General features: G+C 57.1%; 47 protein-coding genes, 1 other RNA gene and 1 riboswitch (1 of these 49 cut by a window edge). Of the genes, 36 read left to right on the top strand and 12 right to left on the bottom strand.

Features of this window, described 5'->3' with window-relative positions:
- Positions 1 to 219 carry the 3' portion of a protein-tyrosine phosphatase family protein gene (locus ACR0DG_RS13955; protein ID WP_480697933.1) on the top strand. It extends 279 nt beyond the left edge of the window, so 219 of the gene's 498 nt are visible here — the last part of the coding sequence; its start codon lies off the left edge, out of view; its stop codon occupies positions 217 to 219.
- A gap of 1 nt (position 220) precedes the next feature.
- Here ACR0DG_RS13955 and ACR0DG_RS13960 read toward each other — a convergent pair whose 3' ends face one another.
- Entirely contained in the window at positions 221 to 625 is a 405-nt protein-coding gene (locus ACR0DG_RS13960) for a hypothetical protein (RefSeq protein ID WP_480697932.1), read from the bottom strand.
- An 85-nt stretch (positions 626 to 710) separates the two neighbouring features.
- Positions 711 to 929, bottom strand: a riboswitch (cobalamin riboswitch).
- A gap of 137 nt (positions 930 to 1,066) precedes the next feature.
- On the opposite strand from ACR0DG_RS13960, the gene ACR0DG_RS13965 reads away from it, so the two are divergent.
- The gene (locus ACR0DG_RS13965; protein ID WP_480697931.1) at positions 1,067 to 1,948 is read left to right on the top strand and encodes an alpha/beta hydrolase family protein; all 882 of its coding nucleotides are present in this window, start codon (positions 1,067 to 1,069) and stop codon (positions 1,946 to 1,948) included.
- A gap of 6 nt (positions 1,949 to 1,954) precedes the next feature.
- Here the strand turns inward: ACR0DG_RS13965 and ffs are convergent.
- An RNA gene (gene ffs / locus ACR0DG_RS13970) (signal recognition particle sRNA small type) lies at positions 1,955 to 2,053 on the bottom strand.
- Between the two features lie 39 nt (positions 2,054 to 2,092).
- The gene (locus tag ACR0DG_RS13975; RefSeq protein WP_480697930.1) at positions 2,093 to 3,961 is read right to left on the bottom strand and encodes a bifunctional 2',3'-cyclic-nucleotide 2'-phosphodiesterase/3'-nucleotidase; all 1,869 of its coding nucleotides are present in this window, start codon (positions 3,959 to 3,961) and stop codon (positions 2,093 to 2,095) included.
- A gap of 177 nt (positions 3,962 to 4,138) precedes the next feature.
- Between ACR0DG_RS13975 and nudC the strand changes: the two genes are divergently transcribed.
- On the top strand, positions 4,139 to 5,119 hold the full coding sequence (gene nudC, locus ACR0DG_RS13980) for an NAD(+) diphosphatase (RefSeq protein WP_480697929.1): 981 nt from the start codon (positions 4,139 to 4,141) through the stop codon (positions 5,117 to 5,119).
- A 40-nt stretch (positions 5,120 to 5,159) separates the two neighbouring features.
- Positions 5,160 to 5,627 carry an SRPBCC family protein gene (locus ACR0DG_RS13985; RefSeq protein WP_480697928.1) on the top strand — a complete coding sequence of 156 codons (468 nt, stop codon included), beginning with the start codon at positions 5,160 to 5,162 and terminating at the stop codon, positions 5,625 to 5,627.
- Between the two features lie 54 nt (positions 5,628 to 5,681).
- On the opposite strand, the gene ACR0DG_RS13990 is transcribed toward ACR0DG_RS13985, so the two are convergent.
- A complete protein-coding gene (locus ACR0DG_RS13990; RefSeq protein ID WP_480697927.1) occupies positions 5,682 to 6,515 on the bottom strand; it encodes a prephenate dehydratase in 834 nt (277 codons plus the stop codon).
- A gap of 118 nt (positions 6,516 to 6,633) precedes the next feature.
- Between ACR0DG_RS13990 and ACR0DG_RS13995 the strand changes: the two genes are divergently transcribed.
- The 5 genes from ACR0DG_RS13995 to ACR0DG_RS14015 all read left to right on the top strand — a co-directional run bounded on the left by ACR0DG_RS13995 (position 6,634) and on the right by ACR0DG_RS14015 (position 12,998).
- Positions 6,634 to 7,143 (top strand): c-type cytochrome, encoded by a 510-nt coding sequence (locus tag ACR0DG_RS13995; RefSeq protein ID WP_480698130.1) that lies wholly within the window; start codon positions 6,634 to 6,636, stop codon positions 7,141 to 7,143.
- A gap of 210 nt (positions 7,144 to 7,353) precedes the next feature.
- Entirely contained in the window at positions 7,354 to 9,222 is a 1,869-nt protein-coding gene (locus ACR0DG_RS14000; protein ID WP_480698128.1) for an extracellular solute-binding protein, read from the top strand.
- Positions 9,223 to 9,231: 9 nt separating this feature from the next.
- Positions 9,232 to 10,317: a microcin C ABC transporter permease YejB gene (locus tag ACR0DG_RS14005; protein ID WP_480697926.1), complete on the top strand. Its 1,086-nt coding sequence runs from the start codon at positions 9,232 to 9,234 to the stop codon at positions 10,315 to 10,317.
- Positions 10,318 to 11,424 (top strand): ABC transporter permease, encoded by a 1,107-nt coding sequence (locus tag ACR0DG_RS14010; RefSeq protein WP_480697925.1) that lies wholly within the window; start codon positions 10,318 to 10,320, stop codon positions 11,422 to 11,424.
- Entirely contained in the window at positions 11,421 to 12,998 is a 1,578-nt protein-coding gene (locus ACR0DG_RS14015; protein WP_480697924.1) for an ABC transporter ATP-binding protein, read from the top strand. Before ACR0DG_RS14010 ends, ACR0DG_RS14015 begins: the two co-directional genes overlap by 4 nt.
- Positions 12,999 to 13,018: 20 nt before the next feature.
- Here ACR0DG_RS14015 and ACR0DG_RS14020 read toward each other — a convergent pair whose 3' ends face one another.
- Both ACR0DG_RS14020 and hemN read right to left on the bottom strand, forming a co-directional pair.
- Positions 13,019 to 14,947, bottom strand: a complete 1,929-nt coding sequence (locus ACR0DG_RS14020; RefSeq protein WP_480697923.1) for an elongation factor G — start codon at positions 14,945 to 14,947, stop codon at positions 13,019 to 13,021.
- Positions 14,948 to 15,151: 204 nt separating this feature from the next.
- Entirely contained in the window at positions 15,152 to 16,507 is a 1,356-nt protein-coding gene (gene hemN / locus ACR0DG_RS14025) for an oxygen-independent coproporphyrinogen III oxidase (RefSeq protein WP_480697922.1), read from the bottom strand.
- Positions 16,508 to 16,568: 61 nt separating this feature from the next.
- Here hemN and fnrL point away from each other — a divergent pair, with 61 nt between their 5' ends.
- Both fnrL and ACR0DG_RS14035 read left to right on the top strand, forming a co-directional pair.
- Positions 16,569 to 17,312, top strand: a complete 744-nt coding sequence (fnrL, locus tag ACR0DG_RS14030; protein WP_480697921.1) for a transcriptional regulator FnrL — start codon at positions 16,569 to 16,571, stop codon at positions 17,310 to 17,312.
- Between the two features lie 73 nt (positions 17,313 to 17,385).
- Entirely contained in the window at positions 17,386 to 17,640 is a 255-nt protein-coding gene (locus tag ACR0DG_RS14035; RefSeq protein WP_480697920.1) for a GlsB/YeaQ/YmgE family stress response membrane protein, read from the top strand.
- Positions 17,641 to 17,657: 17 nt separating this feature from the next.
- On the opposite strand, the gene ACR0DG_RS14040 is transcribed toward ACR0DG_RS14035, so the two are convergent.
- On the bottom strand, positions 17,658 to 18,497 hold the full coding sequence (locus ACR0DG_RS14040; protein ID WP_480697919.1) for a universal stress protein: 840 nt from the start codon (positions 18,495 to 18,497) through the stop codon (positions 17,658 to 17,660).
- A gap of 195 nt (positions 18,498 to 18,692) precedes the next feature.
- Here ACR0DG_RS14040 and ccoN point away from each other — a divergent pair, with 195 nt between their 5' ends.
- Genes ccoN through ccoP form a run of 4 tightly spaced genes read left to right on the top strand, consistent with a single transcriptional unit; the run spans position 18,693 to position 22,100 of the window.
- Positions 18,693 to 20,300 carry a cytochrome-c oxidase, cbb3-type subunit I gene (gene ccoN / locus ACR0DG_RS14045; RefSeq protein ID WP_480697918.1) on the top strand — a complete coding sequence of 536 codons (1,608 nt, stop codon included), beginning with the start codon at positions 18,693 to 18,695 and terminating at the stop codon, positions 20,298 to 20,300.
- A gap of 14 nt (positions 20,301 to 20,314) precedes the next feature.
- Positions 20,315 to 21,043 carry a cytochrome-c oxidase, cbb3-type subunit II gene (gene ccoO, locus ACR0DG_RS14050; RefSeq protein WP_480697917.1) on the top strand — a complete coding sequence of 243 codons (729 nt, stop codon included), beginning with the start codon at positions 20,315 to 20,317 and terminating at the stop codon, positions 21,041 to 21,043.
- An 11-nt stretch (positions 21,044 to 21,054) separates the two neighbouring features.
- Positions 21,055 to 21,240, top strand: a complete 186-nt coding sequence (locus ACR0DG_RS14055; RefSeq protein WP_480697916.1) for a cbb3-type cytochrome c oxidase subunit 3 — start codon at positions 21,055 to 21,057, stop codon at positions 21,238 to 21,240.
- A complete protein-coding gene (ccoP, locus tag ACR0DG_RS14060; protein ID WP_480697915.1) occupies positions 21,237 to 22,100 on the top strand; it encodes a cytochrome-c oxidase, cbb3-type subunit III in 864 nt (287 codons plus the stop codon). Before ACR0DG_RS14055 ends, ccoP begins: the two co-directional genes overlap by 4 nt.
- Positions 22,101 to 22,203: 103 nt before the next feature.
- Here ccoP and ACR0DG_RS14065 read toward each other — a convergent pair whose 3' ends face one another.
- On the bottom strand, positions 22,204 to 22,371 hold the full coding sequence (locus ACR0DG_RS14065) for a hypothetical protein (protein ID WP_480697914.1): 168 nt from the start codon (positions 22,369 to 22,371) through the stop codon (positions 22,204 to 22,206).
- A gap of 100 nt (positions 22,372 to 22,471) precedes the next feature.
- On the opposite strand from ACR0DG_RS14065, the gene ACR0DG_RS14070 reads away from it, so the two are divergent.
- The 7 genes from ACR0DG_RS14070 to nusG all read left to right on the top strand — a co-directional run bounded on the left by ACR0DG_RS14070 (position 22,472) and on the right by nusG (position 28,671).
- Complete coding sequence (locus ACR0DG_RS14070; protein ID WP_480697913.1) at positions 22,472 to 23,347, top strand: LysR family transcriptional regulator; 876 nt, start codon at positions 22,472 to 22,474, stop codon at positions 23,345 to 23,347.
- Positions 23,348 to 23,448: 101 nt separating this feature from the next.
- Positions 23,449 to 24,876, top strand: a complete 1,428-nt coding sequence (gene ccoG, locus ACR0DG_RS14075) for a cytochrome c oxidase accessory protein CcoG (protein WP_480697912.1) — start codon at positions 23,449 to 23,451, stop codon at positions 24,874 to 24,876.
- 1 nt (position 24,877) lies between these two features.
- The gene (locus ACR0DG_RS14080) at positions 24,878 to 25,336 is read left to right on the top strand and encodes a FixH family protein (protein ID WP_480697911.1); all 459 of its coding nucleotides are present in this window, start codon (positions 24,878 to 24,880) and stop codon (positions 25,334 to 25,336) included.
- A 3-nt stretch (positions 25,337 to 25,339) separates the two neighbouring features.
- Positions 25,340 to 27,517: a heavy metal translocating P-type ATPase gene (locus tag ACR0DG_RS14085; protein ID WP_480697910.1), complete on the top strand. Its 2,178-nt coding sequence runs from the start codon at positions 25,340 to 25,342 to the stop codon at positions 27,515 to 27,517.
- A 4-nt stretch (positions 27,518 to 27,521) separates the two neighbouring features.
- A complete protein-coding gene (ccoS, locus tag ACR0DG_RS14090) occupies positions 27,522 to 27,680 on the top strand; it encodes a cbb3-type cytochrome oxidase assembly protein CcoS (protein ID WP_170355309.1) in 159 nt (52 codons plus the stop codon).
- A 68-nt stretch (positions 27,681 to 27,748) separates the two neighbouring features.
- Positions 27,749 to 27,946, top strand: coding sequence for a preprotein translocase subunit SecE (secE, locus tag ACR0DG_RS14095; RefSeq protein WP_171124314.1), 198 nt, complete (start codon positions 27,749 to 27,751; stop codon positions 27,944 to 27,946).
- A gap of 191 nt (positions 27,947 to 28,137) precedes the next feature.
- Complete coding sequence (gene nusG, locus ACR0DG_RS14100; RefSeq protein ID WP_170355307.1) at positions 28,138 to 28,671, top strand: transcription termination/antitermination protein NusG; 534 nt, start codon at positions 28,138 to 28,140, stop codon at positions 28,669 to 28,671.
- A 98-nt stretch (positions 28,672 to 28,769) separates the two neighbouring features.
- On the opposite strand, the gene ACR0DG_RS14105 is transcribed toward nusG, so the two are convergent.
- Positions 28,770 to 30,008, bottom strand: coding sequence for a peptidoglycan-binding domain-containing protein (locus ACR0DG_RS14105; protein ID WP_480697909.1), 1,239 nt, complete (start codon positions 30,006 to 30,008; stop codon positions 28,770 to 28,772).
- A 379-nt stretch (positions 30,009 to 30,387) separates the two neighbouring features.
- Between ACR0DG_RS14105 and rplK the strand changes: the two genes are divergently transcribed.
- Together rplK and rplA are read left to right on the top strand one after the other, a co-directional pair.
- On the top strand, positions 30,388 to 30,837 hold the full coding sequence (rplK, locus tag ACR0DG_RS14110) for a 50S ribosomal protein L11 (RefSeq protein ID WP_010440985.1): 450 nt from the start codon (positions 30,388 to 30,390) through the stop codon (positions 30,835 to 30,837).
- 1 nt (position 30,838) lies between these two features.
- Positions 30,839 to 31,537 carry a 50S ribosomal protein L1 gene (gene rplA, locus ACR0DG_RS14115; RefSeq protein WP_170355304.1) on the top strand — a complete coding sequence of 233 codons (699 nt, stop codon included), beginning with the start codon at positions 30,839 to 30,841 and terminating at the stop codon, positions 31,535 to 31,537.
- Between the two features lie 65 nt (positions 31,538 to 31,602).
- On the opposite strand, the gene ACR0DG_RS14120 is transcribed toward rplA, so the two are convergent.
- Together ACR0DG_RS14120 and ACR0DG_RS14125 are read right to left on the bottom strand one after the other, a co-directional pair.
- The gene (locus ACR0DG_RS14120; protein ID WP_480697908.1) at positions 31,603 to 32,628 is read right to left on the bottom strand and encodes a Hint domain-containing protein; all 1,026 of its coding nucleotides are present in this window, start codon (positions 32,626 to 32,628) and stop codon (positions 31,603 to 31,605) included.
- Between the two features lie 142 nt (positions 32,629 to 32,770).
- Complete coding sequence (locus ACR0DG_RS14125) at positions 32,771 to 33,745, bottom strand: aminoglycoside phosphotransferase family protein (protein ID WP_480697907.1); 975 nt, start codon at positions 33,743 to 33,745, stop codon at positions 32,771 to 32,773.
- 109 nt (positions 33,746 to 33,854) lie between these two features.
- Here ACR0DG_RS14125 and ACR0DG_RS14130 point away from each other — a divergent pair, with 109 nt between their 5' ends.
- From ACR0DG_RS14130 to ACR0DG_RS14160, 7 genes are all read left to right on the top strand, one after another.
- Positions 33,855 to 34,040 carry a hypothetical protein gene (locus ACR0DG_RS14130; RefSeq protein WP_480707190.1) on the top strand — a complete coding sequence of 62 codons (186 nt, stop codon included), beginning with the start codon at positions 33,855 to 33,857 and terminating at the stop codon, positions 34,038 to 34,040.
- Positions 34,041 to 34,157: 117 nt separating this feature from the next.
- A complete protein-coding gene (rplJ, locus tag ACR0DG_RS14135) occupies positions 34,158 to 34,676 on the top strand; it encodes a 50S ribosomal protein L10 (RefSeq protein ID WP_170385948.1) in 519 nt (172 codons plus the stop codon).
- Between the two features lie 79 nt (positions 34,677 to 34,755).
- Entirely contained in the window at positions 34,756 to 35,130 is a 375-nt protein-coding gene (rplL, locus tag ACR0DG_RS14140; protein ID WP_480697906.1) for a 50S ribosomal protein L7/L12, read from the top strand.
- A 251-nt stretch (positions 35,131 to 35,381) separates the two neighbouring features.
- A complete protein-coding gene (gene rpoB / locus ACR0DG_RS14145) occupies positions 35,382 to 39,518 on the top strand; it encodes a DNA-directed RNA polymerase subunit beta (protein WP_480697905.1) in 4,137 nt (1,378 codons plus the stop codon).
- Positions 39,519 to 39,834: 316 nt separating this feature from the next.
- Positions 39,835 to 44,076 (top strand): DNA-directed RNA polymerase subunit beta', encoded by a 4,242-nt coding sequence (gene rpoC / locus ACR0DG_RS14150; protein ID WP_480697904.1) that lies wholly within the window; start codon positions 39,835 to 39,837, stop codon positions 44,074 to 44,076.
- Between the two features lie 160 nt (positions 44,077 to 44,236).
- Positions 44,237 to 44,731: a hypothetical protein gene (locus tag ACR0DG_RS14155; protein ID WP_480697903.1), complete on the top strand. Its 495-nt coding sequence runs from the start codon at positions 44,237 to 44,239 to the stop codon at positions 44,729 to 44,731.
- A gap of 78 nt (positions 44,732 to 44,809) precedes the next feature.
- Positions 44,810 to 45,679, top strand: a complete 870-nt coding sequence (locus tag ACR0DG_RS14160) for a DMT family transporter (RefSeq protein ID WP_480697902.1) — start codon at positions 44,810 to 44,812, stop codon at positions 45,677 to 45,679.
- On the opposite strand, the gene ACR0DG_RS14165 is transcribed toward ACR0DG_RS14160, so the two are convergent.
- Positions 45,664 to 46,470 carry a putative rhamnosyl transferase gene (locus ACR0DG_RS14165; RefSeq protein ID WP_480697901.1) on the bottom strand — a complete coding sequence of 269 codons (807 nt, stop codon included), beginning with the start codon at positions 46,468 to 46,470 and terminating at the stop codon, positions 45,664 to 45,666. The two genes, ACR0DG_RS14160 and ACR0DG_RS14165, sit on opposite strands and share 16 nt — an antisense overlap.
- 396 nt (positions 46,471 to 46,866) lie before the next feature.
- Here ACR0DG_RS14165 and rpsL point away from each other — a divergent pair, with 396 nt between their 5' ends.
- From rpsL to ACR0DG_RS14190, 5 genes are all read left to right on the top strand, one after another.
- Complete coding sequence (gene rpsL, locus ACR0DG_RS14170) at positions 46,867 to 47,238, top strand: 30S ribosomal protein S12 (RefSeq protein ID WP_005621086.1); 372 nt, start codon at positions 46,867 to 46,869, stop codon at positions 47,236 to 47,238.
- A 12-nt stretch (positions 47,239 to 47,250) separates the two neighbouring features.
- Complete coding sequence (locus ACR0DG_RS14175) at positions 47,251 to 47,619, top strand: DUF4189 domain-containing protein (protein ID WP_480697900.1); 369 nt, start codon at positions 47,251 to 47,253, stop codon at positions 47,617 to 47,619.
- A 15-nt stretch (positions 47,620 to 47,634) separates the two neighbouring features.
- Complete coding sequence (rpsG, locus tag ACR0DG_RS14180) at positions 47,635 to 48,105, top strand: 30S ribosomal protein S7 (RefSeq protein ID WP_010441203.1); 471 nt, start codon at positions 47,635 to 47,637, stop codon at positions 48,103 to 48,105.
- An 18-nt stretch (positions 48,106 to 48,123) separates the two neighbouring features.
- Positions 48,124 to 50,241 carry an elongation factor G gene (fusA, locus tag ACR0DG_RS14185; RefSeq protein ID WP_480697899.1) on the top strand — a complete coding sequence of 706 codons (2,118 nt, stop codon included), beginning with the start codon at positions 48,124 to 48,126 and terminating at the stop codon, positions 50,239 to 50,241.
- A gap of 60 nt (positions 50,242 to 50,301) precedes the next feature.
- Positions 50,302 to 50,404: GTP-binding protein (locus ACR0DG_RS14190; protein ID WP_377181647.1), on the top strand; the 103-nt coding region annotated here is incomplete at its 3' end.

Raw genomic sequence — 50,404 nt, forward strand, 5'->3', positions numbered from 1 at the left:
TGTTCAGAGCTTGCCACAGTTTTGAAAAGCGGAGGACGCATCCTTGTTCACTGTAAGGGCGGATGCGGCCGGTCCGGGATGATCGCCATGCGCCTGCTGGTTGAACATGGAGAGCCACCAGATCAGGCCTTGGCGCGACTGCGAGCAGTTCGCCCCTGTGCCGTGGAAACGGATGCACAGTTGAAATGGGCCAGCAAACCGGCCCAAACACCTCGTTGATTCACGCGCTGGCGCGGTGTTCGGTGGATGCAGCCCGAGGCGCAAGTGCTGAAACCTCCAGCATGGCGCATGGCGGGTTCACCAAAAATCCTGCGGGTCTGGTTGTGAACACTGTTCCGAACATCATGTCTGCGTAGCCGTCAAGTTGGTCCGTAGAAACATCCGGGTCTGTATCGCAGAACACCCGGATTTGCGCGGGGTACGCCCGAAAACGGGCCGTGCATCCGGCAGCGCAATGGGACAGGTCGCTGCTGCCTTCGATTTCGAATGCATCTGTTGTGACCGGTTTAGCGCTTGCCGTTGCTTCTGCCAACGCGCGCGCCATGCGCGCCAAAGCGGGGCAAGGTTTGCCGGTTTTTTGGCACACAGTTGCGGTGTATTCGTGTGTTTTGGTCTTCCAGATCATATTGCGCCCTCCGCGCGTGGGACGAAGGGTGTGGATCAGGTAGCTCAGCCATGCTGCAGACCTGCCCGGACACCCCGCCCGAGTTTCGGTTTTTCGTGCGATGGCAGGTCTCCTGACTTGCGGGTCGTCGCTTTGCTGACCTTCCCAGCCGTCTGGCCAGTGGTGTTTCAGCTTCGCTCACCGCTTACAGTTGCGGGGGCAGTCTCGGATTTGGTCTGATCCGGCATCGCCGGGTGAACCGCACCGTGTTCCCTTTTCATCCGGCCCCGAAACCGGGGCAAGAACCATCACCCAATCGCTAGCGGGTGCATGGCCTCCGAGTCAAGCGAACTGTGGCCAAAACAAGTGGACGTTTGGTCAAGCAGGGTGGGTCTTGACTCCGAAGGATAGAACATGGCGATTTAGGTGAACTAAGCAGTTTAGAATGACCAACGCAGCACCATGTTAGACGTCAAGCCACCGGTACTGACCGAAGATTTTCGCATCCCGATCGGCGATGCGCATTTGTCTGCGCGTTTGTACCTGCCGGCTGCCGACCCGCAGATCGCAGTAGTCATACATGGTGCGACTGGTGTGCCGCGTGATTATTACCAGCATTTTGCGGGTTGGCTGGCTGACGAGCAGGGGATTGCCTGTCTGACCTATGATTATCGCGCGTTTGGCCATTCAATGACGGGCCGCATGCGTGAGGCAAAGGTGACGATGGCTGATTGGGCCCTGACCGATATGCCAGCCGCCCGAGCGGAAATGCGCAAAAGATATCCGCGTGCAAAACAATGGAGCATCGGTCATTCTCTGGGTGGGATGCTGGGCCCTGTTCAACCCGATATCGAGTTTATAGACCGTATGATCTGTGTCTGCTCGGGGCTTGTGACGTTTAACGATCATCCTTGGCCATATCGGGCGTTGGCATCGCTGTTCTGGTTCGGTCATGCGCCATTGACCGTTAAGGCCCTTGGCTACCTGCCCGGCAAAGCATTGGGTTTTGGAACGGACCTTCCCGCGCCGGTCTACTGGCAATGGCGTAAGTGGTGTACAGATCCTCATAGCTATGTGCCTGATATCGGTACTTCGCTACCAGAGGCGCGCTGGGTCGAATGGCAAAAGCCTGTCGATCTGTTCAGCTTTGCAGATGACCAGACCGTCCCACCCAAGGCCGTTTGGCGACTTGCCGACCTATACGGTCCGACCGCGCGTCGGCATCTTTTGACGCCGCAGGAGTTCGATTTGAAGCAAGTTGGGCATATCGGTGCTTTTGCGCGTCGAAATGCAGCTGTCTGGCTGCGGCTTATTGCAACGCAGTCCACAACAAAAGACTTGTAAGGGATTAAGTGAGAGGTTGGACATCGACCCAAGCGGGGCTCGTTGTGGCTGCTTCCTTCCGGACCTGACCAGGTTGGCGAGGCGCTCGCCCGCGCCAACCTCTCGACAGCCGATATAGGCGCGCAACGCGCAATTGGCAACCCGTCAGAGCGTCAACCGGACGATCAGGAACCCTCCACTGTCCTGATCCAGGATTACTGGCTCATAAACGCTTAGCTCATCCAAATGTTGCTGCGCCTGCAATCCTGTTTTCAATACCGCATATGCACCGGGCACAGGGTGTAACCTGTAGGCAGGGGGCGTTTTTTCCAATGGATCGGGCGGCAAAACACCGCTCAGGTAATCCCTCACAATATGTTGGATAGGCAGTTCCGGCAGCGGAACACGCGTTGCGCGGCCAACAAACGGAAAGTGACCGCCACCGTTGGCCCGGTAATTGTTCAGGGCGACAACGAATCGTTCTTTGTCCTCGACTGGTCGGCCGTTGAACCGAATATCTTTGATACGGTTGAAATCGGGGGCCAACAATCTACCCCTCGCGTCGAATCTTGCCGGTTTCGACAGGTCGATCTCGTAGGTCAGGCCGTGCAGAACATCGAAGTTGTACCCTGCGCGCACTGAACTCAAGAGCTCCGTCTGATGCCCAGGCAACATCTGGTTTAAAACGCCGGCTGACATCTCCAGCCAATCTCTGATCTGAAGGCCGGTTACTACTGTGGCCTGCATCTGGTTTGGAAAGACGTTCAAATCAGCGACATGGCGCAGGCATAACTTTCCTGGGGCAATGTCCGTGAAACAGCGTGGTCCAGCCCGGCCACCAAACTTCGAAGGAGATACTGCCGACAAAACGGGCAGCGTTGCAAATTCCGTTCCCACTAGGTGCGCCCTTAGTGCTGCGGCCTGCGCCGCCGCAACCAGCGCCAACCCGCGATCTTGCGCGCAAAAGCGAAAGTAGCTGTGCAAATGCGTGGTGGTATGCCCTACGGTTTCATTGGCGTGTTCGCGTGTTCGCGCGTGGCCTTCTGAAAAAATCTTTACTATTTCAGGGTCTTCCGTGATCGGTTCTTGCGATGTGGCCGGGTTAACTTCGCGCAGATAGGAGCTGTGGTCTATGACCGTCCATCGGTCATTTGCTTCATGGCGCAATGTCAGATCAATGACGCCAAGATGTGACCCTGCGCTGCCTGACATGACAACTGGTTTCCCATGAACCCGCCCTTGAATGTTGTCCACGAACACCAGCCCGTCATGTGCCGAGCCGGGCAGCGTCAGATGCGTATGGCCCGCGATGATCGCGTCAATCGGTTCGATGGCGGCAAGAGGGATGATTGCGTTCTCAAGGTTGGTATCCGCCTCGACTTCTCCCAGCCCGGTATGCGCAAGGGCTATGACTATGTCACATTCGGCTGACTTTAAGGCCCGCGCCGTACTTCGGGCGCGGATCAGTATGTCATCAATTTGGACAAGGTCGCCAATATGGTGTGCCTCCCATTGCGCGGTTTGGGGGGGTAGAACCGACAGCACACCGACTTTGATTGGGATGTCCCGGCCATTCAAACGCACTGTTCGCGTCAGGATCACGTGTTTGTCCCAGCTGCTTTTTTGATCAAGCCTGTCTGCGTTGCTGCAAATCACGGGACAAGAAGACTGAGAGATGACGCGGTCCAGAACCTCAAGCCCGAACCCAAAGTCATGATTCCCCAATCCGATGGCGTCGTAGCGCAGTGCGTCGAAAGCCTGCATCAGAGGGTGCTGAGTACCGCTCTGCCGGGCGGCCCATTCGCCGATAGGTGTGCCCTGCAGGAAATCTCCGTTGTCAAAAAGCAAAACCAGCGCGCCTTGGCGCTCTGCCTCTGCCCGGGCTTGCCTGATCAGAGTGGCCGTTCGGGAAAAGCCGATCGTGGGTTCAGGAGCGTCGCGGTAATAGTCAAAACCGGTTGCGTTCATGTGCAAATCTGACGTTCCCAGAATCCGAACATGCACCGATTTAGAAGATGAGGAGTTATTCAACACTCTACTTTTAGCAGTTTAATATTAGTCAATTTCAACAAAAAGAGTATTCGCCCCGAGTTTCAAGGTGAACTTTGGGACATCGGGCATTCCTCGATCTTTTTTCAACAAGACCTGAATTGTCGTTGCAACATTTTGGTCACCGTGGCAGCCCTGTGCCAACACTCTGAAAGGCTTGCAATGAAATACGCGGAAAACGTGACGTTCGGTGGTTCAGGCCTGAACCGCGCGGCGCATCTTCGTACCGATCCCGATAAGCTGGCCGAGGTTCGAGGCGACCCGAAGGCAAAATGTTTGGTCCTGTGGCGCGGAAAGCTATTGGTTCAGGGTGAAGCGCTGGACCAGTTGGCCTGGATTTCCCTGAACCACGATGTGTTGGCAAACGGGCCGGGTGGCATCGTGCGATCGCCTGTGTTTCTTGGGCTTTCGGACGAGGGGCCATTGTTTGCGACGGATATTTCGAATTGGGCAGCGGAAGATCTGGATGTTTCCGAGGTCGGCGCGTTTTTTGATTCATCCGAACAGCAGCACCCTGACTTGCCGCCGGGCTATGTGTTTGCCGAACTGCGCCGGATCATGACGCGACTCAGCACGCGGGATGCCGAATTGGCTGCGACCGCCAAAGCGGTGATCGGATGGCATGAGACCCATAAATTCTGCGCACGTTGTGGCGCGGCAAGTGACATCGCGCAGGGCGGCTGGCAGCGTAGTTGCCCGACCTGCGGTGGGCAGCACTTTCCACGTACCGATCCGGTTGTGATCATGTTGATCACACATGGGGATGCGGTGCTGATGGGGCGTTCACCGGGATGGCCCGATGGGATGTATTCGTTGCTTGCCGGATTTGTTGAGCCCGGCGAAACGCTGGAAGCCGCGGTTCGTCGCGAGGTGATGGAGGAAGCCGGGGTTCCGGTCGGTGCCGTGACTTATCTGTCCAGTCAACCTTGGCCGTTTCCAGCCTCGTTAATGTTTGGATGCGCGGGCCAAGCCCTTTCGCGCGAAATCACGATAGATCCCGTGGAGATTGAGGATGCGATGTGGGTCAGTAAATCCGAAATGATGCAGGCTTTTGCGGGGGAACATCCGACGCTGAAGCCGGCCCGTAAAGGTGCTATTGCACATTTCATATTACAGCACTGGCTTGCGGATACTTTGGACTGACCAAATAACTGCGCTTGCAGAACCAGCTTTACGGACGAACATGCAGTTTAAAGCTCACGAAGATATCGAGGCGCCAATCAACACGGTGTTTGAGATGGTTGCCGATTTTGAACGTTTTGAGCGTATGGCAATGCGTCGTGGGATCGAGGTGCATCGTTTGTCTGGCCACATGGCCGTGGTACCGGGCAACACTTGGCAGGCCGAATTTCAACTGCGTGGGAAAACGCGGCGGGTCGATATCGAAATGGTCGAGTGTGACCCAGCCTCGCAAATGCGGTTTGAGGCCACGGGCAAGGGAATGAGCGGCACGACCTCGGTTGAATTTCTGGCGCTATCGCAGCGGAGAACACGGTTGAGTCTTGAGCTGAGCCTGTCTGCAAAGTCGCTGCCCGCGCGGCTTTTCCTGCAATCGCTCAGATTGGGCAAGTCCCGTTTCCGACGCCGTCTTCAATCCCGGCTGAACGAATTCGCCAGAGAGATCGAAGAGCGCTATCAGCACGGGGCTTAAATTGGCATACGGACCAGACCAGAGGGGTTGGGCGCGCCCTAATCCATGTAGAATCTATCCGCGCGGTTGCGCTGCCGGGTATACCCCCAGAAGTTCCACGTTGGTTGTGAAATGCTCAAGCTCATCCATGGCAAGCTGCACGTTGCGGTCGTCTGGATGGCCCACGATATCTGCGTAAAACTGCGTCGCCGTGAACGAGCCATCGACCATGTAGCTTTCCAACTTGGTCATGTTGATGCCGTTGGTCGCAAACCCGCCCATAGCTTTGTAAAGGGCCGCTGGGATGTTGCGCACCTGGAAGACGAAGCTGGTGATCATCCCGTGATCCCCGCGTCGCGACGTATCGGCTTCACGCGACATAACCAGAAAGCGCGTCGTGTTGTCGTCACTGTCCTCGATATGCCGGGCCAAGACGTTCAAGCCGTAAATTTCCCCCGCCAGTTCGCTGGCCAAGGCTGCGGAATGCGCATCGCCTTGTTCGGAAACCTCGCGCGCGGCGCGGGCATTGTCGGGGCTGACCCGTCCTCGAATGCCGTGCTCCTTGAGAAACCCCGCGCATTGGGGAAGCAATACCAGATGGGAATGCGCCTCGGTAATATCGGCAAGCGTCGCACCCGGAACGCCCAGCAAGTTGATGTGAACCCGGACGAAAGCCTCATCAATGATATGCAGACCACTATGCGGCAGCAGACGGTGAATATCGGCAACGCGACCGTAGGTCGTGTTTTCGACCGGCAACATCGCTAGGTCAGCATCGCCAACGCGAACTGATTCGATCACATCCTCGAATGTACGGCAGGGCAGGGCCTCCATATCCGGGCGCGCGTTGCGGCAGGCCTCGTGGCTATAGGCGCCGGGTTCTCCCTGAAATGCGATACGTTTGGTCATTTGGTCGATTCCGTGCAACAAGTTCCAAGATTGGGCGTTTAGTCGCGGTGTCTATACCTTGCCTCTTGTCAGGGGAAGCCTTAGACACCCCCAAGACAGCTAAATGGACTCGCGATCAATGTTCGACACGATGACAGTTACCAAGGCCGCCGCAGGCCTGTTTGGCACCTTCCTGGTGCTGCTTCTGGCCAAATGGGCCGCCGAAGGCCTGTACCACGCCGATGGTCACGGCGAGACGGCCTCGTACATCATCGAAACCGAAAGCGCAGGCGAAAGCGCTGACGGTGAAGAAGTGGTGTTCGAAGATCTGCTGGCCGCCGCCGACCCTGAGAAAGGCGCACGCGTCTTCCGTAAGTGTACCGCTTGCCACAAACTGGAAGACGGCGCGAACGGCACCGGACCTTACCTTTATGCAATCGTTGACCGCCCAGTCGCTTCGGCGAAGGGTTTCACCGGATACTCGGCCTCGATGCAGGCGCATGGCGGCAACTGGACGCCAGAAGCACTTGACGCATTCCTTGAGCGCCCAAGCGCCTATATTTCCGGAACATCGATGAGCTTTGCTGGTCTGAAGAAACCAGAAGAACGCGCCGATCTGATTGCTTATCTGCAGACCATCGGCAACTGATCCAGATCTTGGATTGCCCGAATTTTAAAGCCGCTGCCCTGTGCAGCGGCTTTATTTTTTGTCTAAGAAGAACTTCACAAAGCGTTCACGCATTCTAAACTTGAATCTGACAGTGCTGGCCTTTTAGCTGTCGGATACAAGATAAAGTCACAGTCGAAGCAGGGGATGAGCAATATGAGATCCAATAAAGAAACCGCAAAAGCGCGCGAAATGGATTTCAGGATGTGGCTGAATGCAACGGTGGTCGGGCTGTTCGTGCTCTTGCTGGCAGCAACTCAACTGTTTGCTGAAGAGAAGATTATCAAAAGCTACGGCTTTTCAGAATTTGGTGACCTGAAATACCCCGAAGGCTTTGCGCATTTCGACTATGTGAACCCGGATGCGCCGCGCGGTGGCGAGCTGTCTTATGCCGCGCAGGGCACGTTTGACAGTTTCAATCCGTTTACGCGGCAAGGTCGTGCAGGCGCACGCTCGGCTGATCAATACGAATCTTTGCTTGTGCCTTCCTATGATGAGCCCGCATCCTACTACGGTTTGCTGGCCGAAAGCCTTGAATACCCAGAAAGCCAGGACTGGGTCATTTTCAACATGCGCCCCGAAGCGCGCTTTTCCGACGGAACGCCGGTGACGGCGCATGACGTCGTCTTTTCGCACAATCTTCTGTTGGATCAGGGGCTGAAATCCTATGCGGATGCCGTGCGCAAACGGATACCGCGCGCCGAGGCGCTGGATGATCATCGGGTCAAATTTTACTTTGCTCCGGATATTCCGCGTCGGGCACTCATCTCGCAGGTCGGCGGAACGCCTGTGTATTCAAAGGCTTGGTTTGAGGCTGATCCTGAAAACCGACGCCTGGACAAATCACGCCTGGAGCCGGGGATCGGCTCGGCCCCTTATGTGCTGGACAACTACGACATCAACCGGCGGATCGTTTACAAGCGGAACCCTGACTATTGGGGGGATCACGTCAACGTCAATGTCGGCCGCAATAACTATGACACCATCCGGATTGAGTATTTCAGCGATTCAATTGCCGCGATGGAAGGCTTCAAGGCGGGAACTTTTACCCTCCGGCAAGAGAACAACTCGAAAAGCTGGGCTACGGCTTACGACTTTCCAGCCATTTCGAACGGCAATGTACTCCGCGTTGAGTTGGAGGATGGTACCGTTCCCTCTGCAAGCGGGTTCATCATGAACCTCGACCGTCCACAGTTTCAGGATCCGCGTGTCCGCGAGGCTGTTCAACTCGGCTATAATTTCGAGTGGACGAATGAAAGCCTGCAGTATGGCTTGTTTCAGCAACGCAGCTCATTCTGGGAAGGCACACATCTAGAAGCAACCGGTCTGCCTGAGGGCCGTGAGCTTGAGGTGCTTGAGGCGTTGGGCGATGCATTGGACCCATCGGTTCTGACCGAAGAACCCGTCAGCGCGCATGAATCCCGTCCGGCCCGGCAGAATGATCGTCGCAACCTGCGCGCAGCTATGAGCCTGCTGGATGAGGCAGGATGGCTGGTGGGCGAGGATGGTATCCGCCGGAATGCGAACGGTGAGGTCCTGTCGATTGAATTCCTGTCGGATCAACCGACACTGGACCGGATCATTCAGCCGTTCGTCGATAATCTGCGCGTCATGGGAATTGATGCCACATACAACCGGGTGGACAACGCGCAATTCACGCTGCGCCGCCGTGATCGCGATTTTGACATGATCAACGGTGGGTATGGAAAATCACTGCAACCATCTACCGGTTTGTATCAGCAATACGGAACTGAGGCTGCATCGTATTCGGTGTTCAACCCATCGGGCGCACATGGCCCCGACATTGAGCCATTGATCGACAATATTGTTGCGGCGACGGAAAGCGAAGAGTTGAACGCCAATGTCCGTGCCCTGGACCGTGTACTGCGAGCCAAGCGGATCATGGTTCCCACGTGGTACCTGGGCAAACACTGGGTTGCCTATTGGGACATGTACGAATACCCCGAAAACCTTCCACCTTATGCGCTGGGCGTGGAAGACCTTTGGTGGATCAACGCCGACAAAGAAGCCGAGTTGAAGTCCTCGGGTGCGTTGAGGTAATTCGCTCACATGGGAGCATATATTCTAAGACGCTTGTTGCTGGTCATCCCAACCTTGCTTGGGATCATGATCGTCAACTTTACGCTGGTTCAGTTCGTTCCGGGCGGGCCGATTGAACAGATCATCGCCCAGATGGAAGGCGGCGGTGACGTATTCGAAGGTATTGCCGGTGGTGGCAGCGACATTGACCAACAAACCGGGGGTGTGAACGACCGGTATATTGGCGCACGTGGTTTGCCGCCCGAATTTATCGAAGAGCTGGAAAAGGAGTTTGGGTTCGACAAACCTCCGGTGCAGCGGTTCCTCGACATGATGGGCAACTACCTGACGCTCGACTTTGGTGAGAGTTATTTCCGGTCAATCAGCGTGATCGACCTTGTGCTGGAAAAGATGCCGGTCTCGATTTCACTGGGCCTCTGGTCCACGCTGATTGCGTATCTGGTCTCGATCCCGCTGGGCATTCGCAAAGCCATCAAGGACGGGTCCAATTTCGACACATGGACCAGTGGCGCCATTATCGTGGCCTATGCCATTCCCGGCTTTCTGTTCGCGATTCTGTTGCTGGTGCTGTTTGCCGGTGGATCTTATTGGCAAATCTTCCCGCTGCGGGGACTGACCTCAGACAATTGGGACAGCCTCAGCCTGTTTGGAAAGATCGCAGATTATTTCTGGCATATCGCCCTGCCGATCACCGCGCTGACAATTTCAGCTTTTGCGACGCTGACCCTGCTGACCAAAAACTCGTTTCTGGACGAGATCAAAAAGCAGTACGTCATGACGGCACGTGCAAAGGGCCTGAGCGAAGGGCGCGTTCTCTACGGTCATGTGTTCCGAAATGCGATGCTGATCGTCATCGCAGGATTTCCCGCGGTATTCATCGGCGTATTTTTCGGAGGTTCGATCATAATCGAAACCATCTTCTCGTTGGATGGGCTTGGGCGTTTGGGCTTTGAGGCCGCTGTCGCGCGCGATTACCCGGTGATTTTCGGCACGCTGTTTATCTTTGGCCTTATGGGTCTGGTTGTCGGGATCATCAGCGACATCATGTATGTGCTGGTCGATCCGCGCATCGACTTTGAAAAGCGGGAGGGGTAAATGGCGCTTTCCCCACTCAATCAGCGCCGCTGGCGCAATTTCCGGCGTAATGGCCGCGCGTTCTGGTCGCTGATCATCTTTTCGGTGCTGTTCGGTCTGTCACTGTTTGCCGAGTTCATTGCCAATGACAAACCGATCCTGGTGAACTACCGGGGCGAGTTCTATACGCCGATTTTCAATTTCTATGCCGAGACTGAATTTGGCGGCGATTTCCAGACCGAAGCGATCTATCGCGACCCCGAGGTTATGTGCCTGATCGACAGTGGTGGTCTGGATCAGTGCTTTGATGACCCGGAAGGGATCATTGATGAGATCAAGGCCGGGACTTTTCAGGCCGACGGGTTTGAGCGTGGCTGGGCCATTTGGCCGTTGATTCCCTATTCCTTCAACACCAGCGTTGATCGCCCTGGCGCCGCCCCGTTGCCGCCAAATGGCCAGAACCTGTTGGGCACCGACGACACCAAACGCGATGTACTGGCGCGGGTCATCTATGGTTTCAGGTTATCAATCCTGTTCACTCTGATCGTGACCGGTGCCGCCAGCCTGATCGGGATTTTTGCGGGCGCTATACAGGGGTTTTTCGGTGGGTGGCTGGACCTGATCTTCCAACGCATAATCGAGATTTGGTCATCCACGCCTTCGCTTTACGTGATCATCATCATGTTCGCCATTCTGGGCCGAAGTTTCTGGTTGCTGGTAATCCTTATGATCTTGTTCAGTTGGACTGGTCTGGTTGGCGTGGTCAGGGCCGAATTCCTTCGGGCGCGTAACCTGGAATACGTACGCGCCGCGCGTGCGCTGGGCGTTGGGAACATGACCATCATGTTCCGCCATATGCTGCCAAACGCCATGGTCGCCACATTGACGTTCATGCCCTTTATCGTGACAGGCACGATTGGCGGTCTGGCTTCGCTGGACTTCCTTGGTTTCGGTCTGCCATCCTCGGCCCCGTCTTTGGGAGAGCTGACCTTGCAGGCCAAACAGAACCTGCAGGCACCGTGGCTGGCCTTTACCGCGTTTTTCACCTTTGCCATCATGCTGTCGCTGTTGGTCTTCATTTTCGAAGGCGTGCGCGACGCGTTTGATCCCAGAAAGACCTTCTCATGAGCCTTTTGGATGTGAACAACCTCAAGGTCTCGTTCAAGCAGGATGGGCAGGTCAGCGCGGTGGTCAAGGGCGTCTCGTTCACCGTTGATCGCGGCGAAACCGTTGCATTGGTGGGTGAGTCGGGTTCGGGCAAGTCCGTAACGGCGCTAAGTACGGTGTCGTTGCTGGGAGACAGTGCGCTTGTCGAAGGGTCCGTCACCTACGACGGAGATGAGATGATCGGCGCCTCTCAGGACAAGCTAATGGACGTGCGCGGCAACGACATCAGCTTTATCTTCCAAGAGCCGATGACTTCGCTCAACCCGTTGCACACAATTCAGAAGCAGATGGCTGAGTCTCTGGCATTGCACCAAGGCTTGACCGGCAACGATGCGCGTGACCGCATTATCGAGTTGTTGGACAAAGTCGGCATACGTGATCCTCAAGAGCGGCTGGATAGCTATCCGCATCAATTGTCGGGCGGGCAAAGGCAGCGTGTCATGATTGCTATGGCCTTGGCCAACAAGCCTGACATTCTGATCGCGGATGAGCCGACCACTGCGCTGGACGTCACAATTCAAGCCCAGATTCTCGAGCTGTTGGCCGAGCTGCAAAAGTCGGAAAACATGGGGATGTTGTTTATCACCCATGACCTTGGCATCGTGCGCCGAATTGCCGATCGCGTCTGCGTGATGAAGGACGGCGAAATTGTCGAAACGGGCATTACGACCGAGATTTTTGACAACCCCCAGCATCCCTATACGCGCAAGCTATTGGCGGCCGAGCCATCCGGGCATCCCGATCCCGTGGCATCCGATGCTGAAGAGGTTGCCCGGACAGATCATCTGAAGGTTTGGTTTCCGATCCAACGTGGCTTCCTGAAGCGCACTGTTGGCCATGTGAAAGCGGTCAATGACGCGACCCTGAGTGTACGGGCCGGCGAAACGCTGGGCATTGTGGGCGAGAGTGGATCAGGCAAGACGACGCTGGCTCTGGCGATCATGCGTCTGATTGCGTCTGAGGGTGGGATTACTTTCCGAGATCAAGACGTCCGCAGCTGGTCCACCAAAGAGTTGCGGCGTTTGCGCAAGGACATGCAGATCGTCTTTCAGGACCCGTTTGGCAGCCTGAGCCCTCGGATGACCTGTATGCAGATCATCGCCGAGGGGCTTGCGATTCATAAGGTTGACCCCCATCGTGCCCCGCGCGAGCTGGTGGCTGAGGTCATGACCGAAGTCGGGTTGGATCCGGCTGCGATGGATCGTTACCCGCATGAATTCTCGGGCGGACAACGTCAGCGCATCGCAATCGCGCGCGCGATGATTTTGCGCCCCAAATTGCTGGTGCTGGACGAACCGACCAGTGCCCTGGATATGACCGTGCAAGTGCAGATCGTGGATCTGTTGCGCGATTTGCAGCGCAAATATGGGCTCGCCTATCTGTTCATCAGCCACGACCTGAAAGTTGTCCGCGCCATGTCGCACAACGTTATCGTGATGCGAAACGGTGACGTGATCGAAATGGGCGCGGCCGAAGACCTGTTTGAAAACGCGCAAACCGACTACACACGCGAACTGATTTCGGCGGCGGGCTGATTTCAGCCCGCCCGTTCTTTTCAGGCGTTTGCCGGTTCCCGAACAGCAGGTTTGGGAACCGGGCCGCGCAATTCCTCATAGTGATCAAAGCTCAGTTTGACCCAACCGGTACCACGCGTAGCGCTGGCGAGACTTCTGTGCAGTTCATCTTCGGCAACAGCGGGCAGTTGGGCATTGAATATCTCCCAGCCTGAGGCGTTCGGGTTGCCTTCGAACCCCAGCACTTGCCCCTGCAAGGAACTGATCGTGGGAACCAGATCACCGACGAAGTCCGACGGCAGGTGAATCTCGGCGTTGAGTATTGGCTGCAGCACGACGGGCTTGGCCTGAGGCAGTGCCTCACGCACCGCGTTCTTGCCAGCCGTTCGGAACGCGAAATCCGAACTGTCCACATTGTGGTGCTTGCCGTCGCTTAGCGTGACTTTGACATCGACCACGGGGAACCCTTCCGGCCCCTGTTCCAACGCGTCTTTCGCACCATGCTCGACAGACGGGATATAGTTGCGGGGAACCGCGCCGCCCTTGACGATCTCTTCGAACTGAAAGCCCGAGCCACGTGGCATCGGCGCCACCGAGATCACCACATCGGCAAATTGCCCAGCCCCGCCGGATTGCTTGCGGTGACGGTGCCGATGCTCGATGGGCGCGCGAATGGTTTCGCGGTACGCGGTTTCAACCGGATCGGTAACAATCTCGATCCCAAAGTCTTCGGCCAGTTTGGCCGAAACGCGCCGCAGATGCTGTGGGCCTTGAGATCCCAGAACGGCGTGGCCGCTCAATTCGTCTTGTCCCAAATGCAGACCGGGATCGATCTCGACCAGGCGGGTCAGCGCGTTTGACAGGCGAACATCATCACGTTCATGCGCGGGTGAAACAACCTGACGGTGCGCGGCGGGGTGCGATGAGGCCCATTCCGGCAGGGGCGCGGCCCCCTTGCTGTCATAGATATTGCTGGGATTGAGGTGGTCGGATTTCACAGCCAGACCGATTTGCCCGGCCTCCAGTTGTGAGATTTGTGTTTTCGCGTCCAGCGTAGTCAGGTTGCCGACCGTCTCGCCCCCCAGAGCCTCGTGCGCGCGTACACCGTCCCCGAGACCGCGGAGTACGATAATCTTGCCGATGTGCTTTTTGACGTCCGCGAACCCGGCAATGGCGCGTGCGTTCTCGGCGGCTTCGTCGCGACCGGCGGCAATGTCAAATTCCGGTGCTTCGTGACGAAGCGCCTTCATCAGACGGGTCAGGCCATTGCCGTGACTTGCGGCCCCCAGACAGGCCGGGATCAGTTGATGGTTCTGCAGCACCTGTGCGGCCAGGTCATAGACTTCTGCACTGGCTGGTTGTTTGTCCTCGATCAGTTGCTCGAGCAGATGATCATCAAAGTCAGACAGCGTTTCCAGCAGCTCGACCCGCGCTTCCTGTTCGCGATCTTCGACGGATTGCGGCAGTTCGATCAGGGCTGACGGTTGGCCCTCTTGGTACTTCCACGCGCGTTCCGAGATCAGATCAACCGCACCGATGATCGTGTCGCCCTCGCGGATCGGAACCTGACGCAGGGCAATGTGATGCGTGCAATAGGTCTGCAGGGTGGCGATGATGTCGCGAATTCGGCCATTGGGGCTGTCCATTCGGTTGATGAACAGGAAACACGGGATCCCGGCCTCTTCGACCAGTCGCAGATACGGCGCGCATAACACGGATGCGTCAGGGTCGGGTGGAACCACCACCACGGCCGCGTCCGAGATTGCCATCGCCGGGCCGACATAGCCCAGATTATCCCCGCCGCCATCAACGTCGATCGCACACCAGGGTTCGTCCAAGTAAGAAAAACCGTGCAAATGCACGGTTCCTGAAACATCGAATGTCGTGGGTCGCCCGTCGAGGCGGCTGATGGCCTCGACTAGAGTGGTTTTGCCCGATTGGCTGGGGCCGAGGACGGTGAAAACGCGCATGGGTGCTGTCCCTCTTTCAGGTTGCAGAAATACCTGCACGAAAAGGGTTGTCCCACGCGGATGCGTTGGCATGAACTGTCTGCGAATTCACCTGCCTCAGGGTGCGGATCGCACCGTTCGAGTGTGGAGAAAACCAGAGGCCCGCGTCAAGCCCCTGTGCATTTTTTCAACGTGAAGGCCCGGACCGGACCCGCGTGAACCGGCTTAGATCGCCGAGCTGTGACCAGCTTTGCTAAGGTCATATGCATCAAAGCTGCGGGCGATCATGCGCGTTAAGGCACGGGCTTCGGGCGGAATGAACAACCCATCCTCGGTGACCGTCAGAAGGTTGTCGAACGCTGCATTTGCCGCTCGGTACATCTCTTGCAATTGGGCCGCCGTGATGTCGTGGGCTTTCAGAATCTCTGCCGACTTGATCTGGAAATCGCACATGAGTGCCTCGATCAGGCGCCCTCGCAACACGTCCTGCCCTTTGAACACATGTCCACGCGATGTCGAAAAACGCCCTTCGCGGATTGCCTTGGTATGTGCCGACGTCGCAGGAGCATTCTGGGCATAGCCCTGAGGGAACCGCGAGATCGAGCTGGCACCAACGCCGATCAAAACCTCAGCCTGGTCATCTGTGTATCCCTGGAAGTTCCGCTTGAGTCGTCCAGCCTTCAGGGCGTGGGTCAGACCGTCATACTGCGTGGCGAAATGGTCGATGCCGATCTCGGCATAGTTATCCCACATGAAAAGGCGACGTGCTGTATCGAACAGGTCCAGCCGTTTTTCGGGGGTGGGCAGAGCGTCAGACGGGATCATCTGCTGACGTTTGGCCATCCAGGGAACATGCGCATACCCATACAGCGCGACGCGATCAGGGCTGAGCGAAAGAAGCTTTTGCACGCTTTCGGTCATCCGTGACTTGGTCTGATGGGGCAGGCCATAAAGAATATCGGCGTTCAGGCTGTTAATGCCTCGGGCCCGGATCATCTCGGCTGCGCGGCGCGTCGTGTCGTAACTCTGAATGCGACCGATTGTTTTCTGAATCTCGTCATCGAAATCCTGAATCCCGATCGAGGCGCGGTTCATGCCTGCCTCGGCCAGCGCATCCAGACGCACTTCGTCGATCTCGTTCGGATCAATCTCGACCGAGAATTCAGCGCCCGGACCAAACGGAACAATGCTTAGGATCCGAGAGGCCAGATCGCGCATAAGATCGGCGTTTAGCAATGTCGGTGTACCGCCACCCCAGTGCAGGCGCGATAGGGTTACGCCTTCGGGCAACCGGGCTGCTAGCAAGTCCAGCTCGGCTTTCAGAACGTCGACATAGGCGATAACCGGGTTGTCGGTTTGGGTTCCCTGCGTCCGGCAAGCGCAAAACCAGCACAGGCGACGGCAGAATGGAACATGGACATAAAGCGAGACGGCGCTACCGGGTTTGATCCCGGAAATCCAATCTTCAAAATGACTTGACCCCACATCATTGCTGAAGTGGGGTGCGGTGGGATAGCTTGTGTAACGCGGAACTTTAGCGTCAAATAGTCCAAGCCGTGCCAGTTGTGGTTTCACTATCATAGCGATACCGTTAGAGCACGGCCAACCAAGCTGCCTTGACAGAGATCAAGTGGGAACGCGCATGACACCGATATTCAAGATCGACCACACCAACTGTGCTGATTGCCCGATTCGCCACCGGGCTGTTTGTGCGCACTGCGAAGCCGATGAGCTGCAAGCGCTTGAAGAAATTAAGTATTATCGCAGTTTCGAGGCAGGGCAGACGATCATCTGGTCAGGGGATCAGATGAATTTTGTGGGCTCGGTTGTGTCTGGTATCGCATCGTTGACACAGACGATGGAGGATGGACGGACCCAAATGGTGGGTCTTTTGCTGCCCAGCGACTTTGTTGGTCGGCCCGGTCGCGATTCGGCTCCATATGATGTTCAGGCGACCACCGATCTGGTGATGTGCTGTTTCCGCAAGAAGCCTTTTGAAGTCCTGATGAGCGAGACACCCCATATCGCCCATCGCCTATTGCAGATGACGTTGGACGAACTCGATGCGGCGCGGGAATGGATGCTGGTCTTGGGCCGCAAGACCGCGCGTGAAAAGATTGCCAGCCTGTTGTCGATCATCGCCCGTCGGGATGCGTCGATTAACCAGAAAGGCAACACCGGACCAATTGTGTTTGACCTGCCCCTGACCCGCGAAGCGATGGCAGATTATCTGGGACTGACACTGGAAACGGTCAGTCGTCAGATTTCGGCGTTGAAAAAAGACGAAGTGATTGCGTTGGAAGGCAAGCGCCACGTCACGATCCCCGACATGGGGCGCTTGATGGAAGAGGCGGGTGATGACTCTGACGGCGGGTTCCTTGTCTGACGTCCTTGCAGGGTGACGCAGCGGGCAAGCCGTGATTAAATTGCCCGGACGCTAACAATATCAGGAGAAAGCCATGCAGTTCAGCAGCTTGCTGGCCATGTTGTTTATTGGCGCAGTCGCCGGATGGCTGTCAGGAAAGATCATGGAAGGCCGTGGCTTTGGCCTGATTGGAAACATCATTGTTGGCGTCGTGGGCGCGTTTCTGGCGGGCACGATCTTTCCTGCGCTGGGCTTTGCTGTAGGCGGTGGCCTGTTTTCGTCGATCTTCTCGGCCACGATTGGAGCGATAATTCTACTGTTCCTAATCGGGCTGGTTAAAAAGGGATAGCGGCTGCCCGCCGTCCCTCAGTGCGCCAGAAACACGGGAACAGCCGATTGTTCCAGCATGTTCCGCGTCGCGCCGCCAAGGATGGCTTCGCGGAACCGCGAATGGCCATAAGCCCCCATGACGATCATGTCGGCCTCAGTATCCATGGCATGGCGGTTCAGTATGTCCGACACGCGGGTCATGGTTTTACTCAGAACATCAATCTCGCATTTCACGCCGTGACGGGACAGCATCTGCGACAGCATCCCGCCGGGGTCGGAGCGATCCGGCCCGTGACGGGGTGGGTCAATGACCACGATCCGCACCTGTTCTGCCGCAATCAGAAACGGTAACGCACATCGAATGGCCCGCATGGCTTCGACGCTTTCGTTCCAACCAATCAGAACGGTGCCCGGTTGCCCAAAAGGCGTCGCTTTGTCCGGAACAATCAGAACGGGTGCGTGGCCATCAAACATCGCTGCCTCGACGATAGGCTCTGCTTCTACGCCCCGGCCTTCGCCATAGGGCTGAGGCAGCACGACAAGATCCGAAAACCGTGCCCTGTGCGCGACGTGACGCCCAAGGTCGGAAATCTGGGCAACCCCGCTTTCAGCCGACCACCGGACGCCGGATTTGCCAAGGTAATCCTTGGCGTAGGCCAGTACTTCGTCGGCCTCGGCGTTAGCACGGCTCAGGGTTTCCTGAAGGATCAAAGCATTCGCACCCGCATAATAGTAGCCGGTCTGGCTGCGGTCGACGCCAAGGCACAAGGCTTCGGCATGCGAGTCCTGCGCCGAAGACAGCGCAACCATCTGTTCAAGCGCCGAATTTGACTGCTTTGCATCCGTCATGACAGTGAGAAGAGATTTGTAAGCCATGGTGACCTCTTGCCTTCAGGGCCAGGGCGCATGCGACGTTCCAGCCCAGTCGTTTCTTAAGCATTGTCATAGTATTCCGCGATCTGTCTTGACACAGATCAAAGCAGTTGCGGCTGCCCTCGGACAAAACAGCATCCAGTCAAAAGGGCCCGACCGAAATGAAGAATCGCGTTGGGCATGGCAAAGGGACGCAATATGTCAAATTACATCAAGCTGATCGTGCTTGGTCTGATCGCGGTCTTCGCGGCGATCGCGACCAATTATGCACGCGATTTGGCGTATCAGGTGCATGCAATTCTGGTGATGTTGATCGCCGGTGGTTTGTTCATCTGGACGCTTAGAAACACGGATGAGCCAGATACGTTCGTAGACCGCTCGGGCGAATACATGGATGGTGTGATCCGCTACGGCGTGATCGCTACTGCTTTTTGGGGTGTGGTCGGGTTCCTTGCGGGGACCTTTATCGCGTTTCAATTGGCCTTTCCGGTGCTCAACTTCGAATGGGCGCAGGGATACATGAACTTTGGCCGTTTGCGCCCGCTGCACACCTCGGCCGTGATTTTTGCCTTTGGCGGTAACGCGCTGCTGGCGACCTCGTTCTATGTCGTTCAACGCACCAGCGCCGCGCGTCTGTGGGGTGGGAACCTCGCATGGTTCGTATTCTGGGGGTATCAGCTATTCATCGTGCTGGCGGCCACAGGTTATATCCTGGGCGGAACGCAGTCCAAGGAATATGCAGAACCCGAATGGTATGTTGATCTGTGGCTGACCATTGTCTGGGTGGCCTATTTGGCCGTTTTCCTGGGCACTGTCGTCAAGCGGAAAGAGCCGCATATCTACGTTGCGAACTGGTTCTATCTGGCCTTTATCGTCACCGTCGCGATGTTGCACGTGGTGAACAATATCACCATTCCGGTCAGCATCTGGGGTTCGAAATCGGTCATCGTCTGGTCGGGTGTTCAAGACGCCATGATCCAGTGGTGGTACGGCCACAACGCTGTGGGCTTCTTCCTGACTGCGGGTTTCCTGGGCATGATGTACTACTTCATCCCGAAACAGGCCGAGCGTCCGGTCTTTTCATACAAGCTGTCGATCATCCACTTCTGGGCCCTGATCTTCCTGTATATCTGGGCGGGTCCGCACCACCTGCACTATACCGCGCTGCCTGACTGGGCCTCGACGCTGGGCATGGTGTTCTCGGTCGTGCTGTGGATGCCTTCGTGGGGTGGTATGATCAACGGTCTGATGACGCTCTCGGGCGCATGGGACAAGCTGCGCACCGACCCGGTTATCCGGATGATGGTGATCTCGGTCGGCTTCTACGGCATGTCCACCTTTGAGGGTCCGATGATGTCGATCCGCGCCGTAAACTCGCTGAGCCACTACACCGACTGGACCATTGGTCACGTGCATTCAGGCGCGCTGGGCTGGAACGGTATGATCACATTCGGTGCGCTGTACTTCCTGGTGCCTGTTCTGTGGAAGCGCGAGCGTCTGTACTCGCTGCAACTGGTCAGCTGGCACTTCTGGCTCGCCACTATCGGCATCGTGCTTTACGCCGCGTCGATGTGGGTCACCGGTATCATGGAAGGCCTGATGTGGCGTGAAGTGGATGCCAACGGCTTCCTGGTGAACTCGTTCGCTGACACCGTGGCTGCCAAGTTCCCGATGTACGTGGTGCGTGCGCTGGGTGGCGTGATGTTCGTCGCTGGCTCGCTGATCATGTGCTACAACCTGTGGATGACTGTGCGGAAGGCACCGGCCAAAGAGGCCAGCCTGACCGTTGCGGTCCCGGCTGAATAAGGAGGGCCGGAGCAATGGCAATTCTCGACAAACATAAAATCCTCGAGACCAACGCGACCCTCCTGCTGGTATTCAGCTTTCTGGTCGTAACCATCGGTGGCATCGTTCAGATCACCCCGCTGTTCTATCTTGAGAACACCATCGAGAAGGTGGAGGGCATGCGCCCTTACACCCCTCTCGAAATGGCGGGACGTGAGATTTATCTGCGCGAAGGCTGCTATGTCTGCCACAGCCAGATGATCCGTCCGATGCGGGATGAGGTCGAACGCTATGGCCACTACTCGCTGGCGGCAGAGTCGATGTATGACCACCCGTTCCAGTGGGGGTCAAAGCGGACCGGGCCTGATCTGGCACGTGTCGGTGGTCGCTATTCGGATGACTGGCATGTTCGCCACTTACGCGACGCGCAATCGGTGGTGCCGGAATCGGTGATGCCAAAATATGGCTTCCTCGAAACCCGTAAGCTGAACGGTGAATACATTGGTGACATCATGAAGGCCAATGCGGTTGTGGGCACGCCCTATACCGAGGAAATGCTCGCCAACGCCGAGGCTGACTTCCGCGCGCAGGCCGATCCGGACAGCGATTTTGACGGGTTGCTGGAACGCTACGGCGACAAGGTCAACGTGCGTAACTTCGACGGTCAGTCCGATTTGACCGAAGCTGATGCGCTGATCGCTTATCTGCAGATGCTGGGCACGCTGGTCGACTTCTCGACCTTCACCCCGGACGCAAGCCGCTGAGGGAGGGTGAGATGGAACTTTACACACTTCTTCGAGAGTTCGCGGATAGCTGGATGTTGCTGCTGCTCTTTACGTTCTTCATTGGCATCGTGATCTGGGTTTTCCGCCCCGGTGCTAGCAAGGAATACAAAGACACCGCCAACATCCCCTTCCGGCATCAAGATAAACCCGCCGAATCCAAGGAGGCGCGGCCATGAGTAAGACACCTGAAAAACTGCCGGGTGATCCGCAAACAACCGGACACAGCTGGGACGGTCTGGAAGAGTTCGACAACCCGATGCCCCGTTGGTGGCTGTGGACCTTCTACGCCTGTATCTTCTGGGGTGTGATCTACACGATCATGTATCCAGCATGGCCTTTGGTTCAATCGGCAACAGCCGGGGTCACAGGTTGGTCTTCTCGCGGAGAAGTCCAGGAAGAAATCGTGGCCGCCCAAGAGGCGAACGCACCCTGGAACGCCAAGCTAGTTGAAACACCGCTCGAGGAAATCTCGGCCGATGCTGAACTGCAGCAATTTGCAGTGAACTCGGGCGGTGCCGTTTTCCGTACGTGGTGTGCACAGTGCCACGGGTCCGGCGCACAAGGCGCACCGGGGTTCCCGAACCTGCTGGATGACGCATGGCTCTGGGGTGGGTCGCTCGAGGATATCGAGTACACCGTTGCCTATGGTATTCGGAATGAAGAAAGCGACGACGCGCGCTATTCCGAGATGCCTGCATTCGGAGAACTGCTCGAGAAAGAAGAGATCGCGCAGGTGGTCCAGTACGTAATGTCGCTGACCAACGCACAGACCGATGACGCAGCCGCGCAGGCAGGAAAGGTTGTCTATGAAGACAATTGTTCCGCGTGCCACGGCGAGGATGGTAAGGGCGACGTCTTTCAGGGCGCTCCGAACCTGACCGATGCGATTTGGTTGTTTGGCGGCAGCGAAGAAGAACTGACTGAAACGGTCACCTACAGCCGCTTTGGTGTGATGCCCGCATGGGAAAACCGTCTGACCGAAGCGCAAATCCGCGCGGTCACGGCATACGTCCACCAACTGGGTGGCGGCCAATAAGGCCAAAAGAACACCTTCGGGCGGTTTGACCGCCCGAAGGCTGTAGCACCGGCTGTTCTATCTGTTCGCGCGTTTCCTGAACGGCCGGTGCTCATTCCTCAAGTCATCCGTCGGTTTTAGGGCGATCTGCAAACATCCCCTTACGGTCGGTGTCTTTCTCTTTCCACCAATGGTTTTTCGGCAGCCACTCGATGTCTTGGCTGTCACGATGCCAGGGTTCAGGCGCGTTCCGACTGGCGACCATGAAGCTGCGTGCAAGGATCGAAATCATCTGAGCATTCCTTTCATGCGGTTCTTTCCAAGAAAGGATTGAGTTTTGGCATGAGAAATGCGACTCAATATCAATTCTGAAATGTAAGTTGGACTTACAGATGAATTGGATGAGATTTCCCCCCTTGGCGTCTTTGCGCGCTTTTTCTGCGTTTGCTGAATGCGGGAACGTTGTGCAGGCAGGTGGAGCGCTTAATGTTAGCCACGCTGCCATAAGCCAGCATTTGCGTTCGTTGGAAAAGCATCTTGGCGTCAGCCTGTTGGATCGCTCGGGAAAATCAATGACGCTGACCCCAGAGGGCGAACACCTTGCGCGGGCATTGCATCTGGGTTTCGGTGCAATCGGGACCGCGATCTCGGAACTTGTGCAAACGGCTAGCGAGCGTCCGGTTCATGTGTCTCTTACCCCATCATTTGCGGCGTCGTGGCTCATGCCGCGCCTGCCTGCGTTTCAGGCTGAACATCCCGAGGTTCCACTGGCCATCGATCCAACGCCGAAGCTGGTCGACTTACGGCCAGGTGGGGTCGACATTGCGATCCGTTACGGGAACGGTCGCTGGCCAGGCGTCAATGCTCAGTTATTGCTGCAAAGCCCGATGGTCATCGTTGCAGCGCAAAGCTTACTTGGAAACCGCGAGACCTGGACGCCAGAGGAGCTCAGCCAGTTGCCCTGGCTGGAGGAGTTGGGCACAACCGAAGCCACCACCTGGCTGGCGCGCAAAGGCGTTGAACACAGCCCAAGGGCGGGGCGGATCTCGGTGCCGGGTAATCTGCTGCTGGATGGGCTGCGCGCGGGGCAGGGTGTAACGGTGACGGCGCGGCATTTTGTCGAACCTGACATAGCCTCAGGCCTCATTGTCGAGCTGTATCGCGAGCCGGACACAACGGGTTACTTTATTGTTACCAATGACACGCAGCAAAGACCTGCTGTGAAAACCTTTGTGCGTTGGCTGAAACAGCAATCAGACCAACTGTGACAAAAGGTGTCTGTACGATGCGCTTTTGACCCATGTCAAAGTGCTTACCTTTGTGATCTGGGACAAGACGCCGAAAAAACAGCTACATCTGGAGCCATTCCGTGAGCGATTCCGACCCCGCCCCCAGTCTCTACGCCGCACGAGAGCCGATTTTCCCCCGGCGCGTGTCCGGTCCGTTTCGTAATCTGAAATGGATCATCATGGCGGTGACACTGGGCATCTACTACATCACACCGTGGATCAGGTGGGACCGCGGACCCAGCCTGCCGGATCAAGCGGTGTTGCTGGATCTGGCCAACCGCCGGTTTTACTTTTTCTGGATCGAAATCTGGCCACACGAATTTTACTTTGTGGCGGGCCTGTTGATCATGGCCGGTCTGGGGCTGTTTCTGTTCACCTCGGCGCTTGGGCGTGTGTGGTGCGGCTATGCTTGCCCGCAGACAGTCTGGACTGACCTTTACATCCTGGTCGAGCGCTGGATTGAAGGTGACCGGAACGCCAGGCTGCGCTTGCACCGTCAGGAAAAGATGGACTTTCGCAAGGCACGGCTTCGGGTCACGAAATGGACCGCTTGGTTGTTGATCGGTTTGGCCACGGGCGGTGCGTGGGTGTTCTATTTCGCCGATGCGCCGACGTTGCTGCGTGATCTGGTCACCGGAAACGCGCATCCTGTGGCGTATACCACGATGTTGATCCTGACGGGTACGACCTTCCTGTTCGGCGGGTTCGCGCGGGAACAGATTTGTATCTACGCCTGCCCCTGGCCCCGTATTCAAGCGGCGATGATGGACGAAGACACGCTTGTGGTCGGCTACCGCGAATGGCGGGGTGAGCCGCGTGGTAAGGGTAAGCGAACGGCGGATTCCGAGCTTGGGGATTGCATCGACTGTATGGCCTGCGTGAACGTATGCCCTGTCGGCATCGACATTCGCGATGGTCAGCAACTGGAATGCATCACCTGCGCGCTGTGCATTGACGCCTGCGATGACATGATGGCCAAGATCGGTAAGCCGCGCGGGCTGATCGACTATATGGCACTGAGCGACGAAACCCGTGAGCGCGAAGGTAAGCCGCCCCGGAACATCTGGAAACACATTCTGCGGCCTCGGACGATCATGTATACGGCGATGTGGTCTGCAGTTGGTCTTGCCCTGTTGTTTGCCTTGTTCATCCGGTCCGATATCGACCTGACCGTAGCGCCTGTCCGCAATCCAACCTTTGTAACGCTATCAGACGGCACAATCCGCAACACCTATGACGTGCGTCTGCGGAACAAACATGGCGAAGAACGCGCATTCAAACTTTCACTCGCAGGCGATCCGGCCCTTGAGGTTCAGATCGAGGGGGCAGAAGGAGACACTGTCAATGTCACCGCGGATACGGCACAATTGACCCGTGTTTACATTGTAGCCGATGGTGAAACGGGCCCCGCAGCGGCGGATGTGACGCCGGTTCGGATCTGGGTCGAAGACCTGCAAAGTGGCGAGCGCGCCTACAAAGACACCACGTTTAACGGTCGAGGTAACTGAGATGGCTGAACGTCAATTTACTGGCAAGCATGCTCTGGCTGTATTTGTTGCGGCCTTTGGCGTGATTATCGCTGTGAACCTTGTGCTGGCCTACAGCGCGGTAAAAACCTTCCCCGGGCTTGAAGTCAAAAACTCGTATGTCGCGAGTCAGGAGTTCAATGAACGTCTGCAAGAACAGCAGGCTCTGGGGTGGTTTATTCGCGCCGAAGTATCGGGCGGCCTGTTGATCCTGCACATCACGGATGAAACCGGCGCACCGGTTAAGGTGGCTGAACTGCAGGCCGTCGTAGGGCGCGCCACGCATGTCAAAGAGGATTTTTCGCCCGATTTCACTTTTGATGGCGGGGCATATACCACCCCTGCATCTTTGGGGCAGGGCAACTGGAACATCCGCATGCTAGCCAAAGACAGCAATGGTGCCGAATTTGCGCAGCGGGTGCCGCTGTATGTGAAAGGGTAACGTATGACGGCGCAGATGACCTCTGGTACTGCGGCCTGTCCGGGGTGCATTGCGGCACCGGCGGAACCGGCACGTCCGATCCCGCAGGATGTGCAGATTGCGTTGTCACTGCCCGGAATTCACTGCTCTGCTTGTATCGCGACAGTTGAACGGGAACTGAACGCGCAGCCCGGCGTCGAAGATGCGCGCGTCAACCTGACGCTGAAACGCGCGATGATCAAAGCGAGCGCCGATCTGCGTGCCGCCGATCTGATCCCCGTGCTGGAACACGCTGGGTACGAAGCGCATGAATTGGATCCAGGCGCTTTGTCGGCGACGCAATCCGATCGGGCGGGGCGCGATCTGCTGATGCGGTTGGCGGTCGCGGGCTTCGCATCAATGAACGTGATGCTGTTGTCCGTTTCGGTCTGGTCCGGCGCTGCAGATGCCACCCGAGACATGTTCCATTGGATTTCGGCTGCTATCGCGCTGCCCGCGATCGCATTTGCCGGGCAACCCTTTTTCGTCAATGCCTGGAGCGCGCTGCGGGTTCGTCGACTGAACATGGACGTTCCCATTGTGCTGGCGATCCTTCTGGCCCTAATGACGTCCCTTTGGGAAACCGCGCTGAGTGGCGAGCATGCCTATTTCGACGCGGCCCTTACATTGACCTTTTTTCTTCTGGCTGGTCGATACCTGGACTATCGCACACGCGCGGCGGCCCGATCTGCGGCTGAAGAGTTGACCGCGCTGGAGGTCCCGCGTGCCATTCGCGTGGTAGGAGGTGTCGAAGAAGAAGTCGCCGTTGCCGCGCTGAACGTGGGCGATCTGATCCTTGTGCGCCCCGGCGGGCGCATGCCCGTAGACGGTGAAATCGTTGCGGGTCAGTCCGAACTCGACCGGTCTTTGCTGACTGGGGAAACACTGCCTGTCTTTGCGGAAACGGGTCAACCTGTCAGCGCGGGTGAGGTCAACCTGACCGGTCCCCTGACCATCCGGGCGACTGCGGTCGGCGAAGATACCTCGCTACATCGCATGGCTGATCTTGTGGCCATCGCTGAATCCGGGCGGTCGCGTTACACCTCGCTGGCCGACAAGGCGGCCAAGCTCTATGCGCCGGGGGTTCATATCCTGTCGGCGCTCAGCTTTCTGGGGTGGTATATCTATTCCGGCGATATCCGCACCGCGCTGAACATCGCTGCCGCTGTGCTGATTATCACCTGCCCCTGTGCGCTTGGTCTGGCCGTGCCTGCGGTGACGACGGCGGCCTCGGGGCGGTTGTTCCGGAAGGGGATGCTGATCAAACATGCCACCGCACTGGAACGTCTGGCCGAGGTCGATACGGTGGTCTTCGACAAGACAGGTACCTTGACCACGGGCACGCCAGAGCTGACCAATCTGGGCGATCATTCCCGCGCCAACCTTGAGATCGCGTTGGCTTTGGCCGAGGCGTCATCGCACCCCCTGTCCGTTGCTTTGACCAAGTCCGCACGCGCGGCCGGGGTTAAACCGGCGACCCTTAGGGACGTCACCGAGGTTCCGGGGTATGGCACCGAAGGCAATTGGCGCGGTCAGATTGTTCGCCTGGGGCGCGCGCAATGGGCGGGCGCTGAAGAAGGTGATCAGACTGCTGCATGGCTTTCCGTCGCTGGGCATGAGCCCGTTGCATTCCTGTTTTCAGACAGCCTGCGGCCGGGCGCAGCCGAGGCGGTACAAGCGTTCCGCGATGCTGGCAAAGAGGTTATTTTGATCTCAGGCGACACACAGGGTGCGGTTCAGGCACTGGCGGAAAAGTTGGGTATCGAAAACTGGATCGCACAGGCGCTGCCGGAAGATAAGGCCAAACGCGTACAGGGTTTGAGGGATCAGGGCCAACACGTCCTAATGGTGGGTGACGGTTTGAACGATACGGCCGCATTGGCTGCGGCGAATGTATCGATCTCTCCGGCGTCGGCGTTGGATGCGGCGCGGGTTGCTTCGGACATCGTGCTTTTGGGCAATGACCTCTCGCCGATCGCAGATGCCTGCGACACGGCCGTGAAAGCCACAAAACGGATTCGGGAAAACTTCCGCATTGCGACTGTTTACAATATCATCGCAGTGCCCTTGGCTGTGGTAGGGTTGGCAACTCCGCTGATTGCGGCGCTGGCGATGTCAACCTCGTCGATCACCGTGTCTCTGAACGCCCTGCGTGTAAGGTAAGCATATGGAAGTTCTGGCCTATCTGATACCGATTTCCCTGTTCCTTGGCGGGGTTGGATTGGTGGCGTTTGTCTACACGGTCCGCTCGAACCAGTATGACGACCCCGAAGGTGACGCGCGGCGCATCCTGAGTGACGAATGGGATGACAAGCCCAAGCCCTGACAGCCCTTGAAATTGCCGCAATGCCCGGTTATGTCCCGCGTATCCGCTAGCAGAGAGAACCACGCCAAATGGCCACCACAAACCCGATCCAGTTCATTCAGCAAGTCCGTGCCGAAGTCGCAAAGGTCGTCTGGCCGACGCGGCGCGAAGTTCTGCTGACCACGGTCATGGTGTTCATCATGGCGGCCCTGACGGCCGTATTCTTTGCACTGGTCGATCTGGGTATTCGGGGCGGCCTGCAATTGATCCTCGGGGCATTCGGCTAAACCTGCTCAGGCGGGGCGTAATCACTGCTTCCCCCTTGCACCGCGCGCGATGTCCTTGTAGGTCACGCGGAACTATTCGGAATGGGCGTGCGGCGATTCGGACCGCGCGCCGCTTTTTATTCCGGGTGACGCAATAGAATTTCAACGACGGGCGCAGTCGCGGCCCAAAGGCAAACAAGGACGACAGGTTCATGGCGAAACGGTGGTACTCGGTCAGCGTTCTTTCGAATTTCGAAAAGAAGATCGCAGAGCAGATCCGCACGTCGGTGGCAGAGCACGGCCTTGAGGATGACATTGACGAAGTTCTGGTGCCCACCGAAGAGGTGATCGAAGTGCGCCGGGGCAAGAAAGTTACGACCGAACGCCGTTTCATGCCCGGCTATGTTCTGGTGCATATGGAGATGTCGGATCAAGGCTATCACCTTGTGAACTCGATCAACCGGGTCACCGGCTTCCTTGGCCCGCAGGGTCGCCCAATGCCGATGCGCGATGCCGAGGTGAACCAGATCCTGAACCGCGTTCAGGAAGGCGAAGAAGCGCCCAAGCTGATGATCAGCTTCGAGGTTGGCGAAAAGGTCAAGGTCAACGACGGCCCGTTCGAGGATTTCGACGGTATGGTCGAGGGCGTGGACGACGAGAACCAGAAGCTGAAAGTTTCGGTTTCCATCTTCGGTCGCGAAACCCCAGTCGAGCTGGACTTTACGCAGGTCACCAAGCAGAGCTGATCAAGCCCTACTGCATGAATAAAACGCCGCGATGCATAAGCACCGCGGCGTTTTTTCGTTCTGGTAACGCTGGCGTCGCCAGCCTTGTGTGATCCGTCTTATTGAGCCTGCACCATCGCGGCACGCAAGAGCTCGGGTCGATCAGTTTGAGATGGCAGGAAAACGGCCTGCGATCCAGCGTCCAGTGCTGACAGGCTTGAATCATACCACTGCATGGCAAGGTCTCGGCGCTCTGGCACTCCGAATCCTTCACGCAGGTGATGGCCGATCAACTCGCCATAGGCAGGCTCACCCATTGCGACCAACATCAGGGCAGATCCAACTGCTGTGTCCATGTTGTCCTGACGGTAGCCAATCGCCAGGCAAACCTTGCTGGTTGCGGCAAGGTCCTCGGGGCTGAGGCCAGAATCCAAGGCAAGCTTGCGCATTTGCGTCTCTGCATCTGTCTTGGAATGCAGGGCCAATGCATCGACTTGGGCTTTGATCATCTCACCATAGGAATTGCATTGCGCAGTGATCTGGTCGGGTGTCAGCCCCTGAATATCCTGTATCAGGTCTTCTCCGCGCGCCATTGCATAGCTGCGAGCAAGGCAGAACTGCTCGCTCAGTGCGAAATCAGGGTCAGACATGTTGGCCAAGGTCGTATAGCCGCCATTGGTCGATGTTTGGAGCATCACCGCACTACAACGGTTGGCCAGCGAAGGCCGCGCCGTACCACCAGCAAACAAGCTTGGAAGACTGCCGGTCGATGCGGTTTCGGTCGACGCGGTCTCAACCGGTGCAGCCGCTGGAACGGCCTCTGGCTGAGGCGTCGCGACCGGCGTGACCGGGGCAGGTGCCTGTGGTGCGGCTGCCAGCGCAGCCCCGCTATGGACCTGTTGGCGATAGGCGAACAAAAGCGGCTGGCCTGACAATTGCGTTGCGGCCTGACCGCCGCTTGTCGCCCAGAAGTACGCCTGATTCAGAAAGTCACTTTGGTAGGGCGGAAAGTCATATCCGTTCACCGGATAGCCCATCGAAGCCTGATAGCGTTCTATGGCCGACCGTGTGCCGCGTCCAACCTGACCATCGACGCGCCCGGCATTATACCCAAAATAGTTGAGAGCCGTCTGTGTCTGTGCGCCTTGTGAGGTTGATGGAATGCCCTGTCGGTAAGTCCGCGTTGTCGTCGTGGTGCGGCTTTGCTTTTTTCCTTGCTCTTTACCAATTGCGTAGCCGATGACACCACCCACAACAGCACCGCCCAGGATTTCACCCGCGTCCGCCCGAACGATCTGCGGGGCAGTAACAGCAAGCGAGAACGCAGTACCTAGCGTTGCGATTGATCGAAAAATCATAATAAACCTCCGCCAAAAATACCTTATTTCCGGAACTATAGCACAGCTGTTCCTATTGCGGAGGCGCAATGGGCAAGATGTGATCTTCACCCTGTCGACAAAGCGATTTCGTTTTTTGTTCAGGGGGTTGGCTCGGAAAACCACCCGCAATTGCGGGTGTTAGTATAGATTGCCCTGGCAAATTTCAGCCGGGGCTGATTCGATGGCACACCTTGGGTCTTCACCCTCTTGCCAACCCCAACATTCCCTTGTAAACGCCGCCTCTATCGTCTTCGGGCGAGATTCTCTCGTGGGAGATTGCAGGGATCGCGATCCCGGATCGGACCACGCAACATAAACCGGGTGGAACGCGTTTCACCTACGTTGAAAGGAAAACCAAATGGCCAAGAAGCTTGCTGGTACAATGAAGCTGCAGGTTCCTGCAGGTCAGGCGAACCCGTCGCCGCCAGTTGGTCCGGCGCTGGGTCAGCGCGGCATCAACATCATGGAATTCTGCAAGGCGTTCAACGCCAAGACCGCAGATATGGAGCCCGGCGCCCCGTGCCCAACCGTGATCACCTATTATCAGGACAAGTCCTTCACCATGGACATCAAGACGCCGCCCGCGTCTTACTACCTGAAAAAAGCCGCTGGCCTAAAGCCGGTTGGCAAGCGTAACCGCCCCCGTGGCGCGGAAAACCCCGGTCGTGAGACTGTGGCAACCGTGACCTCGAAGCAGGTTCGCGAAATCGCCGAAGCCAAAATGAAAGATCTGAACGCCAACGACGTCGAAGGCGCAATGCAGATCATCCTGGGCTCGGCCCGCTCTATGGGCATCGAGGTGAAGTAAGATGGCAAAACTTGGAAAACGCACCCGCGCTGCGCGCGAAGCTGTCGCCGGCAAGGAAAACCTGTCGATCGAAGACGCTGTTGCCCTGGTCAAAGCCAATGCAACCTCGAAATTCGACGAGACCATCGAAATCGCGATGAACCTGGGCGTTGACACCCGTCACGCAGACCAGATGGTTCGCGGCGTTGTTGGCCTGCCGAACGGCACCGGCAAAGCGATGCGCGTTGCTGTTTTTGCGCGTGGCCCCAAGGCTGACGAAGCGAAAGAAGCAGGCGCAGACATCGTTGGTGCAGAAGACCTGATGGAAACCATTCAGGGCGGCACCATCGAATTCGATCGCTGCATCGCCACCCCGGACATGATGCCCATCGTTGGTCGTCTGGGTAAGGTTCTGGGCCCCCGCAACCTGATGCCGAACCCCAAAGTTGGCACCGTGACCATGGACGTTAAAGCCGCCGTGGAAGCAGCCAAGGGCGGTGAAGTTCAGTTCAAGGCGGAAAAAGGCGGCGTCGTGCACGCTGGCGTTGGCAAAGCGTCGTTCGACGAAGCCAAGCTGGCTGAAAACGTTCGCGCATTCGTCTCGGCTGTGGCCAAGGCCAAGCCGTCGGGCGCCAAAGGTACCTACATGAAGAAAATCGCGCTGAGCTCGACCATGGGCCCAGGTGTGACTCTGGATGTGGCGGCTGCTGCAGGCGAATAAGCCTGGCTGTTACCGTATGAATTGAACCCGGGTCGCCCGCGCGGCCCGGGTTTTTTCATGCCTGATCAGAAATAGGCGCGTAAAACACTAGCCTCTCGGGCGTTGATCGTTGCAGCCGCGGTTTCTCCGAAAGAATGTTCGCCAAATTCGAGTTCAGGAAACAAGGCAAGGATCTCGGATTGCTGAGCCTTTGAAAGCGCATGCTTTGCACTGCCGCCGTAGTAATAGCTTTCGGTCAGTGCACCGTTTGACCGCACGATATGGTGTCGATCAAACATGAAATGGGTATAGGTCACTTCGTCCATTTCCTGCACCGCAATACCGGGCAAGCCACAAAGATGCTTGGCGGCAACGAACACTTCGGACGCGCCGAACAACATACTGGTCGCGGGTGACGAAACCAATACTCGGTGTTGCTGCGATACGACTAGCCTGCTGGCGTTTCCAATTGCGCCCGCTTCGATCACGACGGGTGCAAAGGCTCCACGGCCTGTCACTTTGGTTGTGCCAATCCAGAGGATAGGTTGATATCCTGCGTCCCGGGTCCAAACCAATTGGCCGCGTTTCAGATCGGCGACATCGACTTCGCCATCTGCAGTCTGAATAAACGTGCCGGGGCCAAAGCAGGGAATGTAGTCATCATAAGGTGAGCTGCCCGCATTGGAACCGGACACTTTGATGTAGGACGTGCCTGACACCAAAGGTGCGGACGTAGCATAACCCCACACGTCAGATGTGATCCCGTTTTGGGAAAATACGTAAACCTCGATTTCAGGCCCGGTCGGGTTTCCATCGTCATCAAGGGCGCGCACGACGATAATGGACTCAGATTCAACCGGCGTTCCGTTTGCAACCAGCCCGCCACCGTCCGTTATGATATGAGCGCCCGCTTGGTCGTCGTTGAACACATCCGGGCTTCCGCCCGTGTCGTCCAACGTGACTGTGGTGCCTGTTCCACCGGAATAGGCAAATATCGTGCCGTCTGGTGTGTCCGAGTTATTGATAATCGGATCGCCTACGATGGCGCCATTGGGGCTTGAGGTGACGACAAGGCTGGAACTGTCCTGAGCGAAAAAACTGCGAATGACCATGTGTGTTCAACAACCTTGTAGAAATCAGCGGATGCGACCTATGCGGACGGCTAATGCTAAAGAGTTATCTGATGTGAGTTCTTCGGCACCAGCATTTTACAGTAGGGTGCACCACACATTTTCGTCAGGATGCGATCATCGGTTAATCAGGTCCGGAAATCTGAAACGCTGAGCGTAATCTTTGGCCCAGTCGTGTGCGTTTATCGGTCTCGTATGGGCTGCAGACATGGTCTATTCGCCAAAGTGCCAGCCAGTCCTTCAGCAACCGACCCCTGATGCAAAAGTCCAGAATACCCATGTGCACAGGATGCCTGTAACGGCGGAAGAACATCTCCTTGTTGGTTTTGAGGATTCCGCTGCGATCAACGCTGTCAGACGCGCCATCCCGGAACACGTCTGATTTCAGAAAATCCACAATGTCGTACACGGCCAGCTTGGTGCGCGCTTCGGTGAAATCCAAACCGATCATTTGACCTTGCCCCACGATCAGGTTCTGAGCGTGAAAATCCCCGTGGCTAAAGACTTGGGTTTCCGGGATGCCTTTCAGGCGTGGTATATCGGCCTGCAATTCATCCAGCATTGCACGGCTTTCTTGTTGGATGGGCAAAGGTACTGTTTGCGTCAATTCCAGAATGCTGTCGGTCATCCACTTGGGTCGAAAACCATACACTTTCATGGGGTGATAGTGATGCAGATCATTCAGCCATTCCCCGGCGCGCCGGTAAATCTGGGCGACACGATCATCGTCGGCGCTGTTGTGGATCACATCGGCAGCCGTTGGTCGGTCGACATATTCGGTCACGAAAAACGCTTTGTTCGTGGACATGTAGACCGGCTGTACGACCCCAGACGCTTTGAAGGTTCGAAAATAGGTTGCAAGCTGGTTCAGTAGGTCAAATTCACCTTGAAGCCGACCAGTCTGAGGCGAGGTGGTGTCGATCTTCAGCGCAAAGTCGCCACTTGCTGTGGTAAGCCGTAGTAAAAAACGGGTGTCGCCAAAATCATGAGAACGGTAGACACACTCATACCTGGAAACCTCTCCTGCTGGCCCATGCTGCGCAAACTCTTTGATGAACTGCGAAACCAGACGGTTTTCTTTTGGTGACAGGGTTGGCATTTACGGTCTGGCGGCAATTTCTAAACAGGAAGCGTTCCGCGCTGACAGGACCCCAGCCGGCAAGGTGTGTCAATACAGCGGCTGCCCTTTGAAAACAGCGCTTGGAACAATGGTTGAAAAGCCCGACATTTGTGCGATTTACCCCTTGGAAACCTATGCCATCTGCCCTAAAGAGACTTGCGGAGTAAAGCGTGCGATTCGTCGTGCGCTTTATTTCGTTTCGTCCAAGACGGTGGGTGGTGCCATCTGGCCCCTTAATCTCCTGCCTGAGACGGGTAAGACCAAAGAATTCTGAGGGTCGCATTCCTCGGGCGCATTTTGGCCAATCCCGTAACAACGGACCTGAACGCTGTGGTTTCGACCGCAGCAAATATGAGCCGGGATGTCCAACATCCCAAACTTGGAGAGAACTGTGGATAGAGCCCAGAAAGAGAAAGTGGTCGAGGAACTCGGCCAAATCTTCGAAAGCTCTGGCGTCGTAGTGGTTGCTCACTACGCCGGTCTGACAGTTGCCGAGATGCAGGACCTTCGCGCACGTGCTCGTGACGCGGGTGGCTCCGTGCGTGTTGCCAAGAACAGGCTTGCCAAAATCGCCCTCGACGGAAAGCCATGTGAAAGCATTGGTGACCTGCTGACGGGTATGACCGTTCTGACCTATTCCGAAGACCCCGTGGCAGCAGCCAAGGTGGCCGAGGACTTCGCCAAAGAGAACCAAAAGTTCGAAATTCTTGGCGGTGCAATGGGTGAGAACGCTCTGGACCGGGCTGGTGTTACAGCCGTGTCGAAAATGCCGTCGCGTGAAGAGCTTATTGCTTCGATCGTGGGCTGCATCGGCGCGCCTGCTTCGAACATCGCCGGTGCAATTGGCGCACCTGCAAGCAACATCGCAAGCATCCTTTCCACCATCGAAGAGAAGGCGGAAGCTGCGTAAGCGGTTGGCACTGAATGATCTGCGTAGGGAATACTCCCTGACGTTGGAACACACACTGTAAACGGAAAGAGCTGATAAAATGGCTGATCTGAAAGCACTCGCAGAAAGCATCGTGGGTCTGACCCTGCTGGAAGCACAAGAACTGAAAACCATCCTCAAAGACGAATACGGCATCGAGCCCGCAGCTGGCGGCGCCGTAATGGTTGCAGCTGGTGGCGACGCCGGTGGCGCAGCTGAGGAAGAAAAAACCGAATTCGACGTCGTTCTGAAGAACGCCGGCGCTTCGAAAATCAACGTGATCAAAGAAGTTCGCGGCATCACCGGTCTGGGCCTGAAAGAAGCCAAAGAGCTGGTTGAAGCTGGCGGCAAGATCAAAGAAGGCGTTGACAAGGCAGAAGCCGAAGAAGTCAAAGCCAAGCTGGAAGCAGCTGGCGCCGAAGTCGAGCTGGCCTAAGCCTGCTTACAGGCACATCGCTGATGTGTCGAACAATTTGGCTGGGTCCGGAGAAATCCGGGTCCAGCCGAACCTGTCTTAGAAAGGGCCTCAATCAAGGGGGGCGTTTTCTAAGACACGGTTTTCGGATCGGGAGGCCACCTTCGGGACGGTGGCCACGAATTGATCCGGACGTGTTGTCTCGATTGTGCAAGATGCCGGGGCCCGACGGTGTCTTTGCCCGCTGAGAACATCGAAAGGTGACATCTGACATGGCTCAAACGTTCCTTGGCCAGAAACGTCTTCGTAAATATTACGGCAAAATCCGCGAAGTGTTGGAAATGCCGAACCTCATTGAGGTCCAGAAATCTTCTTATGATCTTTTCCTGCGCTCCGGCGATGCTGAACAGCCCACAGACGGCGAAGGCATCAAAGGTGTGTTCCAGTCGGTTTTCCCGATCAAGGATTTCAACGAAACCTCCGTTCTGGAGTTCGTGAAATACGATCTGGAAAAACCCAAATATGACGTCGAAGAGTGTATGCAGCGCGACATGACCTACAGCGCGCCGCTGAAGGTTACTCTGCGTCTGATCGTGTTTGATGTCGATGAGGACACCGGCGCGAAATCGGTCAAAGACATCAAAGAACAGGACGTGTTCATGGGCGATATGCCCCTGATGACACCGAACGGCACGTTCATCGTGAACGGTACCGAGCGTGTGATCGTGTCCCAGATGCACCGCTCGCCCGGTGTGTTCTTTGACCACGACAAGGGCAAGACCCACTCGTCCGGTAAACTGCTGTTTGCCTGCCGCATCATCCCGTATCGCGGCAGCTGGCTGGACTTTGAGTTCGACGCCAAAGACATCGTGTTCGCCCGTATCGACCGTCGCCGCAAACTGCCTGTGACCACCCTGCTGTACGCACTGGGTCTGGATCAGGAAGCGATCATGGACGCGTATTACAACACCGTGTCCTACAAGCTGGATGGAAAGAAAGGCTGGGTCACACCGTTCTTCCCCGAGCGTGTGCGCGGCACCCGTCCGACATACGATCTGATCGATGCGAAATCGGGTGAAGTGATTGCCGAAGCGGGCAAGAAAGTCACCCCACGCGCGGTCAAGAAGCTGATCGACGAAGGTGCTGTTACCGACCTGCTGGTGCCCTTCGACAACATCGTCGGCAAATATGTCGCCAAGGACATCATCAACGAAGAAGACGGTGCGATCTATGTCGAAGCCGGTGATGAGCTGACCCTGGAATACGACAAGGACGGCGACCTGATCGGTGGCACCGTTAAGGACCTGATGGATGCGGGCATCACCGACATCCCGGTTCTGGACATCGACAACGTCAATGTCGGCCCCTACATGCGCAACACCATGGCTCAGGACAAGAACATGAGCCGCGAAACCGCGCTGATGGACATCTACCGCGTCATGCGCCCGGGTGAGCCGCCCACCGTCGAAGCGGCCTCGGCTCTGTTCGACACTCTGTTCTTCGACAGCGAACGCTATGACCTGTCCGCCGTTGGCCGGGTGAAGATGAACATGCGTCTGGCTCTGGACGCGCCTGACACTCTGCGCACCCTGCGCCGCGAAGACATCGTGGCCTGCATCAAGGCGCTGGTGGAACTGCGTGATGGCAAAGGCGACGTGGACGATATCGACCACCTCGGCAACCGTCGTGTGCGCTCGGTCGGCGAGTTGATGGAAAACCAGTACCGCGTTGGCCTGCTGCGCATGGAGCGCGCGATCAAAGAGCGTATGTCGTCGGTCGAAATCGACACCGTCATGCCGCAAGACCTGATCAACGCGAAACCGGCAGCCGCTGCTGTCCGCGAATTCTTCGGCAGCTCGCAGCTGTCGCAGTTCATGGACCAGACCAACCCGCTGTCCGAAGTCACCCACAAACGTCGCCTCTCGGCGCTTGGCCCCGGTGGTCTGACACGTGAGCGTGCGGGCTTTGAGGTGCGCGACGTTCACCCGACCCACTATGGCCGGATGTGTCCGATTGAAACGCCCGAAGGTCCGAACATCGGCCTTATCAACTCGCTGGCCACCTTCGCCCGCGTGAACAAGTATGGCTTCATCGAAACACCCTATCGCGTCGTCAAAGACGCCGAGGTGACCGATGAGGTTCACTACATGTCCGCGACCGAGGAGATGCGCCACACCGTGGCGCAGGCGAACGCGACTCTGGATGCTGATGGTAAGTTCATCAACGATCTGGTGTCGACCCGTCAGGCTGGTGACTACACCCTTGCCCCGCGCGAGAATGTTGACCTGATCGACGTGTCGCCGAAACAGCTGGTGTCGGTCGCTGCATCGCTGATCCCGTTCCTTGAAAATGACGACGCCAACCGCGCTCTGATGGGCTCGAACATGCAACGTCAGGCGGTTCCGCTGCTGCGGGCCGAGGCACCGCTGGTTGGTACCGGCATTGAGGAAAAGGTTGCGATTGACTCGGGCGCTGCGATTCAGGCGAAACGCGCCGGTATCATCGACCAGGTCGATGCCCAGCGTATCGTTATCCGCGCGACTGAGGATCTGGAACTGGGCGACGCTGGCGTTGACATCTATCGTCTGCGCAAATTCCAGCGTTCGAACCAGAACACCTGCATCAACCAGCGTCCGCTGATCAAGGTGGGTGACACTGTCCAGAAAGGCGAGGTTATTGCTGATGGTCCGTCGACCGATATGGGTGAACTGGCCCTTGGTAAGAACGTGGTCGTCGCGTTCATGCCGTGGAACGGTTACAACTACGAAGACTCGATCCTGATCTCGGAACGTATCGCGCGGGACGACGTCTTTACCTCGGTCCATATCGAGGAGTTTGAAGTCGCCGCCCGTGACACCAAGCTGGGTCCGGAAGAGATCACCCGCGACATCCCGAACGTGGGTGAAGAAGCGCTGCGCAACCTCGACGAGGCGGGCATCGTTTACATCGGCGCGGATGTTGAGCCGGGCGATATTCTGGTCGGCAAGATCACTCCGAAGGGTGAAAGCCCGATGACCCCGGAAGAAAAGCTGCTGCGCGCCATCTTTGGTGAGAAAGCATCTGACGTGCGCGACACTTCGCTGCGCGTGAAGCCGGGTGATTACGGTACGGTCGTTGAGGTTCGCGTCTTCAACCGTCACGGCGTCGAAAAAGACGAGCGTGCGCTGCAGATCGAGCGTGAGGAAGTCGAACGTCTGGCCCGTGACCGGGACGACGAGCTGGCGATCCTGGACCGCAACATCTATGCGCGTCTGCAAGGCCTGATCCTGGGTAAAACCGCTGTCAAAGGCCCGAAAGGCGTCAAGGCAGGGTCGGTTATCACCGAGGACCTGCTGGAAACCCTGACCCGCGGTCAGTGGTGGCAGCTGGCGCTGGAAGGCGAGCAGGACGCACAGATCGTCGAAGCTCTGAACGAGCAGTACGAAGTGCAAAAGCGCGCTTTGGATGCCCGTTTCGAAGACAAGGTCGAAAAGGTTCGTCGTGGCGACGACCTGCCGCCGGGTGTGATGAAGATGGTCAAAGTCTTCATCGCCGTAAAGCGCAAGCTGCAGCCGGGCGATAAGATGGCCGGTCGTCACGGGAACAAAGGTGTGATTTCCAAGGTTGTTCCGATGGAAGACATGCCGTTCCTGGCCGATGGTACTCCGGTTGACTTCTGTCTGAACCCGCTGGGTGTGCCGTCGCGTATGAACGTCGGTCAGATCCTTGAAACCCACATGGGTTGGGCCGCACGCGGTCTGGGTCTGAACATCGATGACGCTCTGGGTGAATACCGCCGGTCCGGCGATCTGACCCCGGTGCGCGAAGCGATGAAGCTGGCCTATGGCGAGAATGTCTACGAAGAAGGCATCACCGGTCTGGACGAGGATGGCCTGATCGAGGCTGCGGGCAACGTGACCCGCGGTGTTCCGATCGCAACCCCGGTCTTCGACGGTGCCAAAGAGGCTGACGTCAACGACGCGCTGGTACGTGCGGGCTTCTCGGAAAGCGGTCAGTCGGTTCTGTTCGACGGTCGTACGGGTGAGCAATTTGCGCGTCCGGTGACCGTGGGCATAAAGTACCTGCTGAAACTGCACCACCTTGTGGATGACAAGATCCACGCGCGTTCGACCGGGCCGTACAGCCTGGTGACCCAGCAGCCGCTGGGTGGTAAGGCGCAGTTCGGTGGTCAGCGCTTTGGTGAGATGGAGGTTTGGGCTCTGGAAGCTTACGGCGCCGCCTACACCCTGCAAGAGATGCTGACGGTGAAATCGGATGATGTCGCCGGCCGGACCAAGGTCTATGAGTCGATCGTCAAGGGCGAGGATAACTTTGAAGCGGGCGTACCGGAATCGTTCAACGTTCTGGTTAAAGAAGTCCGTGGCCTCGGCCTGAATATGGAACTTCTGGATGCGGAGGTTGAGGAGTGAGGCCAGCAATGTTGCTCGCTGCGGTGACACCTTTGTCGGGGTGCTTCTACCCCCTTCCTATTACGTCTTCGTATGATGCTGATAGCAAGCAAAGCTATCCATTCGAACACAGGGAAGGGTTGGAGCATCGCGTCGTTTACACGCCGCTGACGAGCAACAAGCTGGAAGCTGTCAATTCCGCACTTGCGGTTTGTGGGAAGCCACCCGTTGATCGTTCGGGTCTCAACCAAGCGCAAGTCGACCTTAAGATGGATTTCTCAGGCGCACTCAATGTCGAGTCGACGTTTGAATGCCCAGAGCCTGGAAAGGATTGAAAATGAACCAGGAAATCACCAACAACCCGTTCAACCCGCTGACGCCCCCGAAGGTTTTCGACGAGATCAAGGTCTCGCTGGCGTCGCCCGAGCGGATCCTGTCTTGGTCCTATGGCGAGATCAAGAAACCCGAAACCATCAACTACCGGACGTTCAAGCCCGAACGTGACGGCCTGTTCTGCGCGCGTATCTTTGGCCCGATCAAAGATTACGAATGTCTGTGCGGCAAATACAAGCGGATGAAGTATCGCGGCGTTGTCTGCGAGAAATGCGGTGTGGAAGTCACTCTGCAGAAAGTCCGCCGCGAGCGTATGGGCCACATCGAACTGGCCGCGCCCGTCGCACATATCTGGTTCCTGAAATCGCTGCCGTCCCGCATCGGTCTGATGCTGGACATGACGCTGCGCGATCTGGAACGCGTTCTGTACTTTGAAAACTACGTTGTCATCGAGCCCGGTCTGACTGACCTGACCTACGGCCAGATGCTGACCGAAGAAGAGTACATGGATGCGCAGGATGCCTATGGCATGGACGCGTTCACCGCCAATATCGGTGCTGAAGCCATCCGTGAGATGCTGGCCCAGATCGATCTGGAAGCCGAAGCCGAGCAGCTGCGCGCTGATCTGGCCGAAGCAACCGGTGAACTGAAGCCCAAAAAGATCATCAAACGTTTGAAGGTCGTCGAATCCTTCCTCGAGTCGGGCAACCGGCCCGAGTGGATGGTCATGACCGTGATCCCGGTCATTCCGCCGGAACTGCGTCCGCTGGTTCCGCTGGATGGTGGCCGTTTCGCGACCTCGGATCTAAACGATCTGTACCGCCGCGTCATCAACCGGAACAACCGTCTGAAGCGTCTGATCGAACTGCGCGCGCCTGACATCATCGTCCGCAACGAAAAGCGGATGTTGCAGGAATCCGTGGATGCTCTGTTCGACAACGGCCGTCGTGGCCGCGTGATCACCGGTGCCAACAAGCGTCCGCTGAAATCGCTGTCGGACATGCTGAAAGGCAAGCAGGGTCGCTTCCGTCAGAACCTTCTGGGTAAGCGGGTCGACTTCTCGGGCCGTTCGGTCATTGTGACCGGTCCGGAACTCAAGCTGCACCAGTGTGGTCTGCCCAAGAAGATGGCGCTGGAACTGTTCAAACCGTTCATCTACTCGCGCCTTGAAGCCAAGGGTCTGTCTTCGACCGTGAAACAGGCGAAGAAACTGGTCGAGAAAGAGCGTCCCGAAGTGTGGGATATCCTCGACGAGGTGATCCGCGAACACCCTGTCATGCTGAACCGTGCGCCCACGCTGCACCGTCTTGGCATTCAGGCGTTCGAGCCGGTTCTGATCGAAGGTAAAGCCATCCAGCTGCACCCGCTGGTCTGTTCGGCCTTTAACGCCGACTTCGACGGGGACCAGATGGCGGTTCACGTCCCGCTGAGCCTTGAGGCCCAGCTGGAAGCCCGTGTTCTGATGATGTCGACGAACAACGTTCTGTCGCCTGCAAACGGCGCGCCGATCATCGTTCCGTCGCAGGATATGATCCTGGGTCTGTACTATGTGACCCTGGAACGCGAAGGCATGCCGGGCGAAGGCAAAGTGTTCGGTTCGATCGACGAAGTTCAGCACGCGCTGGATTCCGGCGAAGTGCACCTGCACTCGAAAATCACCGCGCGGATCACGCAGATCGACGGCGAAGGCAACGAGGTTCAGAAGCGTTATGAAACCACTCCGGGCCGTCTGCGTCTGGGTGCTCTGCTGCCGATGAACAACAAAGCGCCGTTCGAACTGGTCAACCGTCTGCTGCGGAAGAAAGAAGTGCAGCAGGTGATCGACACTGTCTACCGCTATTGCGGTCAGAAAGAGTCGGTTATCTTCTGTGACCAGATCATGTCGATGGGCTTCAAAGAAGCGTTCAAGGCGGGCATCTCGTTCGGTAAGGACGACATGGTCATTCCCGATGACAAGTGGGGCATCGTTGATGACACCCGCGGTCAGGTGAAGGACTTTGAACAGCAGTACATGGACGGCCTGATCACTCAGGGCGAAAAGTACAACAAAGTTGTCGATGCCTGGTCGAAGTGTAACGACCGCGTCACCGAAGCCATGATGTCGACGATCTCGTCGTCGGATCGGGCAGAGGATGGTTCTGAGCAGGAACCGAACTCGGTCTACATGATGGCTCACTCGGGTGCGCGTGGCTCGGTCACTCAGATGAAACAGCTGGGCGGTATGCGCGGCCTGATGGCCAAGCCGAACGGTGACATCATCGAGACGCCGATCATCTCGAACTTTAAAGAAGGTCTGACCGTTCTCGAGTACTTCAACTCGACCCACGGTGCCCGTAAGGGTCTGTCGGATACCGCGCTTAAGACGGCGAACTCGGGTTACCTGACCCGTCGTCTGGTGGACGTGGCGCAGGACTGCATCGTTCGTGAGATCGACTGTGGCACCGAGCGTGCGATCACTGCCGAAGCCGCGGTGAACGACGGTGAGGTTGTCGCCTCGCTGGCCGAACGTGTGCTGGGCCGTGTGGCCGCTGACGATGTCCTGCGTCCGGGCACCGATGAGGTGATCGTCGCAGCAGGTCAGCTGATCGACGAGCGCATGGCCGACACCATCGACGAGGCCGGTGTTGCGTCGATGCGCATCCGCTCGCCTCTGACCTGTGAGTCCGAGGAAGGCGTCTGCGCAACCTGCTACGGTCGTGACCTTGCACGCGGCACCATGGTGAACACAGGTGAAGCTGTCGGCATCATCGCCGCGCAGTCCATCGGTGAACCCGGTACACAGCTGACCATGCGGACCTTCCACATCGGTGGTGTTGCGCAAGGTGGTCAGCAGTCGTTCCAGGAAGCCAACCAGGAAGGTGTTGTCGCGTTCGAGAACCCGCAGATCCTGGTCAATGCGGCAGGCGAAAGCCTGGTCATGGGCCGGAACATGAAGCTGGTGATCAACGACGAACACGGCGAAGAGCGTGCCAGCTTCAAGCTGGGCTACGGCTCGAAACTGTTCGTCAAGGACGGAACCAAGGTTGCCCGTGGCGACAAGCTGTTCGAATGGGATCCCTACACCCTGCCGATCATCGCCGAGAAAGCCGGTACTGCGAAATACGTTGACCTTGTGTCGGGCCTGGCTGTCCGCGACGAGACCGACGAAGCAACTGGTATGACCCAGAAGATCGTGATCGACTGGCGCGCCGCCCCCAAAGGCAGCGACCTCAAGCCCGAGATTATTCTGGTCGGCGAAGATGGCGAGCCGGTCCGCAACGATGCGGGCAACCCGGTTCACTATCCGATGTCGGTGGATGCGATCCTGTCGGTCGAAGATGGCCAGCAGATCGAGGCCGGTGACGTTGTCGCGCGTATCCCGCGTGAAGGTGCCAAGACCAAGGACATCACCGGTGGTCTGCCGCGTGTGGCCGAACTGTTCGAAGCGCGTCGTCCGAAAGATCACGCGATCATCGCCGAAGCCGATGGTTACGTGCGCTTTGGCCGCGACTACAAGAACAAGCGCCGCATCAGCATCGAACCGGCGGACGAGTCCATGGAGACCATCGAGTACATGGTACCCAAGGGCAAGCACATCCCGGTCGCCGAAGGGGACTTCATCCAGAAGGGTGAGTACCTGATGGACGGTAACCCGGCTCCGCATGACATCCTGTCCATCATGGGTGTCGAAGCGCTGGCGGATTACATGATCGACGAAGTGCAGGACGTGTATCGTCTGCAGGGCGTGAAGATCAACGACAAGCACATCGAGGTCATCGTGCGCCAGATGCTGCAGAAGTGGGAGATCCTGGATTCAGGCGACACCACCCTGCTGAAAGGCGAACATGTCGACAAGCAAGAGTTCGACGCAGCCAACGAGAAGACCATCGCCCGCGGCGGTCGTCCGGCGCAGGGCGAGCCGATCCTTCTGGGGATCACCAAAGCCTCGCTGCAGACGCGTTCGTTCATCTCAGCGGCGTCGTTCCAGGAAACCACCCGCGTGCTGACCGAGGCCTCGGTTCAGGGCAAAAAGGACAAGCTGGTTGGCCTGAAAGAGAACGTCATCGTCGGCCGCCTGATCCCCGCCGGTACCGGTGGAGCAACTCAGGCCGTGCGCCAGGTTGCGCAATCGCGCGACAACGTCGTCATCGAAGCCCGCCGGGAAGAGGCTGAAGCGGCCGCTGCCCTGGCCGCTCCGGTCATCGACGACGACATGGTCGGTGACGAGCTGGACATCGTAATCGACGCGCCTGAAAGCCGAGAATAATCCTCGAACCTGAGAGATAGAAAAGGCCCTGCAATTTCGCGGGGCCTTTTTGTTTGCATGGAACAGTTTGACAGTTTTGTTTGTCTGCGGATGAGTAGGCTATTTTCTTTTCCGACCCCGAAGCTACAGTGGTGGATAACAGGGAAAGGGGACATAACGCGTGAACAGGAACGTAGATCGGGGGCCGTTTCTGGAACGTATTGCTCGTATTAAGATAAGCGCGGAATACACTGCGCCCAAAGTCCCATCGCCGCGTCCCGAGAGCATTTGGACACGTTTTCTATACCCTGCATCATTTGTTGGCGTATTTTTCCTGAGTGTAATTTTTGCGTTTCTGATGCGTTACATCGTCTACCACACAGTCGGAGTTCTGGAGGCAGGCTCGCTGAGCATTCAGAAATGGATAGAGTTTGGTTTTGCAGGTGGAGCGATCTTCTTTGTTGGCCTTCTCTTGCGTGATCGAAAAAGGGAGTATTCAACCGTTGTTATCGCTGGAGTTCTGGTAACCACTTTCGCGTTCCATAACCTTGTATGGGAATACCCGCAGGTGTTTGAAATACTGTTCGGCGAAGAATGGGTGGAGTCTACAGAACAGCGAACTCTCCCTTCCAGTTTAAACATTTTTGGATACATTTTTGAATTTGGTAAAGCGTAACGCGAACGTTCATTGCTATTGGAATTTCCGTCGCGGGGCTTGCTCGCAAGGCGCACAGCATGTGACGGAGTAAAGGAAATGACCCCAAACGTAAAAGGCGCGCTGTTGATGATGGGCAGCATGGCGGGTTTCACCATCAATGACAGTCTGATCAAGCTGGCGGGTGATCAGATGCCTCTGTTTCAGATGGTGGCCATGCGGGGGGTGGTGGCGACGGTTCTTGTCTATCTGATGGCGCGGTATCTTGGGGCGCTGCATCTGAATTTTCCGCGTCATGACAAATGGCTGATCGCGGCGCGTTGTGTGGCCGAGTTGTCGGCTACATTCTTTTTCCTGACGGCGCTTTTGCACATGCCTCTGGCAAATGTGACGGCGGTATTGCAGGCCTTGCCGCTGACCGTGACGTTGGGGGCGGTGCTGTTTTTTCGCGAGCGGATCGGATGGCGGCGGGTTTTGGCCATTGTACTGGGCTTCATCGGGATGTTGCTGATTGTGCGCCCGGGTCCAGAGGGGTTCGATATCTATGCGATTTATGCGCTGATTGCGGTGGCGTCTGTTACTGTCCGCGATCTGATTACGCGGCGGATGTCCGTCCATGTCCCCTCGCTTGCGGTGACCCTTGCGACATCGCTGACCATCACGCTGTCCGCCGGGATCGCCGCGTCTGTGTCGGGTTGGCAACCGGTGCCGCCTGCGGCTGGGGCCATGATCGCCTGCGCGGCGGTGTTCGTGCTGGTGGGGTATTTATGCAGCGTCATGGTAATGCGCGAAGGCGATGTGGGGTTCATCGCGCCGTTTCGCTATTCAAGCCTGATCTGGGCGCTGGCCCTGGGCTGGTTGGTGTTTGGTGATTGGCCGGATTCGATCACGCTGCTGGGTGCGGGTCTGGTCGTTGGCGCCGGCTTGTTTACTCTGTTGCGCGAAAGGCAGGTTCACTCGGCGGAGTGAACTCGTCGAACCGCGTCCTGTTCAATGGCAAAGCGCGCGATGAATTCGCCCTCAAGCTCGGGCGTCAGGGGGGAGAGTTCGGTCCTGCTGTTGCGCGCGTGTGGCGAGTCGTTGAATTGGTTCAGCGTCCGCACCCACATCGGCGCATCCGGATAGCTGACCACAGGCATGAAGTTCCCGATGCGATTGTGGGTGAAGTTCATGATCGTCAGCTCACACCCTCCGCGTACATGCATGGCAAAGCCGATCCCCAGCAGGGACCGAAAGACGAGCGCCGCCTGAATGCCATCGGCTCCGAACCTGGCCAGAAACCCCTGATTGTAGTCGATGGCGACGGTCTTGTTGTTCTGCAGCAAGGTTTGATTTTCATCAGCAGCAATGCGCAAACGTTCGATGAAATCCACGGATACAGCGTCATCGTCGTCATGACGGAATTGAATGCAAGGTGCAGCGGGATTGTCGCGTGCGGCGTTTAGCACGTCTTTCATCACCCGGCGGTGACGCATCGGGCGGCGAGCGATTATCTCAACCTGTTTCATTCCCGCGGTCAGGTCATGAAGCCGATCAAGGGCGGGTTTGGGCAGGCATTCCCCGATGACGATCTTTAACTGGTAGTCTTCGTCCGTCTGCTCTTGCAAACACGGCAGGGTGGTGGTTTCGAACAGGCGGAACCGTTCCTCAAGCCGGGCGGGGTTGTACAGGTAAGCGCGCCGTTCCTCGATCGTTTCATGTTCGACCTGAAAGCCGCCATGGGCAGGGTAGGAAAAGCGGCACAGGCCGATGATTTGCATGTTTCATCCGTGGTTCAGACCGTCGCCGCGACTATGCCCGCGCGTCCCGAAACCCGCAACGGGTCATGGGGCTGGCATGTGCTGGCAACAGTGGATAAATCGACGTAACACGGCCTGTGGCGAAGCAGCTCGGGTGTACTGTTGACACTTGGTCCGACTCCCCTTAATACGCGCCCATCTCGGTACCGGGGGCCGCCCCAAAACCGATCTCAGTAATGGACTGGTCAAGACCCGGACAATTTTGCAGTTCGCGTCCTCTGATAACCAACCGCGACGTTCACCTCGGAATGGGAACGCTCGCGGGTTTTGCGCTTGTGGACGCATGAGTGCAGCGAATTTAACCGCACGCAATGCGCGTGCATGTCATGTGTGTTGCAAAACGGGGAAGAAACCGGAATGCCAACTATTCAACAGCTGATCCGCAAACCGCGGCAGCCCAAAGTAAAACGCTCGAAGTCCATGCACCTGGAGCAGTGCCCGCAGAAACGCGGCGTCTGCACCCGCGTGTATACCACCACACCGAAAAAGCCGAACTCGGCTATGCGTAAGGTTGCCAAGGTGCGCCTGACCAACGGGTTCGAGGTCATCTCGTACATCCCCGGTGAAAGCCACAACCTGCAGGAACACTCGGTTGTTCTGATCCGTGGCGGCCGTGTAAAAGACCTTCCCGGTGTGCGTTACCACATCCTGCGCGGTGTTCTGGATACTCAGGGCGTCAAAGATCGTAAGCAACGTCGTTCGAAATACGGCGCGAAGCGTCCCAAGTAAGAGACAAAGCAGATGGCCCGCTTCCCTGTATTCGCTTTCGTGGTTTCGATTTTGGTTTTCCCTGTTCAGGCTCATGCAGAGTTTGCGGCTGTGGCGTATAACCAAAATACGAACAACATGGGGTATACTTGGGGGCGAGATACTCAGGAAGAAGCAAACGAAAGAGCTTTGACGACTTGCAAGCAGTATTCGAACAATGCCGCTGGATGCGAAGTCGTCGTCGAGACAACTCAGTGCTTTGCTATATTTCGGTACAAGGGCAAGGACCATTGGGCTGAAGGTGCATCGCACCGGGAAGCCAAGAAAACCGCATCTGCCGAATGTAGAGAGAAATTTGGTGCAAAATGCTGGCGAGTGACCAGCAAGTGTGCCAACCAATAGAAAGGGAAACGGACAATGTCCCGACGTCACGCGGCTGAAAAGCGCGAAGTCCTGCCTGACGCCAAATTTGGCGACAAGGTTCTGACCAAATTCATGAACAACCTGATGATCGACGGCAAGAAGTCGGTCGCAGAGCGCATCGTTTACAACGCGTTTGACCGCGTTGAGAACAAGGTAAAGCGCGCTCCTGTCGAAGTGTTCCACGAAGCACTTGATAACATCAAACCGTCGGTCGAGGTTCGCTCGCGCCGCGTTGGTGGTGCAACTTATCAGGTTCCGGTCGAAGTGCGCCCTGAGCGCCGCGAAGCACTGGCCATCCGCTGGCTGATCACTGCTGCGCGTGGCCGCAACGAAAACACCATGGAAGAACGTCTCGCCGGCGAACTGCTGGACGCTGTACAGTCCCGCGGTACCGCCGTGAAGAAGCGCGAAGACACCCACAAGATGGCCGAGGCGAACAAAGCCTTCAGCCACTACCGTTGGTAATTCAGAGGCTTATCAAAAATGGCACGCGAATATCCGCTCGAACTGTACCGTAACTTCGGTATCATGGCGCACATCGACGCAGGTAAGACCACCTGCTCGGAGCGTATCCTGTACTACACTGGTAAATCCCACAACATCGGTGAGGTGCACGATGGTGCAGCCACCATGGACTGGATGGAGCAGGAGCAGGAACGCGGCATCACCATCACCTCGGCTGCGACCACCACTTTCTGGGAACGCACCGAAGACGGTCAGACCGCCGATACCCCCAAGCACCGCCTGAACATCATCGACACCCCCGGCCACGTTGACTTCACCATCGAAGTCGAACGTTCGCTGGCGGTTCTCGACGGTGCCGTCTGCGTTCTGGACGCAAACGCCGGTGTTGAGCCCCAGACCGAAACCGTGTGGCGTCAGGCTGACCGCTACAAGGTTCCGCGTATGGTTTTCGTCAACAAGATGGACAAGATCGGCGCAGACTTCTTCAATTGCGTTCGCATGATCGAAGACCGTACCGGCGCACGTGCTGTTCCGGTTGGTATCCCGATCGGCGCCGAGTCCGAGTTGGAAGGTCTGATTGACCTGGTCACCATGGAAGAGTGGCTGTGGCAGGGCGAAGATCTGGGCGCAAGCTGGATCAAAGCCCCCATCCGCGACAGCCTGAAAGACATGGCTGACGAATGGCGCGGCAAGATGATCGAAGCGGCCGTCGAAATGGACGACGACGCGATGATGGAATACCTGGAAGGCAATGAGCCCGACGTTCCGACCCTGCGCGCCCTGCTGCGCAAAGGTACCCTGGACATCGCGTTCGTTCCGGTTCTGGGTGGTTCGGCGTTCAAGAACAAAGGCGTTCAGCCGCTACTCAACGCCGTGATCGACTATCTGCCCAGCCCGCTGGACGTTGTTGATTACATGGGCTTCAAACCCGGCGACGAAGAAGAAGTTCGTGACATCGCACGTCGTGCAGACGACGACATGGCGTTCTCGGGTCTGGCGTTCAAAATCATGAACGACCCCTTCGTTGGCTCGCTGACCTTCACCCGTATCTATTCGGGCACCATGAACAAGGGTGACTCGATCCTGAACTCGACCAAAGGTAAGAAAGAGCGCATCGGTCGTATGATGATGATGCACTCGAACAACCGGGAAGAGATCGAAGAAGCGTTTGCAGGCGACATCATCGCGCTGGCGGGTCTGAAAGACACCACCACCGGTGACACCCTGTGTGACGCGAAGGATCCGGTGGTTCTGGAAACCATGACCTTCCCCGATCCGGTGATCGAGATTGCGGTTGAGCCCAAAACCAAGGGCGACCAGGAAAAGATGTCCCAGGGTCTGGCCCGTCTGGCCGCCGAAGACCCGTCTTTCCGTGTGGAAACTGATCTGGAATCCGGTCAGACCATCATGAAGGGCATGGGCGAACTTCACTTGGACATCCTGGTTGATCGTCTGAAGCGCGAGTTCAAGGTGGAAGCGAACATTGGTGCACCGCAGGTGGCCTATCGCGAAACCATCTCGATGCCGGTCGAACACACCTACACCCACAAGAAACAGTCGGGTGGTTCGGGTCAGTTCGGTGAGGTTAAACTGGAGATCACTCCGACTGAGCCGGGCGAAGGTTACTCGTTCGAGAGCCGCATCGTTGGTGGTGCCGTTCCGAAGGAATACATCCCGGGTGTCGAAAAAGGCATCCAGTCGGTTATGGACAGCGGCCCTCTGGCTGGCTTCCCCGTGATCGACTTCAAGGTTGCCCTGCTGGACGGTAAGTTCCACGACGTTGACTCGAGCGTTCTGGCGTTCGAAATCGCGGCCCGTATGTGTATGCGTGAAGGCATGCGCAAAGCTGGCGCGAAACTGCTGGAACCGATCATGAAGGTCGAAGTGATCACCCCGGAAGAATATACTGGCGGTATCATCGGCGACCTGACCTCGCGTCGTGGCCAGGTGTCTGGTCAGGAACCGCGCGGCAACGCGATTGCGATCGATGCGTTCGTTCCGCTGGCGAACATGTTTGGCTACATCAACACTCTGCGTTCGATGTCGTCGGGCCGTGCCCAGTTCACCATGCAGTTCGACCACTACGATCCGGTTCCGCAGAACATCTCGGACGAGATCCAGGCGAAATACGCATAACCAAAGATTTGAGGGGGTCCGGTTCACGGGCTCCCTTCATTACCGAAAAAGGAGGCCATCATGGCAAAGGAAAAGTTTGAGCGTACAAAACCGCACGTCAACATCGGCACGATTGGCCACGTTGACCATGGTAAAACGACGCTGACCGCAGCGATCACCAAGT

Source organism: Ruegeria sp. BG8 (assembly GCF_056538325.1).

Excerpts from the sequence above, each read along its gene's own strand:
- fnrL (WP_480697921.1), top strand. The coding sequence starts at position 16,569 with ATGACACCGATATTCAAGATCGACCACACCAACTGTGCTGATTGCCCG.
- nusG (WP_170355307.1), top strand. The coding sequence starts at position 28,138 with ATGGCGAAACGGTGGTACTCGGTCAGCGTTCTTTCGAATTTCGAAAAG.
- rpoC (WP_480697904.1), top strand. The coding sequence starts at position 39,835 with ATGAACCAGGAAATCACCAACAACCCGTTCAACCCGCTGACGCCCCCG.
- hemN (WP_480697922.1), bottom strand. The coding sequence starts at position 16,507 with ATGATAGTGAAACCACAACTGGCACGGCTTGGACTATTTGACGCTAAA.
- secE (WP_171124314.1), top strand. The coding sequence starts at position 27,749 with ATGGCCACCACAAACCCGATCCAGTTCATTCAGCAAGTCCGTGCCGAA.
- ACR0DG_RS14005 (WP_480697926.1), top strand. The coding sequence starts at position 9,232 with ATGGGAGCATATATTCTAAGACGCTTGTTGCTGGTCATCCCAACCTTG.
- ACR0DG_RS14070 (WP_480697913.1), top strand. The coding sequence starts at position 22,472 with ATGAATTGGATGAGATTTCCCCCCTTGGCGTCTTTGCGCGCTTTTTCT.
- rplL (WP_480697906.1), top strand. The coding sequence starts at position 34,756 with ATGGCTGATCTGAAAGCACTCGCAGAAAGCATCGTGGGTCTGACCCTG.
- rpsL (WP_005621086.1), top strand. The coding sequence starts at position 46,867 with ATGCCAACTATTCAACAGCTGATCCGCAAACCGCGGCAGCCCAAAGTA.
- ACR0DG_RS14040 (WP_480697919.1), bottom strand. The coding sequence starts at position 18,497 with ATGGCTTACAAATCTCTTCTCACTGTCATGACGGATGCAAAGCAGTCA.
- ACR0DG_RS14125 (WP_480697907.1), bottom strand. The coding sequence starts at position 33,745 with ATGCCAACCCTGTCACCAAAAGAAAACCGTCTGGTTTCGCAGTTCATC.
- ccoN (WP_480697918.1), top strand. The coding sequence starts at position 18,693 with ATGTCAAATTACATCAAGCTGATCGTGCTTGGTCTGATCGCGGTCTTC.
- ACR0DG_RS14160 (WP_480697902.1), top strand. The coding sequence starts at position 44,810 with ATGACCCCAAACGTAAAAGGCGCGCTGTTGATGATGGGCAGCATGGCG.
- ACR0DG_RS13985 (WP_480697928.1), top strand. The coding sequence starts at position 5,160 with ATGCAGTTTAAAGCTCACGAAGATATCGAGGCGCCAATCAACACGGTG.
- ACR0DG_RS14000 (WP_480698128.1), top strand. The coding sequence starts at position 7,354 with ATGGATTTCAGGATGTGGCTGAATGCAACGGTGGTCGGGCTGTTCGTG.
- ACR0DG_RS13990 (WP_480697927.1), bottom strand. The coding sequence starts at position 6,515 with ATGACCAAACGTATCGCATTTCAGGGAGAACCCGGCGCCTATAGCCAC.
- fusA (WP_480697899.1), top strand. The coding sequence starts at position 48,124 with ATGGCACGCGAATATCCGCTCGAACTGTACCGTAACTTCGGTATCATG.
- ACR0DG_RS14035 (WP_480697920.1), top strand. The coding sequence starts at position 17,386 with ATGCAGTTCAGCAGCTTGCTGGCCATGTTGTTTATTGGCGCAGTCGCC.
- rplK (WP_010440985.1), top strand. The coding sequence starts at position 30,388 with ATGGCCAAGAAGCTTGCTGGTACAATGAAGCTGCAGGTTCCTGCAGGT.
- rplA (WP_170355304.1), top strand. The coding sequence starts at position 30,839 with ATGGCAAAACTTGGAAAACGCACCCGCGCTGCGCGCGAAGCTGTCGCC.
- ACR0DG_RS14055 (WP_480697916.1), top strand. The coding sequence starts at position 21,055 with ATGGAACTTTACACACTTCTTCGAGAGTTCGCGGATAGCTGGATGTTG.
- ACR0DG_RS14065 (WP_480697914.1), bottom strand. The coding sequence starts at position 22,371 with ATGATTTCGATCCTTGCACGCAGCTTCATGGTCGCCAGTCGGAACGCG.
- ACR0DG_RS14130 (WP_480707190.1), top strand. The coding sequence starts at position 33,855 with ATGGTTGAAAAGCCCGACATTTGTGCGATTTACCCCTTGGAAACCTAT.
- ACR0DG_RS13995 (WP_480698130.1), top strand. The coding sequence starts at position 6,634 with ATGTTCGACACGATGACAGTTACCAAGGCCGCCGCAGGCCTGTTTGGC.
- ccoP (WP_480697915.1), top strand. The coding sequence starts at position 21,237 with ATGAGTAAGACACCTGAAAAACTGCCGGGTGATCCGCAAACAACCGGA.
- ACR0DG_RS13965 (WP_480697931.1), top strand. The coding sequence starts at position 1,067 with ATGTTAGACGTCAAGCCACCGGTACTGACCGAAGATTTTCGCATCCCG.
- ccoO (WP_480697917.1), top strand. The coding sequence starts at position 20,315 with ATGGCAATTCTCGACAAACATAAAATCCTCGAGACCAACGCGACCCTC.
- nudC (WP_480697929.1), top strand. The coding sequence starts at position 4,139 with ATGAAATACGCGGAAAACGTGACGTTCGGTGGTTCAGGCCTGAACCGC.
- ACR0DG_RS14080 (WP_480697911.1), top strand. The coding sequence starts at position 24,878 with ATGGCTGAACGTCAATTTACTGGCAAGCATGCTCTGGCTGTATTTGTT.
- ACR0DG_RS14010 (WP_480697925.1), top strand. The coding sequence starts at position 10,318 with ATGGCGCTTTCCCCACTCAATCAGCGCCGCTGGCGCAATTTCCGGCGT.
- ACR0DG_RS14165 (WP_480697901.1), bottom strand. The coding sequence starts at position 46,470 with ATGCAAATCATCGGCCTGTGCCGCTTTTCCTACCCTGCCCATGGCGGC.
- ACR0DG_RS14020 (WP_480697923.1), bottom strand. The coding sequence starts at position 14,947 with ATGCGCGTTTTCACCGTCCTCGGCCCCAGCCAATCGGGCAAAACCACT.
- ACR0DG_RS13960 (WP_480697932.1), bottom strand. The coding sequence starts at position 625 with ATGATCTGGAAGACCAAAACACACGAATACACCGCAACTGTGTGCCAA.
- rpsG (WP_010441203.1), top strand. The coding sequence starts at position 47,635 with ATGTCCCGACGTCACGCGGCTGAAAAGCGCGAAGTCCTGCCTGACGCC.
- ACR0DG_RS14015 (WP_480697924.1), top strand. The coding sequence starts at position 11,421 with ATGAGCCTTTTGGATGTGAACAACCTCAAGGTCTCGTTCAAGCAGGAT.
- ACR0DG_RS14105 (WP_480697909.1), bottom strand. The coding sequence starts at position 30,008 with ATGATTTTTCGATCAATCGCAACGCTAGGTACTGCGTTCTCGCTTGCT.
- ACR0DG_RS14085 (WP_480697910.1), top strand. The coding sequence starts at position 25,340 with ATGACGGCGCAGATGACCTCTGGTACTGCGGCCTGTCCGGGGTGCATT.
- rpoB (WP_480697905.1), top strand. The coding sequence starts at position 35,382 with ATGGCTCAAACGTTCCTTGGCCAGAAACGTCTTCGTAAATATTACGGC.
- ccoS (WP_170355309.1), top strand. The coding sequence starts at position 27,522 with ATGGAAGTTCTGGCCTATCTGATACCGATTTCCCTGTTCCTTGGCGGG.
- ACR0DG_RS14175 (WP_480697900.1), top strand. The coding sequence starts at position 47,251 with ATGGCCCGCTTCCCTGTATTCGCTTTCGTGGTTTCGATTTTGGTTTTC.
- ACR0DG_RS14120 (WP_480697908.1), bottom strand. The coding sequence starts at position 32,628 with ATGGTCATTCGCAGTTTTTTCGCTCAGGACAGTTCCAGCCTTGTCGTC.